This window comes from Mesorhizobium sp. P2_D1, from assembly GCF_056404455.1.
In genome coordinates, this window is record NZ_JBFUDZ010000003.1 from 170,099 (window position 1) to 227,769 (window position 57,671).

The 57,671-nt window shown below is 63.2% G+C and carries 49 protein-coding genes and 1 riboswitch (1 of these 50 cut by a window edge); of the genes, 35 read left to right on the forward strand and 14 right to left on the reverse strand.

Going from position 1 to position 57,671, the window contains the following annotated elements; all coding sequences use genetic code 11:
- Positions 1-31: 31 nt before the first annotated feature.
- The 9 genes from AC1D0I_RS04985 to AC1D0I_RS05025 all read left to right on the forward strand — a co-directional run bounded on the left by AC1D0I_RS04985 (position 32) and on the right by AC1D0I_RS05025 (position 9,128).
- Positions 32-208: a Flp family type IVb pilin gene (locus tag AC1D0I_RS04985; protein ID WP_184877599.1), complete on the forward strand. Its 177-nt coding sequence runs from the start codon at positions 32-34 to the stop codon at positions 206-208.
- A 179-nt stretch (positions 209-387) separates the two neighbouring features.
- Positions 388-906 carry an A24 family peptidase gene (locus AC1D0I_RS04990; RefSeq protein ID WP_095082371.1) on the forward strand — a complete coding sequence of 173 codons (519 nt, stop codon included), beginning with the start codon at positions 388-390 and terminating at the stop codon, positions 904-906.
- Between the two features lie 214 nt (positions 907-1,120).
- The gene (gene cpaB / locus AC1D0I_RS04995) at positions 1,121-1,936 is read left to right on the forward strand and encodes a Flp pilus assembly protein CpaB (RefSeq protein WP_457153293.1); all 816 of its coding nucleotides are present in this window, start codon (positions 1,121-1,123) and stop codon (positions 1,934-1,936) included.
- On the forward strand, positions 1,933-3,450 hold the full coding sequence (locus AC1D0I_RS05000) for a type II and III secretion system protein family protein (RefSeq protein ID WP_095082367.1): 1,518 nt from the start codon (positions 1,933-1,935) through the stop codon (positions 3,448-3,450). Before cpaB ends, AC1D0I_RS05000 begins: the two co-directional genes overlap by 4 nt.
- Before the next feature lie 12 nt (positions 3,451-3,462).
- Entirely contained in the window at positions 3,463-4,200 is a 738-nt protein-coding gene (locus AC1D0I_RS05005; protein WP_457153294.1) for a CpaD family pilus assembly protein, read from the forward strand.
- A 43-nt stretch (positions 4,201-4,243) separates the two neighbouring features.
- Complete coding sequence (locus AC1D0I_RS05010; RefSeq protein WP_457153295.1) at positions 4,244-5,527, forward strand: CpaE/TadZ family protein; 1,284 nt, start codon at positions 4,244-4,246, stop codon at positions 5,525-5,527.
- Between the two features lie 29 nt (positions 5,528-5,556).
- On the forward strand, positions 5,557-7,062 hold the full coding sequence (locus AC1D0I_RS05015) for a CpaF family protein (RefSeq protein ID WP_477393439.1): 1,506 nt from the start codon (positions 5,557-5,559) through the stop codon (positions 7,060-7,062).
- A 20-nt stretch (positions 7,063-7,082) separates the two neighbouring features.
- Entirely contained in the window at positions 7,083-8,096 is a 1,014-nt protein-coding gene (locus tag AC1D0I_RS05020) for a type II secretion system F family protein (RefSeq protein ID WP_477225345.1), read from the forward strand.
- A 9-nt stretch (positions 8,097-8,105) separates the two neighbouring features.
- Positions 8,106-9,128, forward strand: a complete 1,023-nt coding sequence (locus AC1D0I_RS05025) for a type II secretion system F family protein (protein ID WP_457151533.1) — start codon at positions 8,106-8,108, stop codon at positions 9,126-9,128.
- Positions 9,129-9,302: 174 nt separating this feature from the next.
- On the opposite strand, the gene AC1D0I_RS05030 is transcribed toward AC1D0I_RS05025, so the two are convergent.
- Entirely contained in the window at positions 9,303-10,124 is an 822-nt protein-coding gene (locus AC1D0I_RS05030; RefSeq protein ID WP_457151535.1) for a tetratricopeptide repeat protein, read from the reverse strand.
- A gap of 124 nt (positions 10,125-10,248) precedes the next feature.
- On the opposite strand from AC1D0I_RS05030, the gene AC1D0I_RS05035 reads away from it, so the two are divergent.
- The 5 genes from AC1D0I_RS05035 (at position 10,249) to pdeM (ending at position 16,308) form a co-directional block, all read left to right on the forward strand.
- Positions 10,249-11,613: a leucyl aminopeptidase family protein gene (locus AC1D0I_RS05035; protein WP_477393441.1), complete on the forward strand. Its 1,365-nt coding sequence runs from the start codon at positions 10,249-10,251 to the stop codon at positions 11,611-11,613.
- 72 nt (positions 11,614-11,685) lie between these two features.
- A complete protein-coding gene (locus AC1D0I_RS05040) occupies positions 11,686-12,036 on the forward strand; it encodes a MarR family winged helix-turn-helix transcriptional regulator (protein ID WP_056588405.1) in 351 nt (116 codons plus the stop codon).
- 95 nt (positions 12,037-12,131) lie between these two features.
- Positions 12,132-12,992 carry a C40 family peptidase gene (locus tag AC1D0I_RS05045; protein WP_477393443.1) on the forward strand — a complete coding sequence of 287 codons (861 nt, stop codon included), beginning with the start codon at positions 12,132-12,134 and terminating at the stop codon, positions 12,990-12,992.
- A 66-nt stretch (positions 12,993-13,058) separates the two neighbouring features.
- Complete coding sequence (locus tag AC1D0I_RS05050; protein WP_477393445.1) at positions 13,059-15,578, forward strand: ligase-associated DNA damage response DEXH box helicase; 2,520 nt, start codon at positions 13,059-13,061, stop codon at positions 15,576-15,578.
- 13 nt (positions 15,579-15,591) lie between these two features.
- Positions 15,592-16,308, forward strand: coding sequence for a ligase-associated DNA damage response endonuclease PdeM (gene pdeM, locus AC1D0I_RS05055; RefSeq protein ID WP_477393447.1), 717 nt, complete (start codon positions 15,592-15,594; stop codon positions 16,306-16,308).
- Between the two features lie 23 nt (positions 16,309-16,331).
- Here the strand turns inward: pdeM and AC1D0I_RS05060 are convergent, their stop codons facing one another.
- Genes AC1D0I_RS05060 through AC1D0I_RS05070 form a run of 3 tightly spaced genes read right to left on the reverse strand, consistent with a single transcriptional unit; the run spans position 16,332 to position 20,934 of the window.
- Complete coding sequence (locus AC1D0I_RS05060; RefSeq protein ID WP_477393449.1) at positions 16,332-17,267, reverse strand: dimethyl sulfoxide reductase anchor subunit family protein; 936 nt, start codon at positions 17,265-17,267, stop codon at positions 16,332-16,334.
- Between the two features lie 5 nt (positions 17,268-17,272).
- The gene (locus tag AC1D0I_RS05065) at positions 17,273-18,007 is read right to left on the reverse strand and encodes a 4Fe-4S dicluster domain-containing protein (RefSeq protein ID WP_477393451.1); all 735 of its coding nucleotides are present in this window, start codon (positions 18,005-18,007) and stop codon (positions 17,273-17,275) included.
- The gene (locus AC1D0I_RS05070) at positions 18,004-20,934 is read right to left on the reverse strand and encodes a molybdopterin oxidoreductase family protein (protein ID WP_477393452.1); all 2,931 of its coding nucleotides are present in this window, start codon (positions 20,932-20,934) and stop codon (positions 18,004-18,006) included. Before AC1D0I_RS05070 ends, AC1D0I_RS05065 begins: the two co-directional genes overlap by 4 nt.
- A 278-nt stretch (positions 20,935-21,212) precedes the next feature.
- Here AC1D0I_RS05070 and AC1D0I_RS05075 point away from each other — a divergent pair, with 278 nt between their 5' ends.
- Positions 21,213-22,121 (forward strand): LysR substrate-binding domain-containing protein, encoded by a 909-nt coding sequence (locus AC1D0I_RS05075; RefSeq protein WP_477393454.1) that lies wholly within the window; start codon positions 21,213-21,215, stop codon positions 22,119-22,121.
- 10 nt (positions 22,122-22,131) lie between these two features.
- Here the strand turns inward: AC1D0I_RS05075 and AC1D0I_RS05080 are convergent, their stop codons facing one another.
- The 4 genes from AC1D0I_RS05080 to AC1D0I_RS05095 form a co-directional block, all read right to left on the reverse strand.
- Positions 22,132-23,388: an Hsp70 family protein gene (locus AC1D0I_RS05080; RefSeq protein WP_477393456.1), complete on the reverse strand. Its 1,257-nt coding sequence runs from the start codon at positions 23,386-23,388 to the stop codon at positions 22,132-22,134.
- A gap of 114 nt (positions 23,389-23,502) precedes the next feature.
- Positions 23,503-24,294 carry a TIGR02186 family protein gene (locus AC1D0I_RS05085; RefSeq protein WP_477225354.1) on the reverse strand — a complete coding sequence of 264 codons (792 nt, stop codon included), beginning with the start codon at positions 24,292-24,294 and terminating at the stop codon, positions 23,503-23,505.
- Positions 24,294-25,217, reverse strand: a complete 924-nt coding sequence (locus AC1D0I_RS05090) for a sulfite exporter TauE/SafE family protein (protein WP_095082339.1) — start codon at positions 25,215-25,217, stop codon at positions 24,294-24,296. The genes AC1D0I_RS05085 and AC1D0I_RS05090 overlap by 1 nt, the downstream gene beginning before the upstream one ends.
- A gap of 192 nt (positions 25,218-25,409) precedes the next feature.
- Positions 25,410-29,462 (reverse strand): peptidoglycan-binding protein, encoded by a 4,053-nt coding sequence (locus AC1D0I_RS05095; RefSeq protein ID WP_477393458.1) that lies wholly within the window; start codon positions 29,460-29,462, stop codon positions 25,410-25,412.
- 454 nt (positions 29,463-29,916) lie between these two features.
- Between AC1D0I_RS05095 and AC1D0I_RS05100 the strand changes: the two genes are divergently transcribed.
- From AC1D0I_RS05100 to AC1D0I_RS05135, 8 genes are all read left to right on the forward strand, one after another.
- The gene (locus AC1D0I_RS05100; RefSeq protein WP_477393512.1) at positions 29,917-30,378 is read left to right on the forward strand and encodes a MerR family transcriptional regulator; all 462 of its coding nucleotides are present in this window, start codon (positions 29,917-29,919) and stop codon (positions 30,376-30,378) included.
- Between the two features lie 273 nt (positions 30,379-30,651).
- A complete protein-coding gene (locus AC1D0I_RS05105; RefSeq protein WP_477393460.1) occupies positions 30,652-32,442 on the forward strand; it encodes an acyl-CoA dehydrogenase in 1,791 nt (596 codons plus the stop codon).
- 51 nt (positions 32,443-32,493) lie between these two features.
- Complete coding sequence (locus AC1D0I_RS05110) at positions 32,494-33,666, forward strand: acyl-CoA dehydrogenase family protein (RefSeq protein WP_477393462.1); 1,173 nt, start codon at positions 32,494-32,496, stop codon at positions 33,664-33,666.
- 83 nt (positions 33,667-33,749) lie between these two features.
- Entirely contained in the window at positions 33,750-34,958 is a 1,209-nt protein-coding gene (locus AC1D0I_RS05115; protein WP_477393464.1) for an acetyl-CoA C-acetyltransferase, read from the forward strand.
- 15 nt (positions 34,959-34,973) lie between these two features.
- A complete protein-coding gene (locus AC1D0I_RS05120; RefSeq protein ID WP_477393466.1) occupies positions 34,974-37,190 on the forward strand; it encodes a 3-hydroxyacyl-CoA dehydrogenase NAD-binding domain-containing protein in 2,217 nt (738 codons plus the stop codon).
- A 197-nt stretch (positions 37,191-37,387) separates the two neighbouring features.
- Positions 37,388-37,693, forward strand: coding sequence for a DUF3303 family protein (locus AC1D0I_RS05125; RefSeq protein ID WP_095082325.1), 306 nt, complete (start codon positions 37,388-37,390; stop codon positions 37,691-37,693).
- Between the two features lie 159 nt (positions 37,694-37,852).
- Positions 37,853-38,503 (forward strand): S24 family peptidase, encoded by a 651-nt coding sequence (locus AC1D0I_RS05130; protein ID WP_095082323.1) that lies wholly within the window; start codon positions 37,853-37,855, stop codon positions 38,501-38,503.
- Between the two features lie 9 nt (positions 38,504-38,512).
- Entirely contained in the window at positions 38,513-39,364 is an 852-nt protein-coding gene (locus AC1D0I_RS05135) for a thermonuclease family protein (protein WP_457151614.1), read from the forward strand.
- Here AC1D0I_RS05135 and AC1D0I_RS05140 read toward each other — a convergent pair.
- Positions 39,330-40,976, reverse strand: a complete 1,647-nt coding sequence (locus AC1D0I_RS05140; protein WP_477393468.1) for a lysine--tRNA ligase — start codon at positions 40,974-40,976, stop codon at positions 39,330-39,332. The two genes, AC1D0I_RS05135 and AC1D0I_RS05140, sit on opposite strands and share 35 nt — an antisense overlap.
- A 157-nt stretch (positions 40,977-41,133) precedes the next feature.
- On the opposite strand from AC1D0I_RS05140, the gene AC1D0I_RS05145 reads away from it, so the two are divergent.
- On the forward strand, positions 41,134-41,547 hold the full coding sequence (locus tag AC1D0I_RS05145; RefSeq protein WP_167392009.1) for a tellurite resistance TerB family protein: 414 nt from the start codon (positions 41,134-41,136) through the stop codon (positions 41,545-41,547).
- 18 nt (positions 41,548-41,565) lie between these two features.
- On the opposite strand, the gene AC1D0I_RS05150 is transcribed toward AC1D0I_RS05145, so the two are convergent.
- Complete coding sequence (locus tag AC1D0I_RS05150; RefSeq protein ID WP_477393470.1) at positions 41,566-42,417, reverse strand: transporter substrate-binding domain-containing protein; 852 nt, start codon at positions 42,415-42,417, stop codon at positions 41,566-41,568.
- Between the two features lie 257 nt (positions 42,418-42,674).
- Between AC1D0I_RS05150 and AC1D0I_RS05155 the strand changes: the two genes are divergently transcribed.
- The 3 genes from AC1D0I_RS05155 to AC1D0I_RS05165 all read left to right on the forward strand — a co-directional run bounded on the left by AC1D0I_RS05155 (position 42,675) and on the right by AC1D0I_RS05165 (position 44,906).
- On the forward strand, positions 42,675-43,406 hold the full coding sequence (locus AC1D0I_RS05155; RefSeq protein ID WP_477393472.1) for a helix-turn-helix transcriptional regulator: 732 nt from the start codon (positions 42,675-42,677) through the stop codon (positions 43,404-43,406).
- Between the two features lie 97 nt (positions 43,407-43,503).
- A complete protein-coding gene (locus AC1D0I_RS05160) occupies positions 43,504-44,142 on the forward strand; it encodes an acyl-homoserine-lactone synthase (protein ID WP_095082315.1) in 639 nt (212 codons plus the stop codon).
- Between the two features lie 14 nt (positions 44,143-44,156).
- Positions 44,157-44,906: an enoyl-CoA hydratase-related protein gene (locus tag AC1D0I_RS05165; RefSeq protein ID WP_477393474.1), complete on the forward strand. Its 750-nt coding sequence runs from the start codon at positions 44,157-44,159 to the stop codon at positions 44,904-44,906.
- A gap of 68 nt (positions 44,907-44,974) precedes the next feature.
- Here the strand turns inward: AC1D0I_RS05165 and ppk2 are convergent, their stop codons facing one another.
- Positions 44,975-45,883, reverse strand: a complete 909-nt coding sequence (ppk2, locus tag AC1D0I_RS05170; protein WP_477393476.1) for a polyphosphate kinase 2 — start codon at positions 45,881-45,883, stop codon at positions 44,975-44,977.
- Between the two features lie 184 nt (positions 45,884-46,067).
- Here ppk2 and AC1D0I_RS05175 point away from each other — a divergent pair, with 184 nt between their 5' ends.
- From AC1D0I_RS05175 to AC1D0I_RS05185, 3 genes are all read left to right on the forward strand, one after another.
- Positions 46,068-47,333, forward strand: coding sequence for an ATP-binding protein (locus AC1D0I_RS05175; protein WP_477393478.1), 1,266 nt, complete (start codon positions 46,068-46,070; stop codon positions 47,331-47,333).
- A gap of 113 nt (positions 47,334-47,446) precedes the next feature.
- On the forward strand, positions 47,447-48,172 hold the full coding sequence (gene phoU / locus AC1D0I_RS05180; RefSeq protein ID WP_477225367.1) for a phosphate signaling complex protein PhoU: 726 nt from the start codon (positions 47,447-47,449) through the stop codon (positions 48,170-48,172).
- Positions 48,173-48,263: 91 nt separating this feature from the next.
- Positions 48,264-49,274, forward strand: coding sequence for a magnesium and cobalt transport protein CorA (locus AC1D0I_RS05185; protein WP_095082303.1), 1,011 nt, complete (start codon positions 48,264-48,266; stop codon positions 49,272-49,274).
- 113 nt (positions 49,275-49,387) lie between these two features.
- On the opposite strand, the gene AC1D0I_RS05190 is transcribed toward AC1D0I_RS05185, so the two are convergent.
- Positions 49,388-49,906 carry a GcrA family cell cycle regulator gene (locus AC1D0I_RS05190; RefSeq protein WP_457152058.1) on the reverse strand — a complete coding sequence of 173 codons (519 nt, stop codon included), beginning with the start codon at positions 49,904-49,906 and terminating at the stop codon, positions 49,388-49,390.
- A 356-nt stretch (positions 49,907-50,262) separates the two neighbouring features.
- Between AC1D0I_RS05190 and AC1D0I_RS05195 the strand changes: the two genes are divergently transcribed.
- The 3 genes from AC1D0I_RS05195 (at position 50,263) to AC1D0I_RS05205 (ending at position 53,504) form a co-directional block, all read left to right on the forward strand.
- On the forward strand, positions 50,263-51,462 hold the full coding sequence (locus AC1D0I_RS05195; protein ID WP_477393480.1) for an acetylornithine transaminase: 1,200 nt from the start codon (positions 50,263-50,265) through the stop codon (positions 51,460-51,462).
- Between the two features lie 17 nt (positions 51,463-51,479).
- Entirely contained in the window at positions 51,480-52,391 is a 912-nt protein-coding gene (gene argF, locus AC1D0I_RS05200; protein WP_457152060.1) for an ornithine carbamoyltransferase, read from the forward strand.
- A gap of 78 nt (positions 52,392-52,469) precedes the next feature.
- The gene (locus tag AC1D0I_RS05205; RefSeq protein ID WP_477393482.1) at positions 52,470-53,504 is read left to right on the forward strand and encodes an Hsp33 family molecular chaperone; all 1,035 of its coding nucleotides are present in this window, start codon (positions 52,470-52,472) and stop codon (positions 53,502-53,504) included.
- A 42-nt stretch (positions 53,505-53,546) separates the two neighbouring features.
- Here AC1D0I_RS05205 and apaG read toward each other — a convergent pair whose 3' ends face one another.
- The gene (apaG, locus tag AC1D0I_RS05210) at positions 53,547-53,939 is read right to left on the reverse strand and encodes a Co2+/Mg2+ efflux protein ApaG (protein WP_095084266.1); all 393 of its coding nucleotides are present in this window, start codon (positions 53,937-53,939) and stop codon (positions 53,547-53,549) included.
- Between the two features lie 223 nt (positions 53,940-54,162).
- Here apaG and AC1D0I_RS05215 point away from each other — a divergent pair, with 223 nt between their 5' ends.
- The gene (locus AC1D0I_RS05215) at positions 54,163-55,314 is read left to right on the forward strand and encodes a ceramide glucosyltransferase (protein ID WP_477393484.1); all 1,152 of its coding nucleotides are present in this window, start codon (positions 54,163-54,165) and stop codon (positions 55,312-55,314) included.
- Positions 55,315-55,328: 14 nt separating this feature from the next.
- On the opposite strand, the gene AC1D0I_RS05220 is transcribed toward AC1D0I_RS05215, so the two are convergent.
- Entirely contained in the window at positions 55,329-56,519 is a 1,191-nt protein-coding gene (locus AC1D0I_RS05220) for an O-succinylhomoserine sulfhydrylase (RefSeq protein WP_477393486.1), read from the reverse strand.
- Positions 56,520-56,576: 57 nt separating this feature from the next.
- A riboswitch (SAM riboswitch) is annotated at positions 56,577-56,654 on the reverse strand.
- A 138-nt stretch (positions 56,655-56,792) separates the two neighbouring features.
- Here AC1D0I_RS05220 and AC1D0I_RS05225 point away from each other — a divergent pair.
- Positions 56,793-57,671, forward strand: partial view of a 2'-deoxycytidine 5'-triphosphate deaminase gene (locus AC1D0I_RS05225; protein ID WP_477393488.1) — the 5' portion only. 216 nt of this gene lie beyond the right edge of the window; 879 of the gene's 1,095 nt are visible here — the first part of the coding sequence; it begins with the start codon at positions 56,793-56,795; the stop codon falls past the right edge of the window.

Genomic DNA, 57,671 nt, shown 5'->3' on the forward strand with positions numbered 1-57,671 from the left:
GTGCTGTAACACGTGGAGTAGGAGCTCTCGAATGTCTAATCTCATCGCACGTTTTGTGAAGGACGAATCCGGCGCGACCGCTATCGAATATGGTCTGATCGCCGCTCTCATCGCGCTCGCCATCATCACTGGCGCTGGCGCGCTCGGCAATGCACTGAACACCAAGTTCCTGGCTATCGGAAACACCCTGAACAGCAGCGGCAGCTAATATGCCGCATAGCTGAGCGCTGGGCGCTGAGCGCTTGGATCGCGTTCTGGAGAAGGGCTGCCGCGTGGCGGCCCTTCTCTATTTCGCTGCCAATAGCCTTTTCGCTCCGGGCCTCACCAATCGTTAATCGAGCATGGCTAGATTGAGCCCTGTGAAATCGGACAATAGGCATAGCGCCGATGCTTGAAGCCCTGATCTTTGTCGTGTTTCCGTTCTGCATGCTGTTTGCCGCGATCTCCGACATGCTGTCGATGACGATCGCCAATCGCGTGCCGGTGCTGCTTGTTGTTGTTTTCGCGCTGGTTGCGCCGCTGACGGGTATGGAATGGGCAGCCTATGGCGGACATATCGCCACTGGCGCCCTGGTCCTGGCCGTGACGTTCGGCCTGTTTGCAATGGGTGGCATGGGTGGTGGCGACGCCAAACTGCTGGCCGCCTCCGCGATGTGGATGGGTCTCAATATACATCTCGTCGAATATCTTGTGGTCTCGACAATCATCGGCGGCCTGCTGACGCTCGCCATCCTCCTCTACCGGAAATCGCTGCTTGCGGCCGTTACCGGCCAAAATCCGTTTCTGCGCCATTTCGCCGAAGAGTCAAATGGGGTTCCCTACGGCATCGCGCTTGGCCTTGGTGGGTTGCTGACCTATCCGGATTCGCCCTTGATGGTCTGGGCGCTGACCAGGCTGGCGACCTGAACACGATCCGATTTCGGTTATCCACCAGCATTGCCGCAGCCGGCTTTCGACAACGCCGGGACGGCCCGTTTTGGCCGGTCAGGCCACATTTCGGCTAATTTGTGTAAACGTTAAATTAATCACGATCGTAAGCATTACATTAACCTTGTTTTGACGATTGCCGCTGCAAAGTCCGGCTTGGCTACGTGGTTTGCCAGGGCAAGGGTTCGGACAGATGCCAGCATCGCGATTGATAATTCTGAGCGTGGCGGTGGCCGCGGCGGGTGGTGCCGGTTATGTCGCGAAGAACATGGTGGCACCGCCGCCCCAGATCGTCGTCGATTCCGGGCCCCAGGCGCCGGCGGTGTCGCTGCAGGATGTGCTAGTGCTTTCGGGCGACGTTCCGATGGGCAGTCCGCTCGAGAAAAACATCGCCTGGCAATCCTGGCCCGCCGACGGCATCAACGCGAATTTCATCACCCGCACCGCCGAGCCAGAGGCGCTGGAAAAGCTGAAGGGCTCCGTTGCCCGCGTGGCGATGTACGCCGGAGAGCCTCTGCGGCGTTCCAAGCTGATCGGCGAGGGGCAGAGCTTCATGTCGTCGATCCTGCCTTCCGGCATGCGGGCGGTCGCCACCGCCATCTCGGCCGACACGTCGGCCGGCGGCTTCATTCTTCCCAACGACTTCGTCGATGTCATCATGACCCGCAGGGGCGATGCCAGCGGCGGCGGCGCCACCAGTTTCAACACTGAAACCATCCTCAAGAACATCCGCGTCCTGGCAATCGACCAGACCATTCAGGAGGACGAGGAAGGCAAGAAGACCAGGGTGGGCCAGACAGCCACGCTGGAACTGACACCGCGTCAGGCGGAGATCATCACCGTTGCCCAGCAGATGGCGGATCGCCTGACCCTGGCGCTACGGGCGGTCGCGGACACCCAGGAAAAGAATCTGGGCGAGGCTGACTATCTCGTTTCCGGCAATGGCCGCAGGGGAACGGTGAGGCTGATCAAGTCGGGCGAAGTTTCCGAAGTGGGGGCAAGGAAATGAGGCTAAGTGGTAAACTGCCGGCAATTGTAGCCGCGGCATTCAGCCTGCTGCTCATCGGGACGAATCTGCAAGGCGTTGTCGAGGCAAAGAACGCGCAGGTCACTGCATCGACGGCAACCCAGCGCGTCAAGCTTGGCCTCAACAAGTCGGTGGTCATCGACCTGCCGAGCGATGCCTACGATATTCTCGTCGCCAACCCGGCGGTTGCCGATGCGGTGACCCGCACCGCAAGGCGTATCTATCTGTTCGGCAAGGCGGTCGGCGAGACGAACATCTTTGTCTTCGGTCCGAATGGCGAGCAGATCGTCAGCCTGGATCTGGCTGTCGAACGCGACGTTGCCGGCCTTGAAGACTATATCAAGCGCTTCATTCCAACGTCGGCAATCAAGGTGGAACTGCTGAATGACAACGTCGTCCTGACAGGGACGGTCGACACGCCGCTGGACGCAAAACGCGCCGTCGACCTGGCGACGATCTTCGTGTCGGGCGGTGAAGCGACCACGGGACAATATTCGCAGACCGCGGCCGGCGGTTCGGCGCAGAACGGTGTCCAGATCGACAATCCGGACCAGGAACGCCGCACCAGTAAGATCGTCAACCTGCTTCAGATCATCGGCGACGATCAGGTCACGCTGAAGGTGACGGTCGCCGAAGTCAGCCGCTCGGTGATGAAGCAGCTCGGCGTCAACATGGTCGGCAGTGGCGGCAGCAACGGCATCAGCTACGGCGCGGTCAGCGACAATTTCACCGGCCTCGGCAAGCAGCTGTCGAATTCGGGCTTCAACATCGGCGCCTCGGGGCTGCAGGCCTATATCAACGCCATGGAGCAGTCCGGCGTCATGAAGACACTGGCTGAGCCGACCTTGACCGCCGTGTCCGGCGAGAAGGCGACCTTCAAGGTCGGTGGTGAATACAACATGGTGAGCGGCGTCTCCCAGAATGTATCGACCGACAACCAGACCGGCCTGAAGACCTACAGCGTCGACAAGATCGAGTACGGCATCGGTCTGGAATTCCAGCCGGTGGTGTTGTCTCCCGGCCGCATAAGCCTGAAAGTCAGAACCTCGGTTTCCGAGCCGACAACGGAAGGGTCGGTTTCTTTTTCCAGTGGCGTGACCAGCCCCGGCATGAATGCCCTGTCACTGCGCAAGCGCCTTGCCGATACGACCGTTGAACTGCCCTCGGGCGGCTCCATGATGATCGCCGGCCTGGTTCGCGACGATGTCAGGCAAGCCGTCAACGGGTTGCCAGGGCTGACAAAGATTCCGGTGCTCGGCGCGCTGTTCCGCAGCAGGGATTTCGTGCGCAACGAAACCGAGCTGGTGATCATCATCACGCCGTATCTCGCACGGCCCGTGGCACGCAACGACCTTGCCAAGCCGGACGACAATTTCAACGCTGCCAGCGATGGCGCCGCCATGTTCCTTGGCAGGGTCAATCGCGTCTACGGCACCATGCAGACTGACAAGCCCAACGGCCGTTACCATGGCGTTGTCGGCTTCATCTACAAATAGGCGGGAGCGGATATGTCTCAGTCAGCATTGAAGGCAAGCACCATCGCCACGACGATGCGCTTTGGCCGTTCGCGGATTTGCGGGCGAGCCGTTCCGGTCCTGGCAATTGCGGTAGCGGCGCTGCTGTCCGGCTGCGCCAATCGCGACAGCGTCACCGTCGGTGCGATTCCGGATGATTATCGTACCAATCATCCGATCGTGATCGCGGAGAAGAACCAGAAGATCGACCTGCCTGTCGGCGCCGGCGATCGCGGCATGACCGGATCGCAGCGCGACACGCTTCTGGGCTTCCTCGACAGCTATGACAAGAGTGCCGCCCCGACGCTGACGATCCAGGTCCCGAGCGGGTCGGCCAACGAGGTCGCCGCGACGGCGGCGGCCCGCGATTTCGCCCGGCTCGCGGTCGCCGCCGGTGTCAAGCGCAACCGGGTCGTCGTCACCTCCTATCAGGCCGCCTCGAGCGAGATCTCCTCGCCGGTTCGCGTCTCCTTTGTCTCGGTCAGAGCCCAGACCGACAAATGCGGACGCTGGCCAGCTGACCTGGTCGAGACCTCGGAAAACAAGCATTATGCCGACTTCGGCTGCTCCTATCAGAACAATCTCGCCGCGCAGATGGCCAACCCGGCCGATCTGCTCGGCCCGCGCAAATCTACCGACATCGATGCTGAAAATCGCGGCGCGGTGATCGATGTCTACCGTCAGAGGGGCATCTCGGGCGAGTTCCTTAGCAATTCGGAAGTAGATTTCTGAGCCGCCGTCTCGGACAGAACAGGCCACGCGAAAGAGTATGATCATGAGCAACCTTGCCTACGACGCCCCGGTGGATGGCAGCGATACTTCGCAGCAAGACATCGCCGCGATGCAGGCATTGCGGCCGATCCCGCGCATCTCGATCCAGGCATTCTGCGAGACCGAGGGCGTTGCAAATCCGGTCGAGCGCGCCGGCGAGGACCGCCGCATGACGAAGGCGCATCTCAAGGTCCATATGGGCGGCGTCCCCACCGCCATCGAATTCTATCAGTCGGCGCCGACGCCCAATCTTATCCTGCTGGAATCGCGCAGCGAGCCGAAGCAATTGCTGGAGCAACTCGCCCAGCTCTCGGAATATTGCGATCCGACCTCGAAGGTGGTGGTGATAGGTCATTACAATGATGTCGGTCTCTATCGCGAGCTCATCCGCTCCGGCATTTCCGAATATGTGATCGCACCTGTGTCGATGGCTGACATCGTCAGCGTGGTGTCGTCGATTTTCATTGATCCGGAAGCCGAGCCGCTCGGCCGCTCGATCGCCTTTGTCGGCGCCAAGGGCGGCGTCGGTTCCTCCACGATTGCCCACAATGTGGCCTGGGCGATGTCCACCCTGTTCAAATCCGAGGTGGTCGTCGCCGATCTCGACCTCGCTTTCGGTACGGCCAACATCAATTTCGACCGGGATCCGGCGCAAGGCATCGCCGAGGCGGTGTTTTCGCCGGAGCGCATCGATGAAGTATATCTCGACCGTCTGCTGACCCAGTGCGCCGAACACCTGTCTTTGCTGGCAGCCCCTTCGACGCTCGAAAGGGTCTATGACTTCGATCCCGAAGCCTTCGCGCAGCTCATCGACACCGCCCAGCGCAGCGTGCCGCTACTGGTGCTCGATATTCCCCATGCCTGGACGGGCTGGACCAAGAACACGCTGATCAAGGCCGACGAGATCGTCATCACGGCGACGCCGGAACTGGCCAATCTGCGCAACACCAAGAACATGGTCGACATGTTGAAGCGGCTTCGTCCCAACGACCCGCCGCCGAAGCTGATCATCAACCAGGCCGGCGTCCCCAAGCGCCCGGAGATTTCACCGTCCGATTTCACCGAGCCGCTCGGCCTGACGCCAATGTCGGTCATTGGCTTTGATCCGTTGCTGTTCGGCAATGCCGCCAACAACGGGCGCATGCTTGGCGAAATGGATGCCAAGAACTCGGTTGTCGCGATGATCAACGAAATCGCGCACGTGCTGACTGGGCGCAGTGAAATTAAGACGAAGAAGAAAGCAGGGCTTGGCAATCTGCTTGGCAGGCTGTCGCGCAACAAGAAATGACGTTTCAGCGGTGGAATCGGTAGCAGATCATGTTTGGTAAAAGAGGCAGCGACGACGGAAACCGGTTCACGCCGGAATTTCGCCAGCCGGCACCGACCCCGGTTGCGCCGGCGGCCGTAAGTTCTGCGGATACGGCCGTGCTTGCCCGCCCCGCTGCGCCTCCGCCAAGCGCACCTGTCGCGCCGCCGGCGCGCCGCACAATCGAGGCGCCGTCATCGGCACCGGACCTGAAGCGGGTCCAACGCGAAAAGAGCGAATCCTACTACGACACCAAGAGCCAGGTTTTCTCCGCGCTAATCGACACGATCGATCTGTCGCAGCTCTCCAAGCTTGATCCCGAAAGCGCACGGGAAGAAATTCGCGACATCGTCAACGACATCATCGCGATCAAGAATTTCGCGATGACGATCGCTGAGCAGGAGGAACTTCTCGAGGACATCTGCAACGATGTGCTCGGCTATGGGCCACTCGAGCCGTTGCTGGCGCGCGATGACATCGCCGACATCATGGTCAACGGCTCCAAGAACGTCTACATCGAAGTCAACGGCAAGGTCGAACAGACCGGCATCCGCTTTCGCGACAACCAGCAGCTCCTCAACATCTGCCAGCGCATCGTCAGCCAGGTTGGCCGCCGTGTCGACGAATCCAGCCCGATCTGCGACGCGCGTCTTCCCGACGGTTCACGCGTCAACGTCATCGCGCCGCCGCTCTCCATCGACGGTGCCACGCTCACCATCCGCAAATTCAAGAAGGACAAGCTGACCCTGGATCAGCTGGTCAGGTTCGGCGCCATCTCACCGCAGGGAGCCGAAGTTCTCAAGATCATCAGTCGTGTTCGCTGCAACATCGTCATCTCGGGCGGTACCGGCTCGGGCAAGACGACTCTGCTCAACTGCCTGACCAACTATATCGACCGTGAGGAGCGCGTCATCACCTGCGAGGACTCGGCCGAGCTGCAATTGCAGCAGCCGCATGTCGTGCGCCTCGAAACCCGCCCGCCCAATCTGGAGGGCGAGGGTGAGGTAACGATGCGTGACCTGGTCAAGAACTGCCTGCGCATGCGTCCCGAGCGCATCATCGTCGGCGAAGTGCGCGGACCCGAGGTGTTCGACCTTCTGCAGGCGATGAACACCGGCCATGACGGTTCGATGGGAACGATCCACTCGAACAGCCCGCGCGAGTGCCTGAACCGTATCGAATCCATGATCGCGATGGGCGGTTATTCGCTGCCTCAGAAAACCGTGCGCGAAATCGTCGTCGGCTCCATCGACGTGATCATCCAGGCGGCGCGCCTGCGCGATGGATCGCGTCGCATCACCCACATCACCGAGGTGATCGGCATGGAGGGCGACGTCATCATCACGCAGGATATCGTCCTCTATAACATCAAGGGCGAGGACGCCAATGGCAGGCTGCTGGGAGAGCATGTATCGACCGGCATCGGTCGTCCGCATTTCTGGGACCGGGCTCGCTACTATGGCGAGGAGCAGCGCCTCGCCACTGCGCTCGAAGCGATGGAGAAACGCGCTGACTGACGGCGTGAGGGTTCTGGCCAATGTTTGGAATTGACGGCACAGTACTGGCGTTTGTCGTGCTCGCCGGCTTTAGCGCCGGCGCGGTCGCCTATGCATTCCTGTTCACCCGGATCAGCAACGAGAAACAGGTCGGCAAGCGGCTTGAAACGATCAAGTCCGCCGAGACTGATCGCTCCGTCGTCAAGGCCTCGCGTGACCGCGCGGCGGAAGCCGTCAAGCGGCGCAAGTCGGTTCAGGATTCGCTGAACGAGCTCGACGCAAAGCAGAAAACCAACGACAGCAGGGTCAAGAAACCACCGCTGAAAGCCCAACTCCGTCAGGCTGGCCTGAAGATCACCGTCGAGCGCTTCTATATATACTCCGCCATATGCGGCCTCGCTTTGACGATGGTTGCCTTTGTGGCCGGAGCGCCGCGGCTCGTTCTGCCGGGCGTGCTGCTGGCCGGCGCACTCGGCCTGCCGCGCTGGTTCGTCTCGTTTCGTCGCGCCCGCCGCGTAAAGGCGTTCCTCAACGAATTTCCAAACGCGCTCGATATCATCGTGCGTGCAGTCAAGTCCGGCCTGCCGCTGAACGACGCCGTGCGCCTGATAGCCAACGAATCTCCCGAACCGGTGAAGACCGAATTTCGTCGTATCGTCGATTCCCAGCAGATGGGCCTGTCGATCCCCGATGCGACCTTGCGCATGCCCGAAACCATGCCTTGCACGGAGGCGAGCTTCTTCGGCATCGTCATCCAGATTCAATCGCAGGCTGGCGGCAACCTATCCGAGGCGCTGGGCAATCTTTCGCGCGTGCTTCGCGATCGCAAGAAGATGAAAGCCAAGGTCCAGGCACTGTCGATGGAAGCGAAAGCGTCCGCCGCCATCATCGGTGCGCTGCCTTTCATCGTTGCGTTTCTCGTCTACCTGTCGAGCCCGAACTACCTGATGCCGCTGTTCGTCACCAACGTTGGACACCTGATCCTTGGGTGCTCGGCGGTCTGGATGTCGATCGGCATCTTTGTGATGCGCAAGATGATGAACTTCGAAGTCTAGGATGCTGGCATGACCGACCAAGTCATCAAATCCCTGACCGATCCGAGCTTCCTGATCGCGATGCTGGTCGCCATAGCGGTGTTTGCGACCGTTTTCACCTTGCTGCCGGCGTTTGGCGGAAACCAGCTCAAGTCACGTATGAAAACCGTCGCGCTGGAACGCGACGAACTGCGTGCCAAGCAGCGCGCCCGGCTTGCCGTCGAAGCGGATCGCCGTCGCAAGGGCCTGCGCGAGGAACAGTCGGTTGGTATGCGCAACATTGTCGACCGGCTGGATCTGAGGCGCGCGCTCGCCGATGAGGGCACATTGCAGAAACTCAAGGTCGCCGGCTTTCGCGGACAGAACCCGCTGACGCGGTTTCTTTTCTTCCGTCTCGTGCTTCCTTTTGTCGGCTTCGCGCTGGGCGCAATCTACACCTTCGTACTCGGAGGATTGCCCGACAAGCCATTGGTCATCAGGGTGTTCGTCTGCATCCTCGTTGCCTATGGCGGCTTCTACGCTCCGGTCGTCTACGTCAACAACCGCGCTACCAAGCGCAAGCAGTCGATCCAGATGGCGTGGCCGGATGCGCTCGATCTGATGCTGATCTGCGTCGAATCGGGCATGTCGGTGGAAGCGGCCCTGCGCAAGGTCGCCGACGAGATCGGCGCGCAATCGGTGGCGCTGGCGGAAGAATTCATCCTCACCAACGCCGAGCTTTCCTATCTGCAGGAGCGCAGGCAGGCCTACGAGAACCTGGCAAGCCGCACCGGCCTGGAATCGGTCAAGTCGGTGTCGCAGGCACTCGTCCAGGCCGAACGTTACGGCACGCCGGTGGCGCATGCACTGCGCGTGCTGGCCGCCGAAAGCCGCGACATGCGCATGAACGCGGCGGAGAAGAAGGCGGCGGCCTTGCCGCCGAAGCTCACCGTGCCGATGATCCTGTTCTTCCTGCCGGTGCTTTTCGCGATCATTCTGGGCCCCGCCGGCATTCAGGTGAGCCAGCGCGGCATCTTCGGCGATCGTTCGGCACCATCATCGACAGCGCAATAGAGGCGAGGCTCGTCCCGCATCAGAAATGAAGAAGCCGCGCTGAACGTAGCGCGGCTTCTTCATTTCAAGGTTGTCGCAGATTGTCGTCCATAGCATGTCGCACAAGAACGCAGCGGTATTGGGCCAACGACATGCATCAAACAAAGACTTAAAGCGAGTTCGGCGCGACGAGATCTAGTTGGTCGCAGACTTTGGCTTGTCCTGGTCCTTGAGCTGGCTCCAGGCGTTCTGCTGGGCCAGCATCTGGCGCAGATAGGCGACGTTTGCCTGTGCCTGTTCGGGCGAGAGTTCCTGCGAGGCGATCTTCTCGGCTTCGTCGAAACGGCCCTGCAGGCCGACGACCAGCGCCAGGTTCTGGCGCACCCGGCTGTCTGCGTTCGGCTGCTGCGCGGCGGAGCGCATATAGGTTTCGGCGGTGCGCAGGTCACCTTCCAGCACGTAGGACATGCCGAGATTGGAGAGCACCGAAGGCTCGTTCGGCTTCAGTTCGAGAGCCTTGCGATAAAGCTGGCGCGCGTCGTCTTTCTGGCCGATCTGGTCGAGAATGGCCGCTTCGGCCGATACCAGCCTCCAGTCGGGATATTCCGGTGTCTGGGCGCGGCGCACGGCGTCCAGTGCGGCCTCGAACTGGCCATTGGCAGCCAGCGCCTTGCCATAGGAGGCGAGCACGTCGCGATCCTTCGGCAGGGCGATCGCCAGCTTGCGCATCACGGCGAGCGACTGGTCGGCGTCGCCATCCATCTGCAGCGCCGCCGCATAATTGGTGGCGATACGCTTGTCGGTGGGGTTCCTGGCGTAGGATTGGCCAAGTGCCGCCGTTGCAGTGTGCAGTTCCCCGCCCGACATGGCCTCCAGCGGTTTGCCGCTGTTGCGTCCGATCGAACCGGTGGTGAACTTGTCGGTTGCGCAACCGGCGACACTGGCCGCGAGCGCCAGCACGAGCGCCGTGGTGATGAACCGTTTTCCCGTGGCATTGATCGTGCGGTTGGTCGGCATCGGCACCGGGCCTCCATTCATACGCGGCCGTTGCGTGGCCATCTTCCCTCCCGAAGAAATATTCTGTTAACCCTAACGGACGGTTAAGAATGGCGACTCAAGGGCGCCGCACGGAGAACCTCGAATGCCTGTCGAATTCGTCGAAAAGAAACTGCCGGGCGCGCTGCCGGTCCATCTGGTCGCCAGGGATGGGCTGGAAGCAGCCGGTCTTGCGCCTGCCGCGGTCGCCTGGGCCAGGGCAAACGGCTTTTCAGGCGAGGCAGGCAGGACGCTGGTCGTGCCCGGCGAAAAGGGAGCCCTCGGCGGCGCCTTGTTCGGTGTCGGCGATGGCGAGGGCGCACTCGCTCTTGGTGCGTTGTCGAAAGCCTTGCCGGAAGGCGATTGGCATTTCGCCTCCGCGCCGGCCGAGCCGGAGCTGGCGGCAACTGCGTTGGTGCTCGGCGGCTATGTCTTTACCCGTTATGGCAAGAAATCCGGCAAGGCTCTGCGCTTCGTCTTGCCGTCCGGCGTCGATGCCGGGCGCGTTCGCCGCATTGCCGATGGCGTCTTCCTGACACGCGATCTGGTCAACACGCCGACGAGCGACATGGGTCCGGAAGAATTGGAGAAGGCGGTGCGGAGCCTCGCCGCAGCGCACAGTGCCGAAATCTCGGTGGTGACGGGCGACGATCTCCTAGACCGGAATTTCCCGATGATCCATGCCGTCGGTCGCGCGTCGACCGGCGCCCCGCGCCTGATCGACATGAGATGGGGGCCGCAGGGCGCGCCGAAGGTGACGCTGGTCGGCAAGGGCGTCTGTTTCGACACAGGCGGTCTCGACATCAAGCCGTCGTCCGGCATGCTGTTGATGAAGAAGGACATGGGCGGCGCGGCCAATGTGCTTGGTCTCGCCTCGATGATCATGGCCGTCGGCCTGAAGGTGCGTCTGCGCGTGCTCATTCCCGCAGTCGAGAATTCGATCGCCGGCAACGCCTTCCGGCCGGGCGACGTGCTGACGAGCCGCAAGGGCATCACCGTCGAGATCGGCAACACGGACGCGGAGGGGCGGCTGGTGCTGGCCGATGCACTGGCCTTGGCCGACGAGGAGGAACCGCAGCTTCTGGTCGATATGGCGACGCTGACCGGGGCAGCCCGTGTCGCGCTCGGGCCCGACCTGCCACCCTTCTATACCGGCGATGAAGCACTGGCGTCCGACCTGGCGGCGGCTTCCGTCGCCGCCGAAGATCCGTTGTGGCGCATGCCGTTGTGGCGGCCTTACGATGCAAAACTGTCGTCGAAGATCGCCGACATCAACAACGTCACCACCGACGGTTTCGCCGGCTCGATCACGGCGGCACTCTTCCTCAAGCGCTTTGTCGAAAAGACCGCCGGCTGGGCGCATTTCGACATCTTCGCCTGGAACCCCACCGACCGTGCGCATGGCCCCGCGGGCGGCGAGGCGCAAGGCATTCGCGCGCTGGAGCGGATCATCTCGAAACGCTTTGGCTGATAGCGACAAGCAGAGCCGGCAAATTGCAGAAACTGAAACGGAACCGAAACAATTTGCCGTCATGCTGCTCGGATGTCGATTGCCATGCGCCCGAGCCAGGCCTTGCGACTGTGGCAGCAAGTGATGCTGTCGCAGGTGCGCGACGACGCGCCGGACCTGACCATGCGCCAGACGGCGATCCTGTTCACCATCTATCTCGATCCGCCGCCGCACACGGTGCGCGGGCTGGCCGCCCGCCTCAATGTCACCAAGCCGGTGATCACCCGCGCGCTCGACACGATGGGTGCGTTGAAGCTCGTGTCGCGCCATCGCGACGAGCTCGACAAGCGCAATGTGCTGATCAGGCGCACGGTCGAGGGCGCGCTCTTTGTCGAGCGCTTCGGCGATGGTATCATTGCCAAGGCCCACGAATTGCCCATCTAAAGCACGATCCCGAACCGCAGGTCAGCGCAGCAAGAAGCGGGAACCAGTTTTTCGGACAAGATCATGCGTCAACATAATAAAGCAGAGTTGCAGATTTGACCGCCAGGGATGCCCGCCTTCACGCTTTCCGTTCCGACCTTGCCGATGCGCGGCTGAAGGGCGAGGTCGCCGCCGACCGCTTCGTCGCCGGCCGGCCAGCGCGGATCACCGCCTCGGTGGCCGATGTGCGCAAGGCGCCGCGGCCGGATGCCAGCGTCAACACCCAAGCCCTGTTCGGCGATGATGTCCTCGTCTTCGAGGTCGCCGAAGGCTGGGCCTGGATCCAGGCCGAGCGCGATGGTTATGTCGGTTACGTCGCCGATACCATGCTGGGCGGGCGGGATCAGGCGGCGACCCATATCGTGTCGGTGCCGCGCACCTTCCTCTACCCCGGGCCGGATCTGCGGTTTCCGATCGCCAGACAATTGTCGATGGGATCGACGGTTGCGGTGACGGGTGCAGCCGAAACGCGCGGCACGCACTATGCCGTCCTGCCTTCCGGCGAGGCGATCATCGCCGGCCATCTGCGGCCTGTCGGTGATGCGGCCGCCGACTATGTTGCGGTGGCCGAGATGTTTCTCGGCACACCTTATCTGTGGGGCGGCGCTTCGGGTTTCGGCATCGACTGTTCGGGCCTTGTGCAACTGGCGATGCGCATGACCGGAAGCGACGTGCTGCGCGATTCTGACATGCAAGCGGCGACTCTCGGCGAGCCGCTCGATCCTGGCCCCGATTACACCGGGTTGCGGCGCGGCGACCTCGTCTTCTGGAAAGGCCATGTCGCCGTCATGACCGATACCGATACGATGATCCATGCCAATGGCCACACCATGCTGGTGTCGCGCGAAGGGCTGAAGGAGGCGATCGCCCGCATCGGCTACCTCTATGGCGGCCCGACCGGCTTTCGGCGGCCTTAAGGCCTTCGATCCCCTTTTGTTCCGATTCTTCTTGGCGATTGCCCACCTTCGCGCTACCTCTGGCGCGTGACAGAGCAGCCTCGCCTTGCCGAACAGAATGCCACTGTAGCCCTGCCCGAACCATTCATCAGGTGGTTCGGCGAGAAAGGCTGGTCGCCGCGTGCCCACCAGATCGAATTGCTGGCAAGGGCTCAGGGCGGGCAATCGGTGCTGCTGATTGCCCCGACCGGGGCCGGCAAAACGTTGGCCGGCTTCATGCCCTCGCTGACCGAACTGGCCAACCGGCCAAGGCGAAAGCCGGGGCAGGCGCATCGCGGCATCCATACCCTCTACATCTCACCGCTGAAGGCGCTGGCGGTCGACATCGAGCGCAATCTCGGCAAGCCGGTTGAAGAGATCGGCCTGCCTGTCACCATCGAGACGCGCACCGGTGACACGCCGTCGCACAAGCGTCAGCGCCAGAAACTGGTGCCGCCCGACATTTTGCTCACCACGCCCGAGCAACTGGCGCTGCTGATCGCGGCGCCCGATGCCCGACGCTTCTTCGAGGATCTGCGCTATGTCGTGCTCGACGAGCTGCACTCGCTGGTGACGTCGAAACGCGGGCATCTGCTGGCGCTCGGCCTGGCGCGGCTGCGCAGCTACGTGCCTGGCCTGCAGACGATAGGCTTGTCGGCTACGGTCGCCGAGCCCGACGAATTGCGGCGTTGGCTGGTCGGCCAGAATCCGCCGGGCGCCATGGCCGGCCTGATCACCGTGGCCGGCGGAGCCAAGCCCGATATCTCCATCCTCGACTCGGAGCAGYATGTGCCGTGGTCCGGCCATTCGGCCCGATACGCCATTCCTGAAATCTACGAGGCGATCAAAAGGCACCGCACGACGCTGCTGTTCGTCAACACCCGCAGCCAGGCCGAATTGCTGTTCCAGGAACTGTGGCGGGCCAATGAGGACTCGCTGCCGATTGCCTTGCATCACGGCTCGCTCGATGTCGGCCAGCGTCGACGGGTCGAAAAGGCGATGGGCGAGAATGCGCTGCGCGCCATCGTCGCGACGTCGACGCTCGATCTCGGCATCGACTGGGGCGACGTCGATTTGGTCGTGCATGTCGGTGCGCCGAAGGGCGCGAGCCGCCTGGCGCAGCGCATCGGCCGCGCCAACCACCGCATGGACGAACCGTCCAAGGCGATCCTTATTCCGGCCAACCGTTTCGAGGTGCTGGAATGCCGTGCCGCACTCGACGCCAACTATCTCGGCGCGCAGGACACGCCGCCGTTGATCACCGGCGCGCTCGACGTGCTGTCGCAGCACGTGCTGGGCGTCGCCTGCGGCGCGCCCTTCTATGCCGACCATTTGTTCGAAGAGGTACGCAGCGCCGCGCCCTATGCCGGACTGGCACGCGAGACCTTTGACCGTGTCGTCGATTTCGTCGCCACCGGCGGCTACGCGCTGAAGAACTACGAGCGCTACGCCCGCATTCGAAAGACAGTCGGCGGGCTGTGGCGCGTCTCGCATCCGCGTGTCGCCCAGCAATACCGTCTGAATGTCGGCACCATCGTCGAAATGCCGGAACTCAATGTCCGCTATGTCAGGCAGGGCCGTGGCATGGCTGGACGCGGCGGGCCGGTGCTGGGCAAGATCGAGGAATATTTCGCCGAGACCTTGCGCCCCGGCGACAATTTCCTGTTTACCGGCAAGGTGCTGCGCTTCGAGGGCATCCGCGAGAACGAATGCGTCGTCTCCAACGGCGCCGGCGCCAACATCATCGTGCCGTCCTATGCCGGCGGCAAGTTTCCGCTGTCGACCTATCTCGCCGATCAGGTGCGCGGCATGCTGGCCGACAGCAACCGCTGGCAGGCGCTGCCCGAGCAGGTCGCCGACTGGCTGCGGCTGCAGAAGGAAAAGTCAGTGCTGCCGAAGCGCGGCGACCTTCTGGTCGAGACCTTTCCGCGGGGCAACCGCCACTACATGGTCGCCTATCCCTTCGAAGGCAGGCTGGCGCACCAGACGCTCGGCATGCTGTTGACGCGGCGGCTGGAGCGCGCCAACGCCCGCCCGCTCGGCTTCGTCGCCACCGACTATTCGCTGGCCGTCTGGGCGCTGGACGACATGGCGGCCCTGTTCAAGGCCAGGAAGCCGTCATTGGCCGCCCTGTTCGACGAGGACATGCTGGGCGACGATCTCGAGGCCTGGCTGAACGACAGCTGGATGCTGAAGCGGACGTTTCGCACCTGCGCGGTCATCGCCGGACTGATCGAGAAGCGTTTTCCCGGGCAAGAGAAGAGCGGCCGCCAGGTGACCGTGTCGGCCGACCTGATCTACGATGTGCTGCGCAGCCACGAGCCGGACCACATCCTGCTGCAGGCGACGCACACCGATGCATCGGCGGGACTGCTCGATGTCAGCAGACTTGCCGAGATGCTCTCGCGTGTTCGCGGTCGAATCATGCATAAGCATCTTGAGCAGATATCGCCGCTGGCCGTGCCGATCATGCTGGAGATCGGCAAGGAATTGGTGAATGGCGGCGCCAACGAGTCCCTGCTCATGGAAGCCGCCGATCTGGTCGAGGAGGCTATGGGCCAAAGATGAGACTGATTTCGAGATGAATTTTTCGCTGGCGCGCACGTCGCTGATCGCCGAGGCCGACCTTGTCGGCATCGCCGGCGAACGTGCGGTCTGCGACCGGCGCGGCGTGCTTTATTTTCCGGATCTGCGGCTTCTGGCCGTTTCCGACCTGCATCTCGAAAAGGGTTCGTCGCTGGCGCGGCGCGGCGCGCTGATCCCGCCATATGACACCGGCGCAACCTTGCTGAGACTGCAGGCCGTGATCGCCGACTACCAGCCATCCATCGTCATCAGCCTGGGCGACAGCTTCCACGATGGCGGCGGCGCCGAACGCATGCATGCGAGCTTCCGCGAACGGCTGGAAGCGCTGATAGCAGGCCGCGACTGGTTCTGGGTTGCCGGCAATCACGATCCGGAAGCGCCCGCCGACCTGCCCGGCGAGACGGTGCGCGAACTTGCCATAGGCTCGCTGTTGTTCCGGCATGAGCCATCGAAGGAACGTGTCGAAGGCGAGATAGCGGGTCATCTGCATCCGTGCGCGCGCATCGTGCAGCGTGGGCGTTCGGTGCGGCGGCGCTGCTTTGCCGGCGATGGCGGCCGCATGATCATGCCGGCCTTCGGCGCCTATACCGGTTCGCTCAACGTGCTCGATCGCGCCTATACCGGGCTGTTCCGGCTGGACACGCTGATGGCCTACATGCTCGGCGCCGAGCGCATCTTTGCCATCTCCCGCTCGATGCTGCGGCCTGGCTGAAGCCGCCCTTTCGTCAATAGTACCTACCGCCCGTAATAGAGCGTCACGGTGTGCTTAGCCTCGGCGAAAAACAGCCATCGTTCGACCAGCATGCCGGCGAACTGGACGATCGCGGCGAACACTGACAGCAGCGCCGCGAAGGGCCACGGCGAGGCAAATACGGCGGCAAGCAACAGGATGGGCAAAGCGAAGGCCAGAACCTGGGTGATCTGGCGCAGGCGCGCGCTGTGCTTGCGCGCGATGCGGAACCCCATCTCCTTGAGCAGATAATTCTCTTCGGTATGCGGCCATTCCAGCGATCGTACCGTGCCGCCGGCGAGCCCGGTCGCGGTGTTGGCATTGGTCGCGATCTCCAGCCGGTCGTTGTAGCGCCAGGTTGCCAGCTTCCAACCCCAGCCGAGCAGACTTAGCAGGATCGACGCCACTAGAAGCGTCTTCGAGCCGAGAGCAAATCCCTGCAGCAGCGCGTTCAACAGCACGCTGCCGGTCATCGCCGAAAAAATGAGGTAGCCGGGCAGAGTGAAGCGGCTGTGCCACTGGGCGATCGGCTTCAGCGACGCATAGATCATGCCGGTGGTACAGACGGTGACGACCGCACCGATGGCCGCCAGCAACCCGGCCACAGTCACCCAGCCACCGGAGCGGCCGAAAAACACCCAGCCGATCCCGAACAGTCCCGCCGGGACGAAGGTGATGACGGAGGCAACGCCCTCGCGCGACAGCCATGAGCTGCGCCATTGCGAGAACGCTCGCCAGGCGCGTTCGGGTCTGCCGAGATGGCCCGTCGAGGACAACAGGCCGGCCCCGATCAGGCCGAGCGCCAGGCCCATGCCGATGAGGCCCAGCCAGAAATCGGGCGGGATGATCTGGAAGCCTCCGAGCACCCCAAGCAGCGCCAGCAGCCCATAGCCGGCGCCGGTCGCGGTGGTGAAGAAGACGACGGAGAAGGCTGGATGCATGGATGTCAGTTCGAAAGCATGCGGTCGACCCAGCCCAGGAAGCCCCCTTCGGCCCGCACCGCTTCGAGTGCCGGCGCGGCCACCGATGCGGCGCGCTTGGTGTGGGCGCGTGGCGGCAAATATTTGTTGGTCGGGTGATAGCCGAGTTCCGGCATCAGGTCGACGCCGCCGCGCTCCGCCACCAGCTGCGAGACGGCCGATGCGGGATCGCCGAGATCGCCGAAATGCCGGGCGCTGGTCGGGCAAGCCGCGACGCAGGCCGGCACGCGGTCTTCCTCGGCCAGATTGTCATTGTAGATGCGGTCGACGCACAGCGTGCACTTCTTCATCACGCCGACATCACGATCGAATTCGCGCGCCCCATAAGGGCAGGCCCAACTGCACAATTTGCAGCCGATGCACTTGTCCTCGTCGATCAGCACGATGCCGTCCGAGGCCCGCTTGTAGGAGGCGCCGGTCGGGCAGACCGTGACGCAGGCCGGCGTCTCGCAATGCAGGCAGGAGCGCGGGAAGTTCACGGTCCGCCCGCCCATGTCGGTGGTGTGTTCGTAGCTGTGGACGCGGTTGAACCAGACGCCGTCGACATGGCCGCCATAGGGGTCGATGTCGGTCAGCGGCGCCATGTGGCCGCCGGTGTTCCATTCCTTGCAGGCGGTGACGCAGGCCTGGCAGCCGACGCAGGTGTCGAGATCGATGACGAGGCCGAGCTTCTTGCCGCTTTGACTTGGCAGACAGGTCATTCGGCCGCCTCCCTTGCCCGGCGGAACTCAGCGCCGAAGGTCAGTCTGTCGGGTGAGGGTTCGAAGCCAGGCGGTTGCTGGAAACGTTCGAATTGCGGCTCGGTGAAGCCGGCCTCCTCGGCCTGGCATTCGACGATGCGCACGCGCAGGTCGAACCACGCCGCCTGACCGGTCACCGGATCGGAGTTCGAATAGCGTTTGCCGTTGGCGTCGGCCGAAGTCTGGTCGCCGATGATGTGGTTGATCAGGAAGCCGCGATTGGATTCGGCCGCATCGTCCTTCAGCCCCCAGCTGCCTCGCCGCTTGCCGATCGCGTTCCAGGTCCAGACCGTGCTTTCGTTCACCCCGTCGACCAGCTTGATCTGCCCCTTGACCTTGCCGTTGATGCTTTCGATCCACACCCAGTCGTCATCGACAAGACCGAGACCAGCGGCGGTCCGGTGATGCACGAACAGCCGGTTCTGGCTGGTGATCTGTCTCAGCCACGCATTCTGCGAGCCCCAGGAATGATACATATGCATCGGCCGCTGCGTCAGCGCGTGCAGCGGATAGTCTTGCAAATCGACGGCCGCTTCCTCGAACGGCACGTACCAGAACGGCAGCGGGTCCATATAGGTCTCGATGCGCTGGCGGTCGCCCTCTGGCGGCACCACGCGGCCATGGCCGCGTGCGGCCAGCCTGAAGCGCTGCAGAGGCTCGCAATAGAGCTGGAAGACGACCGGCTCAGCCTTGGGGATGAAACCCATCTGCACCGCGAAGTCGAGATAGGAGCGGTTGGCCATCTTGTAGTAGCGCTGGTCCTCGGCGAAATCGTGGTGCCAGAAGCCGCCATTGTCGATGTAGCGCTGCAATTGGTCCGGATTGGCCTCGCCCTTGCCGATCGCACTCCCGTCCTTGCCACGCCAGCCGGCAAGCGGGCCGATGCCGGGCGTCCGCTCATGGTTGACGATGTAATCGGCATAGTCGCGGTATCTGGCCGAGCCGTCGTCATTGACGAAGCACGGCAGGCCAAGCCGCGCGCCGAGTTCGATCAGCACCGACTGGAACGGCCTGACGTCGCGATCCGGCTCGACGACGGGATGGCGGATGGCGTCCCCTGGTCCGTCGGCATGGCTGATCGGCCGGTCGAGCAGGCTGATGCAATCATGGCGTTCGAGATAGGTTGTGTCCGGCAGCACGAGATCGGCGAACGGTACCGTCTCGGAATAGTAGGCGTCGGAATAGATGATGAAGGGAATCCTGTAGTTGCCCGCTTCGTCATGGTCGGTCAGCATCGCCATGGTCTCGACGGTGTTCATCGAGGAATTCCAGGCCATGTTCGACATGTACATCATCAACGTGTCGATCGGGTACGGATCGCCGGCCCATGCGTTGCGGATGACGGTGTGCATGAGGCCATGTGCCGCCAGCGGTGCATCCCAGGAATAGGCCTTGTCGATGCGAACAGGCATGCCGGCCTCGTCGACCAAAAGGTCGTCCGGCCCGCAGACGAAGCCGAGCGGCATGCCGTCGAGCGGCGTCATCGGCTTGACGGTCTTGCCTGAAGGCTTTGGGCCCGGCGGCGCCGATCTCGGGTAGGGCGGCTTGAAGCGGAAGCCGCCGGGGACATCCACGGTGCCGAGCAGCACCTGCAAGAGATGGATGGCGCGGCAGGTGTGAAAGCCGTTCGAATGGGCGGAGATGCCGCGCATGGCATGCATCGACACTGGCCGCCCCTTGATCGTCTCGTGCCGGCGCCCGGCCCAGTCGGTCCAGGCGACCGGCAATTCGATCGTCTGTTCGAAGGCGACATGCGCGAGTTCGGCGGCGATCCTGCGGATCGTGTCGGCGCGAATGCCGCAGCGCTCCGCCACCGCATCGGGTGCGTAGCTCTCATCGAGATAGCGGTCGGCGATGAGCTGGAACACCGGCACGCAACGGTGGCCGTCGACGATGAAGCTGCCCGTCAGCGCAGGTTTCGCGCCGGCATCGGTGGCGTTGACAGGCGTCTTCGCAACCCTGTCCCAGGCCAGTGGATTGCCGCCGGCGTCACGCACGAACAGGCCGTCATCCGCCGCACCCGGCTCCTGGATGACGAGCAAATGCGCATTGGTGTAGCGCAGGAGATAGTCGAGATCGACGCGCCCGGCCTTCAGCAGTTCGTGTATGAGGGCGAACACGAACAGGCCATCGGTGCCGGGCCGGATGCCGATCCAGTCGTCTGCAATGGCGTTGTAGCCGGTCCGGCACGGATTGATCGAAACCACCTTGGCACCGCGCGCCTTGAGCTTGCCGAGGCCGATCTTGATCGGGTTGGAATCGTGGTCCTCGGCGACGCCGAACAGCATGAAGTATCTGGTGTTGTCCCAGTCGGGTTCGCCGAACTCCCAGAACGAGCCGCCGATCGTATAAAGGCCTCCGGCCGCCATGTTGACCGAACAGAAGCCGCCATGGGCGGCGAAGTTCGGCGTGCCGAATTGGCTGGCCCACCAGCCGGTGAGCGACTGCGACTGGTCGCGACCGGTGAAGAAGGCAAGTTTCTTCGGATCGGTCCGGCGGATGGCCGAGAGCCGCTCGGTCGCGATCGAGAACGCTTCTTCCCACTCGATCTCGCGGAATTCTCCCGAGCCGCGCAGGCCTGTGCGCAGCAATGGTTTTTTCAGCCGGGCCGGGCTGTAGTGCTGCATGATGCCGGAACTGCCCTTGCCGCAGATCACGCCGCGATTGACCGGATGGTCCTTGTTGCCGTTGATGTAGCGGACCTTGCCGTCCTTGATGTGCACGTCGATGCCGCAGCGGCAGGCGCACATGTAGCAGGTCGTCTTGGCGATGCTGTCGGAAATGTCCGGCGAGGTGTCGACGCCGTCGCCTTCATCGGGCGCGCGCGTGTCAGCAAGCGGGCGTTGCGATGGTGCCGAATTTGCGCCGCGCGGCGGTCGGTGCATCATGATCCGCTGGTGCCCGCACGGCCGGCGGACTTGGCTCGAGTCTTCGGCCCGGGGCCGCGCATATAGTGCTCTTCCGGGTGGTATCGGTCACCGGCCAACCGCCGCCGGATGCCGCGGGTCCAATGGGCAAGCAGGGATCTGAACCGCCCGATCATTTTGTTCCCTGCGATTCGGTGGCGAATTTTTTCTAACTTCACTCGAAAACGTAGAATAAAGCTATCGATCTGTCTAATCAGTTGTTCTTGTAAATTCGATCGATATTGGTTCTTAATTCACGCATGACCCTGGACCAATTGCGGATTTTCGTCGCCGTTGCCGAGCGTGGCCACATGACCAAGGCGGCCGAGCTGCTTGGCATTTCCCAATCGGCCGCGTCTGCCGCTATTCGCGCGCTTGAAGAGCAGCACGGCGTCCATCTGTTCAACCGGGTCGGCCGCAACATCGAGCTCGCCCAGACCGGGCACCGCTTCCTGCCGGAAGCCAAGGCCGTGCTGGAGCGGGCGGCCACTGCACGCAACGTGCTGGAGCATGTCTCGCAGACGGTCACCGGCAGCCTCTCGATCGCCGCCAGCCAGACCATCGCCAGCTATTGGCTGCCGCGCCGGCTGGCTTCTTTCCACGAGGCCTATCCCGCCGTCAGGTTGAGCGTCACCATCGGCAACACCAGGCAGGTCGAGGCCAATGTCCTCGATGGTGCCGCGGATCTCGGTCTGGTCGAGGGGCGGACGGAATCCGACATCCTGCGCCGTGCCAAGGTCGACGTAGACAAGTTGATGCTGGTCGTCGCCAGCACCCACCCCGAGATCGCCGAAGTCTCGCAAGGCCGGCCCGACATCAAGGGCCTCCGCTGGATCATCCGCGAGGGTGGTTCGGGCACGCGCGAAGTGCTGGAGGATCTGGCCCGCCGCGAAGGAATTTCGCTCGCCGACCTGCAGATATTCCTGGTGCTGCCGAGCAACGAGGCCATCCGCCAGGCGGTCGAGGCGGGTGCCGGCGCCACCATCATTTCCGAACTCGTCGTCGGCGGCGCGATTGCCGAAGGCAGTTTGCGCGCGGTGCCTATTGACCTGCCGAAGCGCGACTTCGCCATCATCACCCACCGCGACCGGCAGGCGAGCCTTGCCCAGATGGCGCTCAAGGCGCATCTCAGCGCCAGTGCCGATGAAGCGGCGCCCGCCCGCCCGTGAGTGGGCCGTGTCAGCCAAACTTTCGCTGGGCGTCGAGCGCCAGGCCAAGCCCGACCGAGCCGAACATGTCGCCTTCGATGACGGTTGCCTGCGGTACCAAGGAGAGAATCTCTCGTCTTGCCAGCGGGATTGCGGTCGACCCGCCGGTCAGGAACACCGCGGTGATGTCGGATGGCTTGACCTGGGCGTCGCGGATGGTCTGCCCGACCGTTGCGGTGACCCGCTCGATGTCCCTGGCAATCGTGGCGTCCAACCCGGTGCGCGTGATTTCGGCGGCGAACGCCGCCCCCGGCAGCTTCACCGCCACCTGAGCCGATGATCTGTCGGTCAGCTCGATTTTGGCCTTTTCGACAAGGGCCGCCAGCGCATGTCCATAGCGATGCTCGACAATGTGGATGAAGCGGTCGACCAGGTCGGCGCGCTCGGCCTCGTAGCGGATCTGGCGCAAATGCGTCATTGCCTTGGCGGTGTAGACCAGGTTGATGCGCTGCCATGTCGCGAGATCGATGAAGTAGCTGGCCGGCAGATTGCGCTTGCCGTCCTTGGTCGGGGTCAGATAGCCGAGCTGCGGCATCACATGGGCGATGCTCAACAGTCGGTCGAAATCCGTGCCGCCGATATGGATGCCGCGGCTGGCCAGGATGTCGTCCTTGCGGTCGAGCGAGCGCGAGCGCTGCGGTGAGACCCGCACGATCGAGAAGTCCGAGGTGCCGCCGCCCATGTCGACGATCAGCGCTAGTTCCTCGCGCGTCACCTTCTGCTCATAGTCGAGCGCCGCCGCGATCGGCTCGAACTGGAAAGCGATGTGTTTGAAGCCCTGGGCGCGCGCGGCCTTCTCAAGTTCGCCCTGGGCGTTTGTATCGGCCTCGGGATCGTCGTCGACGAATTGCACCGGGCGGCCGAGCACCACTGTTTCGACCGCGCCGCCGGCATCTTCCTCCAGTTTTTTGCGGAGGTGGCCGAGGAACAGGCCGACGATCTCCATGAAGCCGATCGAGCGGGACTTGATGCGGGTCTTCTCGTGGGCAAGCGAACTGCCGAGCACGCTCTTCAGCGAGCGCATCAGCCGGCCTTCGATGCTGTCGGTGTAGTTGGCAATGGCGTGGCGTCCGAAACAGGTGCGGTTGTCCTCGAAGTTGAAGAACACGGCACTGGGCAGCGTGACCTGCCCATCTTCAAGTGCGACGAGGCGCGGCTGCCCGTTGCGGACCACGCCAACGGTGGAGTTTGAAGTGCCAAAGTCGATACCGCCGAATGCTGGTCGCATGGCAAGTTTCCTGATTTTGTCTTTGGGGAGCGGCAACTCGTGTCCGGTCGGGCCGGGGGCGTGCTCTCTAACGCAAGACGCCGGAAAGGGAAACCCTTTTTGGAAATCCGGCGCCTAATCCTTTCGGAAGATCACCCTACCGAGCCAGCCCGTCAGCATGGCCAGCGATATCGCGAAGACGCCATAGAGGAAGGAATAATTGTGCGCGACACGGAAGATCGACTGCTCGAAGCCGGATTTGCGGATTTCGAGCTGGGCCGAGCTTTCCTTGATGAACACGCCGCTCTTGAACAGGAAGGCGCGTGCCTTGTGGGTGCCGACCGGAACATTCGGTGCCAGCCTGACGGTGGCGCGGAACAGGTTCTGCGACAGGAATTGCACGCCGCCGACATTCTCGCTGTAGAGGCCGGTCGCTGTTTTGCGGCTGCGCAGCGCCGCAGTGAATTCCTCGATGGTCGCCGGGTTGTCGCCAGCGTCGGCCGGCTGCATGTAGAGGTTGGAGGCACCGAGCGACAGCTGCTTGTAGCTGTTCGGTTCGGTGATGTCCTGCAGCGGTCGCGTCGTCGCCACCGAATACGACATCGGCACATTCTCGAAGGTTTCGGACTCCAGGTTGACCCAGACGCCGAGCACCCGGTCCTTGCGGCGCACCACGACCGGGCGCGGCGGACCCTCGAGCACGACGATGACATCGTATCTGCCTTGACGGGCAACCAGCGGGTCGGGATTTTCCAGCGAGCCGAAAATGGTCAGGTCGGCGCCGGAAAAGCCGGCGGTGATCGAAACATTGTCGGTGGAGAGGCCGATCTGGATGCCTTCTACCGGTGGTGTCTGTGCCTTGACCGGCACGGCGACCGCAAGCAACGACAGGACAATGGCGGTTGCGAACGCTTTGGGCCCCCTCATCAGTTGAGGCCCGTGGCGGTCAGCGAATAGAGATTGGGCGGTGTGACGAAGAGGTCGATGGCGAGGCGGATCGCCACCGCCAGCACCAGCAGTGCCAGCAAGGCCCTGAGCTGCTCGCCGCGCAGCCTCTGGCCGGCCTTGGCGCCGTATTGGGCGCCGGCAACGCCGCCCGCCATCAACAGGAAGGCCAGCACGACGTCGACCGTCTGGTTGGTGGTGGCATGGACCAGAGTCGTGTAGGCGGAGGTGAAGATGATCTGGAACAGCGAAGTGCCGATGACGACATTGGTCGGCACTTTCAGCAGATAGATCAGCGCCGGCACCATGATGAAGCCGCCGCCGACGCCCATGATCGACGACAGGAAGCCGATGCCGGCGCCAAGACCCAGCACGGGGATGACGCTGACGAACAGTTTCGAGGCCCTGAACCGCATCTTCAGCGGCAAGCGGTGGATCCAATTGTGCTGGCCGGATTTCTTCAGCACCGGTGCCGCGCCGCTGCGCGTGGCGCGGAGCGCATTGACGCTTTCGACCAGCATCAGCCCGCCGACCGTGCCGAGCARCACGACATAAAGCAGCGAGATGAACAGGTCGAGCTGGCCGAGCCTGCGCAGGAAGGCGAAGACGAAGATGCCACCGGTGGAGCCAACGATGCCGCCGGCCAGCAGCACGCCGCCGAGCTTGAAGTCGAGCGTACCTCGCTTCATGTGCGAAAGGACGCCGGAGAAGGAGGAGGCGATGACCTGGTTGGCGCCGGTGGCGACGGCGATCGCCGGGGGGATGTTGTAGAAGATCAGCAGCGGCGTGATGAGGAAGCCACCGCCGACGCCAAACATGCCCGACAGGAAGCCCACTGCCGCACCCATGGCCAGCAGTACGAAGACGTTGACGGAAATTTCCGCGATCGGGAGATAGATGCCCACCCGTCAGTCTCGATCAGTTTTGCCTGTCGGTGAATGCAACCGTTGCGGGCATCTTGACCCGACAAGCCATTTTGTTCTTGCGCCGGAGGTGCTACGAAGTCAAACCACGCAGCATTGCCGAAACAAAAAACATCTCAATCAGTTAACAGGCAAATGTGTGGCAAGGGCGTCGTGGAAGCGACGCATCTGCCGTTATTTGCGCGCCAGCAGCGCCTTGACCAGTTTTTCGTCGACCGTGCCGGTCGCCGGCAGCTTGTTGTCGGTCTGGAAAGCCATGATCGCGGTCTTCGTCTTCTGGCCCATCCTGCCGTCGGCGTCGCCTGCATCGTAGCCATTCTTGTTGAGAATGCGCTGGATGTTCTCGACGGCCTTCTTCATGTCGACGCTGGCGGTCGTCTGCGGCGCGCCGTCCTGCCACGATTCGGGAATGTCGACCGAATTGGCTGCCGCATCCAGCGGCTTGGCCTTCCACAGTTCGGCCGCGGCACGGGCGCGTTCGAGTTGCTCGGGCCGCATCGCATTCGCGATCTCGTCACGCTTGGCCGCCGCATCCTTGTCGCCGGTCTTGGCGACGAGCGCGAACCATTTGTAGGATTCCTCGAGGTTCTGCTTCATCCCGACGCCCTTGGCGGCGAGGATGCCGAGGTTGAACTGGCTGTCCTTGACGCCGACGTCTGCCGCCGCCTGGAACCAGTGCGCGGCCGACTCATTGTCGGTGACGCCATCCGCGGCCATGGCGAACAGCACGGCCAGGTTGTGCATGGCGCTGGCGTTGCCCTGCTCGGCGGCGAGCTGGTACCAGGTCTTCGCCTTCTTGATATCGCGCGCGACGCCAATGCCCTTCTCGAAGAAATTGCCGATACGGTATTCGGCCGGCGCGAAGCCGAGTTCGGCCGACTTCTCATACCATTTGGCGGCTGCCGCCATGTCTTCCTTGACGCCACGCGACTCGGCGTAGCGCGAACCGACCTCGAACAATGCCTTGGCGTCGCCGCCGGCAGCGGCATCGCGCAAGCCGAGCGGGCCGACGTCGGTGGGAATGTCGAACTTGGCGGTGGCCGCCGCCGGCGAAGCGTCCGCCGGTGGAACCGCGCCCGTGGTGTCCTTGGCGGTGTTCGGCTCGGCCATCACAGGCCCGGTATCGGCATCGGTCGCTTCCGCGGCGACCGGGGCCGGACCAGCCGGGAGCGCAGCAGCCGAAGCTGTCATGTCGGGCGCCGCTGCGCTCGCATCTGCGGGCGTCGCCGAAGCAACAGGCGCAGGAACCGGCTGGGCTGTCGGTGCCGCATCCATCGAAGGCTCGATGCTTGGCGGCGTGGCCATCGTGCTTTGCGCGGCCATGTCATCCTTGGCTGCCGGTTCGGACTGCTCGGCCTGTCTGACGGAACGGGCCGGCGCGCTTTCCACGGACTGCGGCTGAACGTCCGCCTTCGGCTGGCTAGCCGCATCGACCGAGGCGGTTTGCACCGGTTGCGAGGCGACGATCGGCGCGGCGTCGTTGCTTGCCACCTGCGCCGGATCGGCGAAGAAGGCCTTGCCCAGTTGCAGGCCGGCGAGCGCCAGCATGATCGCGGCGGCCGCCATCAGGATCGGCTTGCGCCGCGCCTTGAGCAGGTCGCCGATCCGCAATGCCTTCACGGGTCCGGTCATCGTCGACTGGCGCTTCAGCGCATCGGCCTCGGCGGCGGCGGCCTGCGCCGCGCGCCGCGCTGCGGCGATGAAATCCGATTTGGCGGCATCGGTGTCGCTGGGCTTGGCCGGCTGGCCGCGCTCGTCGCGCACCCGCTTCATGATGGCATTGAGGTCGGGCGCGCCGGAGCCGGGCTCCAGCGGCCGATTGGCCAATTTTGGGTCGAGCGGTTCGTCGAGGTCGACGCTCGGTGTTGGGGCAATCGGCGCCGAGCCGGCCAGCGGCGGAATGTCGGCCTCCTTCTTGCCCCTGAATGCACGTGCCAACCCGCCGAACAACGATTTGCGGCCGCCTGCCTGTTCGCTTTTCTCGGCGATGGTGTCGGAACTGAGGGCAGCCAGGGCCGCGGCAGCGGCGGCTTCGGCTGGTGAGCGCGTGCCCACGTCGCCACGCATATCCAGGTCGCCACGCATATCCAGGTCGCCACGCGTATCCAGGTCGCCACGCATGCCCGGATCATTGCGCAGGATAGCGGCGGCGCGGCCATCGAGATCGGCCATGTCCCCGGTAAGCGGTACAGGCTGATCGATATCCATTGACGGTGCCTCGACGGCCATCTTGGACCGCCGCGCACCGCGCCGGCTGTTGGGTCCGACCGCAGCCGCATCCAGGAGTTCGCTCACCGCCTCGACCGGTTCGCCGGGTTCCAGCGAACCCAACCGGTCGACGATCTTCAGCAGCGTGTCGTGGATGGCTTCGAATGTTCTCGAATTGCGCTCGTCCGAGCGCCGCGTCAGCGTTTCGAGGGTCTTCAGGTCCTGGGCGAGGCCGGAAACGGCTGTCGTGTTGGCGCTCGAACCGGCCAGCGAACGCACCGCGTTCTCGGCCGCTTCGCGCGCCGCGCCGAGGATGGAATCGCGCGTTCCGGACAGCGACTTTTCGATCTCGTCGAGACGCGGGCTGATGTCCTCGAATTCCGGCAGGGGCGTGCTGGGCCTTGAAAGGTGGGCGGACAGGCCGGCGACCTGCGCCTCCAGGCTGCGGATCAGTGCCGGATCGATGCCGGCCACCTGCGCGGCCGATGCGTCCAGCCGGCTTGAAATGTCTTCGAGCCGGCTTTCCAGGCCGCGGATCGCGGCTTCGCCTGCGGGATCGGGAACACGCGTTTCGATGCGCTTGGCCAGCGCGGTGAAGCGGGCGTCGATGGCTTCCATGATGCCGGCGCTGTCGACATGCGGCATGCGCTGGTCCAGCCTGTCGGCCACCTCGTCCAGCCGCCGCTCGAGATCGCGGAATAGCATGTTGCCCTGTTCGATGGCGTCGCCCTGGCGACGTTCCATCATGCTCGACAGCACGTCGAAGCGTTGCTCCAGGCCATGGAAGATATAGTCGGCGTCGGGCATCGCAGGCGCCTGGTCGATCTTGTCGGCAATGAGCGCGATCTGCTTGGCCAGGCGCTCCATTGCCTGCTCGGGCAGGTTGGCGCGGCCGGCGAGCTCGTCGACACGGCTCGACAGGGTGCTCAGCCGGTCCATGACAGCGTTGCCCGGGCGGTCCTGCGCGACTTCCTCGATCTGTTGGGCAAGCGAGTCGATCCGCTTCTCGATGCGCTCGAAAGCCTCGTGGTCGAAAGAATTGGCTTGCGCGGCGACCGTCGAGGCGACGATGGCGCGGGAGATCTCGTCCAGCCGCTCGTCGATCATGCCAAGCGTGTCGCTGCCACGATTGTCCTGCTGGCTGGCGAAATGATCGACGGCGCCGGCAAGCGTGCGGACCTTTTCCTCGAGCGAGCGCAGCGACAGCGATTCCGGCAGATTGTTGACGGCGTTGCTGATCTGCTCCAGCCGGTCGGTCAGCATTGATAGGCCGGGGTCGTCGGAGCGCTTGCGCTGATCGGCGTCGACGCGGTCCTCGAAGGCCGTCCAGCGGCGATCGAAATCGTCCCAGCGGCGGTCGACCTTCTGCACGCTCTCCTCGCGCGCCAGCGTGTCGAGCGCGGCCTTGACCTGTTCGAGCTCGAGCCGCAGCATGTTGACGCTTCTGTCGTCGCTCTTCTCGGCCAGTGTCTGGATGGCGCCGGAGAGCCGTTCGAATTCAAGGCCGAGTTCGGCGCTGCCCTTGGCCGAGGTGCCCGGCCTGGCGCCCGACTGGAAAGCCCGCTCGATGTCCTTGCGCAGCGCTTCGAATTCCCGCTGCAGCCCAGCCGTCATCTGGTGGCGCAGTTCCTCGCGCATGCCGCGCAACTCGCCGGCGATCTTGCCGACCATGGCAACGCCGTCCTCCTGGCCACGCACGCGATCGATGTCGCGGGCGATGGCCTGGTAATTCTGCCCGAAAGCGGCGGCGGGCGGCGGCGGGCTCGTCGGGCGCGGCGCCGGCTGCGGATCCTCGTACCAGCGCTGCTGGCTGGAGGGTTGGCCAGAGGGTTGGGCTGCTGGATAGCGCGCATCGGCCCCGTATTGGCGGGGCTCGGGCCGTGCCATCGGGTCCTCGCGCGTACGCTCCAGCCGCTGCTCCAGCGTTTCGAGGGAACGGTTCAACTGCTCGAGCGTGGTCTGCGGCCTGCGCTGCCTGCCGGCGTTGAGTGTATCGAGGTAGGACCGCTTGCTGTTCATCGGTGCGTCCGTCTTTCAGATTGGCTGGCTCGCGGCCAGTTCCCCCAAGTCCCTGTCGGAACGAGGCGACAGCGGCTATGCCGCAGTGGAAGACGAGCTTCCCGGGCTCTCACCCGCGCTCCGAAAAACCGTGAAAAATTCGATACAGGATAACCACGGGTAGCCGACGCGCCCACATTTCGCCCAACGTGGTAAACAACGCGTTAACCAAACTTAAGAAGTTGCAAGGATGTCGGATGCCGACAGCACGGTGCGGCATAACGCTCGCCGCGCAGAACGCCCTTGCGTCATGAGGCGGCTATCGGTATAGAATTGACGTAAACGTAAAAGGCGCCCTGAGCGTGCTGTTTGCGATTTGTTTGTTGAAACCACGACCGGAAGCAAGCCCCCGCTTCCAGTCAGGCGACGCACGGTCCAGGACCGCGACGCCACCAGATGGGGAAAGCCAGTGACCATGAAGCTTATCTCGGCCAGCGAGACCGCGGCCAATACCAACAATATGTCTGTCGAAACCGGCGAGGACCTTGTCCGCATCGGTGAGATGGCCAAGAAATATGGAGTGACGCTGCGCACGCTGCGTTTCTATGAAGACAAGGGCCTGCTCAACCCGCAGCGCGACGGTTCGACCCGTCTCTATACGCGCCGCGATAAGGCCCGGCTGAAGCTGATCCTGCTTGGCCGCAAGGTTGGGTTCTCGCTGCGCGACGTCAAGCAGATGATGGACCTCTACGATCCGACCGGCTCCAACACCAAGCAACTGCGGCTGGCGCTGGACAAGTCGGAAAAGCAGCTTGCCCGGCTACAGAAGCAGCGGGCGCTGATCGATGACGCCATCAACGAGCTGAGTGGCTCGATGTCGGCGGTGCGCCAGATGCTGGCCGAGCGTTCGGCGCCGCAGGCGAGCGTCGCGGGCTAACTCATCCGCTGACTGTCTGACTTTCAAAGCCGCGTGGCCCTGCCGCGCGGCTTTTCGTCGTCTTGGCCGCGGCCCAATGCAGCCTCTCGCCGCTAGCTTGTGCAACGCCTCGCCGCTACGTTCACCGCGCGGTGGGCGGGAAATCTTGTCGCATCGAAAAAATTGACGTTTACGCAAACGTCAATTTTTGCTATCCCGCTCGCAACATGGGTCCGCATGCCACCTTGGTAGACTTCGGGGGCATTCGGACAGGTCTGCAGGGTGGAGGAAAGCATGCCGACATACAGGGCTCCGGTCCAGGATACGCTGTTCGTGCTCAACGAGGTACTGGGCTATCAGCGCTATTCGAACCTTCCCGGATTTGCCGACGCCACGCCCGATGTACTGGAGGCTATTCTCGCCGAAGGCGCCAAGCTCGCCGAAAACGTCATGCATCCGCTGAACCGTGTCGGCGACATCGAAGGCTGTGTCCGCCATGACGACGGTTCGGTGACGACGCCGAAAGGTTTCAAGGAGGCCTTCGACCAGTATCGCGAGGGCGGCTGGATGGGACTGGCCGCACCCGTCGAGTTCGGCGGCCAGGGGCTGCCCTACGCGGTGCACACCGCCGTTGCCGAATATATGGTGTCGGCCAACATGTCGCTGATGATGTATCCGGGCCTGACGCAGGGCGCGATCGCGGCGATCATCACCCACGGCACCGACGACCAGAAATCCAAATGGCTGCCGAAGATGGTTGAGGGTGCCTGGACCGGCACCATGAATCTGACCGAGCCGCATTGCGGTACCGATCTTGGCCTGCTGCGAACCAAGGCGGTGCCGAATGGCGATGGCACCTACAAGATTTCAGGCCAGAAGATATTCATCTCGGCCGGCGAGCACGACATGTCGGACAACATCGTCCATCTGGTGCTGGCCCGCATCGAGGGCGCGCCGGAAGGCGTCAAAGGCATCTCGCTGTTCATCGTGCCAAAGCTCAAGCTCGACGCATCGGGCAATCCCGGCAACAGGAACACCGTCTCCTGCGGTTCGATCGAGGAGAAGATGGGCATCCACGGCAACTCGACCTGCGTCATGAACTATGACGAGGCCGAAGGCACGTTGCTCGGCGAGGCCAATGGTGGTTTGAAGGCAATGTTCACGATGATGAACGAGGCGCGCCTTGGCGTTGGCCTGCAAGGGCTGTCGCTGTCGGAGATCGCCTACCAGAACGCCGCCGCTTACGCCAAGGACCGCTTGCAGGGCCGCTCCCTGTCGGGGCCGAAGGCACCGGACAAGAAGGCCGACCCGATCATCGTCCATCCCGACATCCGCCGCAGCCTGATGACCATGAAGGCCTTCAACGAGGCCGGCCGCGCCCTGGCGCTTTGGACGGCGATCAAGTCCGACGTCGCCCACCGCTCTGGCGACGACAAGGACCGCCAGGCCGCCGACGACTACACCGGCCTGTTGACGCCAGTGGTCAAGGGCGTGCTCACCGACAAGGGGTTCGACCACGCCGTGATGGCGCAGCAGGTGTTCGGCGGTCACGGGTACATCGAAGAGCACGGCATGAGCCAGTTCGTGCGCGATGCCCGCATCGCCATGATCTATGAAGGCGCCAACGGCATCCAGGCGCTCGACCTTGTCGGCCGCAAGCTGGGTTTGAATGGCGGCCGCGCCGTGCAGGCCTTCTTCAAGGACGTCGGCGAATTCTGCGAGGAAAACCGTTCCGACGAGAAGATGGCGCCGTTCACGAAGGCGCTGAAGAAGGGCCTCAACGACCTTCAGGCCGCCACCATGTGGCTGCTGCAGAACGGCATGGCCAAGCCCGACAATGCGGGCGCCGCCTCGACCGATTTTATGCATCTCTTCGGCCTTGTGGCGTTGGGCTATATGTGGGCGCAGATGGCCAAGGCGGCGCTCGGCAAGACGGGGGCCAACGGTTCGCAGTCCTTCTACGACAACAAGGTTGTGACTGCGCGCTTCTTCATGGAGCGGATCATGCCGGAAACCGGCGCTCACCTCGCCCGCATTTCGAGCGGTGCCGACACGCTGATGGCTCTGCCGGCGGAAGCGTTCTAAGCTCGAACGCCGGCACCGCCGGCCCTGTCCTGTCGATACGCGGAGGAAATCGTGGCGACAAATCCCGCCGAAGTGCTCACTTTGCCGAAGCCCGCCTGGGCCGCGGACGAGGTCGGCATGCTCTACGACATGGCGCACCGCTTCATGTCGGAGGAAATCGCTCCGCGCTACGACGAATTCGAGAAGAACGAGATGGTCGACCGCGAGAGCTGGTTGAAGGCCGGCGCTGCCGGTCTGCTCTGCGCCTCGATGCCGGAGGAATATGGCGGCTCCGGCGGCACCTTCGCGCATGAGAGCACCATCATCGAGGCCATAGGCCATGTCGGTGTCGACGGTTTCGGTATCGGCCTGCACAACTCGATCGTCGCCCCCTACATCCTCCACTACGGCTCTGAAGAGCAGAAGAAGAAATGGCTGCCGAAGCTGGCGACCGGCGAGCTGATCGGTGCCATCGCCATTACTGAGCCAGGTGCCGGCTCCGATCTGCAAGGCGTCAAGACGCGGGCCGAGAAGGATGGCAACCAGTACAAGATCAACGGTTCCAAGACCTTCATCACCAATGGCCAGCTTGCCAACTTCGTCATCGTCGTCACCAAGACCAATCCGGAGAAGGGCGCCAAGGGCACCTCGCTGATCGTCGTCGAGACCGATGAGGTCGAAGGCTTCCAGCGCGGCCGCAACCTCGACAAGATCGGGCTGAAGGCCAACGACACGTCGGAGCTGTTCTTCAACGATATGCGCGTGCCGACGTCCAACCTGCTCGGCCACGAGGAAGGGCAGGGCTTTGTCCAGCTGATGCAGCAATTGCCGCAGGAGCGGCTACAAATCGGCACCAGCGCCATTGCCATGATCGAGCGGGCACTGGCGCTGACCATCGATTACGTGAAGGAACGCAAGGCGTTCGGCAAGGCGATCATCGATTTCCAGAACACCCAGTTCAAGCTGGCCGAACTCAAGACCGAGGCAACCATCGGCCGGGTCTTCTACAATGACTGCGTCGCCCGCCACATCGCCGGTGGCCTCGACCCGGTGACGGCGTCGATGGCCAAATACTGGCTCAGCGACCTGCAGGGAAAAGTCGTCGACGAATGCCTTCAATTGCATGGCGGCTATGGCTACATGAATGAATACCCGATCGCCCGCATGTTCCGCGACGCTCGCGTCCAGCGCATCTACGGCGGCACCAACGAGATCATGAAATTGCTGATCGGACGCTCGCTCTAATGCATGTCGCCCAAAGGTCCCATTTTTGGGAGATCGACATGCATCAGTCCAAAGCCGTTCGATAAACCCAAGGAGCAAAAAAGATGGCCGAAGCTTATGTCTATGATGCTGTGCGCACCCCGCGCGGCAGGGGCAAGAAGGACGGATCGCTGCACGAGGTGCCGGCGGTGCGGCTTGCCGCCAGGACGCTCGAGGCATTGCGCGATCGCAACGGGCTCGACACCGGCAATGTCGACGACATCATCTTCGGCTGCGTCGATCCGGTCGGCGAGGCGGGCTCGGTCATTCCGCGCGCCGCCGCCTTCGAGGCTGGCTACGACACCAAGGCGCCTGGCATGCAGATCTCGCGCTTCTGCGCTTCGGGCCTCGACGCCATCAATTTCGGCGCCGCCAAGATCGCGCAGGGCGCCGATGACATCGTCATCGCTGGCGGCGTTGAATCGATGTCGCGGGTCGGCATGGGCGCCTCTGGCGGCGCCTGGTTTATGGATCCTTCGGTTGGCCTGCCCGGCTGGTTCGTGCCGCAAGGCATCTCGGCCGACCTGATCGCCACCAAATACGGCTTCTCGCGCGACGACGTCGACGCCTATGCGGTCGAGAGCCAGAAGCGCGCGGCCAAATCCTGGGCCGACGGCCGCTTCAAGAAGTCCGTCATTCCGATCAAGGACCAGAACGGCCTGACCATCCTCGACCATGACGAACACATGCGTCCGTCGACCGACATGCAGTCGCTGGCCTCGCTCAACCCGTCCTTCGTCATGCCCGGCGAAATGGGTGGTTTCGATGCCGTCGCCGTGCAGAAGCACCCCGAGGTGGAAGAGGTCAACCACGTCCACCATGCCGGCAATTCGTCCGGCATCGTCGATGGCGCCGCCGCCGTGCTGCTCGGCTCGAAGAAGGCCGGTAAGGCGATGGGGCTGAAGCCGCGCGCTCGCATCCGCACCTTCGCCAACATCGGCTCCGAACCGGTGCTGATGCTGACCGGTCCGGTCGACGTCACCGAGAAACTGTTGAAGCGTGCCAAGATGAAGCTGTCGGATATCGACCTGTTCGAGCTCAACGAGGCCTTCGCCTCGGTGGTGCTGCGCTACATGCAGGCCTTCGATATCGAGCACGACAAGATCAACGTCAATGGYGGCGCCATCGCCATGGGCCATCCGCTCGGCGCCACCGGCGCGATGATCTTCGGCACGGTGCTGGACGAACTCGAGCGCCGCGATCTCAACACCGCGCTTGTGACGCTGTGCATCGGTGCCGGCATGGGCACCGCAACGATCATCGAACGCGTCTGACAGGGGAGAGAAATCATGAGCTACACCAATTTCACCCTCGACATCGACGCCGACGGCATTGCGCTGGTCACCTGGGACATGCCGGGCCGCTCGATGAACGTCTTCACCGAAGAGGCGATGCTGGAACTGAACGCCATCGTCGACATGGTGGCGGGTGATGCCGCCATCAAGGGCGCGGTGATCACCTCCGGCAAGGACACTTTCTCCGGCGGCGCCGACATCACCTTGCTGCAGAAGATGCTGGCCACTTTCGCCGCTGAAAAGGACAAGGATGTCGAAAAGGCCACCAAGGCGCTGTTCGACCAGGCCGGCACTATGACCGGCCTGTTCCGCAAACTTGAAACGTCGGGCAAGCCGTGGGTGTCGGCGATCAACGGTACCTGCATGGGCGGCGCCTTCGAATTGTCGCTCGCTTGCCACGGCCGTGTCGCCGCCGATAGCGACAAGGTCAGGATGGCGCTTCCCGAAGTGAAGATCGGCATCTTCCCGGGCGCCGGCGGCACCCAGCGCGTGSCGCGGCTGACCGATCAGCAACAGGCGCTGCAGATGCTGACGTCCGGCCAGACACTGTCGCCGCAGAAGGCCAAGTCGATGGGCCTGATCCATGAGATCGCCGAACCGGCCAAGCTGGTCGACACCGCCAAGGCGATGATCAGGAACGGCCTGAAGCCGGTGGCGCCGTGGGACGAGAAGGGGTTCAAGCTGCCCGGTGGGCAGATCTATTCGCCCGCCGGCTTCAATCTGTGGCCGCCGGCCATCGCCATCCTGCGCCGCGAGACCTATGGCAATTATCCAGCTGCCGCCGCGATCTTGAAATGCGTCTATGAAGGCCTGCTGGTGCCGTTCGACACGGCCCTGCGCATCGAGCAGCGCTATTTCACCGAGATCATGCAGACCCAGGAAGCGGCGGCGATGATCCGCTCGCTTTTCGTGTCGCTGCAGGAACTGAACAAGGGCGCGCGTCGCCCGGCCGGCGTGCCGGAAACCAAGTTCAAGAAGATCGGCATTCTCGGCGCCGGCTTCATGGGCGCCGGCATTGCTTATGTCACCGCCAAGGCGGGCATTCCGGTGGTTCTGCTCGACCGCGACATGGAGTCGGCCGCCAAGGGCAAGGCGCATTCCGACAGCCTGGTCTCGGATCAGGTGAAGAAGGGCCGTGCAAAGCCCGAGGAGAAGGACAAACTTCTGTCGCTGATCACGCCGACGGCTGACTATGCCGACCTTGCCGGCTGCGACCTGGTGGTCGAAGCGGTGTTCGAGGATTCCGCCGTCAAGAAGAGCGCCACCGAGCAGGCGGAAGCGGTGCTTAAAGCCTCGGCCATCTTCGCCTCCAACACCTCGACCATCCCGATCTCGTCGCTGGCCAAGAACTCGGCGCGGCCGAAGAACTTCATCGGCATCCATTTCTTCTCGCCGGTCGACAGGATGATGCTGGTCGAGATCATTTTAGGCAAGAAGACCGGCGACAAGGCGCTCGCGACAGCCATCGATTTCGTCCGCGCCATCAAGAAGACGCCGATCGTCGTCAACGACACGCGCGGCTTCTATGTCAACCGCTGCGTGCTGCGCTACATGTCGGAAGCCTACAAGATGCTGATCGAAGGGGTGCCTGCACCCATGATCGAGAATGCGGCGAAAGCCGCCGGCATGCCGGTCGGCCCGCTGGCCCTGACCGACGAGACGGCCATCGACCTCGCGCAGAAAATCATGAAGCAGACCATGCGCGATCTCGGCGACACCGCAGTCGACCAGAAGCAAATGGCGTTGATCAACACAATGGTCGACGACCATGGCCGCTTCGGCCGCAAGAATGGCAAGGGTTTTTACGACTATCCCGCCAAGCCGGCCAAGAAGAAGCTGTGGCCGGGCCTCAAGGACCTCTATCCGCAGCTTGCTGCCGAGAAGCTCGATTATGAAGAGCTGCAGCAGCGGCTGCTGGTCACCATCGCGCTGGAAGCGGCCCGGGTGATGGAAGAGGGCATCGTCACCGACCCGCGCGAGGCCGATGTCGGCTCGATCCTGGCCTTCGGCTTCGCGCCCTACACCGGCGGTGCGCTGTCCTATATCGACGGCATCGGCGCCAAGGCATTCGTCAAGATCGCCAAGAAACTGCAGAAGAAATACGGCGCCGAATTCAAGGCGCCCAAGCTGTTGCTCGATATGGCCGAGAAGGGCGAAACCTTTTATGAGCGCTTCAATCCTTACGCCGGTGACGTGAAGCAGGCAGCCTGACGCGGGCCGATCTATGTCTGGGTGCGGCGGCAGCGCTGGGCGTCCTTCGGAGACGCAAAGGACGCTTGTCACCCTTTAGTCTGCGTATGATGGCCACGGCACGTAGCCGTGGCCGGCGCGCTTCAGCTTTCCCCTGCGGTCCGTCGGTGATAAATTAGCTTTTGCTAACCTAAAGTTGGCAGAAGGACGTAATCGTCATGCGTATGATGCTGAGAGTTTCCATCCCGGCCGAGGAAGGCAACAAGGCGATCAAGAACGGCAGCATGGCCAAGTTCATCGAGCACACCTTGTCCGACCTCAACCCGGAGGCCGCCTATTTCACCGCCGACGGTGGCCGGCGAACGGCCTATCTCGTGGTGGAGGTAAAGGACAGTTCGGATATGCCCTATGTCGCCGAGCGGTTCTTCTTCGCCTTCAATGCCAGCGTCGAGATGATCCCGGTGATGAACGCTGAGGAACTCAGGAAGGGCTTGCCGAGAGCGATGGCGGCGATGGCCGGATAGGTTCATCGGCGATCATTGATGTCCGATCACTGAACCGCGCGTCGTTGTCGCGGCGGCACACAGTTTTGTCGGCAATCCGCCTGCTGCGCCCGGTGGACATGGCGGCGGTTGCGCGTTAGACAGGAAGAGGCATTTTTTCCTGTTTCGAGGAGAGCGAGCTTGCTCTCGCATGACCGTGTCTGGGCTGCCATAGATGCTCTCGCCGAGCGCTATTCGCTGTCGGCTTCGGGGCTGGCCCGGCGCGCGGGGCTCGATTCGACGGCCTTCAACAAGTCGAAACGTCTGTCGTCGGATGGCCGGCCGCGCTGGCCGTCGACCGAATCGCTTGCCAAGATCATCGAGGCGACAGGGGCTACGCTCGACGAATTCACCGGCCTGATTGAGGGCAGGGCCGCGTCAGCCCAGGAAGCACGGGTAGCCCACAGGCGCTCGGTGCCGTTGCTCGGCTTTGCCCAAGCCGGCGCCGGCGGCTTCTTCGATGATGCCGGCTTTCCGGCCGGGCAGGGCTGGGACCTGGTCGAACTGCCGGCGCAATCGACGGAGAGCTCCTATGCGCTGCAGGTGCAAGGTGATTCCATGCTGCCGCTCTACCGCGATGGCGACGTCCTCATCGTCGAGCCGGGCGCCATCACCCGCAAGGGCGATCGTGTCGTCGTCAAGACCACCGCCGGCGAAGTGATGGCCAAGGTGCTCGAGCGCCAGACCGTCAGGTCGATTGCACTGGTCTCGCTCAATCCCGATCATCCGGACCGCGACATTCCCATGCGCGATGTCGAATGGGTGGCGCGGATTGTCTGGGCAAGCCAGTAGGTCCGGCTGGTGCGGCTCCCTCATCTTGTCCTGGCGGTTCTGATGGTCCCGGCGATGGCGGCAATGGTCGTCGCTGGCGGTCGCACGCTGAAGGGAAGTGCAGGCGTAGTCACGGTGGATCAGGTCGATCCGGGCGCCGACACGATCTCGCAGGAGGGCGCCGAGACCGTGCTCGCAGAGCCGGCGACATCCGCCATAACCGCTCCGCAGCCGCCAAAGCCGGCGTCACATTCGAGGGCGATCGATCCTGAAATTATCGTACCACCGGAACTGCCCGCCGAGGGGCTTGAGCGTGTCGAGCCGCGCGAGCCGTTGAGCAAGCTGGCGCTGGCCGTGCCGCCCAGGCCGAAAATGCCCGACGACTGGAACGGGACAAAGCTGTTCCAGCCGGTCGCGCAGGCCGCCGGCCTGATCGAGGCCAAGGGCTATTCGGTCGCGGTGTCGGGCATCGACATCGTCAGGCATGACGAGACCTGCAGCGATGACGGCAAAGCCTGGCCGTGCGGTATCCGGGCGCGAACGGCGTTCCGCGCCTTCCTGCGCGGCCGCGCGGTGGTCTGCACCGTGCCGCCCGAGGGCGGTCGCGACCTGATCGCCGCCGAATGCCGGATCGGCAAGCAGGATGTCGGTCAATGGCTGGTCGAAAACGGCTGGGCTCGGGCCGCCAAAGGTGGACCCTATGTYGAGGCCGGCGACAAGGCGCGCACGGCCAAGAAGGGCATTTTCGGATCGGCGCCGAACCTTTCCGACATGCCGGCGATGCCGGCCGCACCAAGCCCTGCGCCTCAGGCGCCGAGCTCGATCCTGGAAGAGGTCGACGGCGTTCTCAAGCCAGCTGACCAGCCAGCGCCCGCTCAATGAGCGCCCGCGTCTCGGCAATGCCATAGAGCGCGGCGAACGAGCCGAAGCGCGGGCCGCGCTCCTGGCCGATCAGCACCTGGTAGATCATCTGGAAGAAGGCGCCCGACACGCCGGGGCCACCTTCCGGGCTCTGCTTGGAGTGATCCTGATAGCGTTCGATCCTACGTGCGACATTGAGCGAAGCGTTCTGGATCGCTTCGCCGTTGGCGTCCGTCGGCAGCGCGCCAAGCGCCGTGTCGAGGGCTGCCAGCGCCGCGCGCTCGACCTCGTCGGCGGGGCGGAAGGTCTTCGTCGGCTTCACGAAATCGTCGAAATAGCGGATCGCATGGCCGACCAGCTGGTCGAGCTCGGGATGCGTCTTAGGCGTCACCCCCGCGGTATGACGCGAAATGAAGCCCCACAGCACATCCTTGTTCTGCGCGTTGGAAGCGCTGACCAGGTTGAGCAGCAGCGAGAACGGCACCGGCATGTCGATGGCCGGCGGGTTGCCGTCATGCATATGCCAGACCGGGTTGCCCAGCCGCTCCTTCCAGTCCTGCCGCGGGTAAGCCGCAAGGAAGGTGTAATACTCGTCCACTGCTCTCGGGATGACATCGAAATACAGCTTCTTGGCCTGCCGCGGCCGCTGGTACATATAGAGCCCGAGGCTCTCGGCCGGCGCATAGGTCAGCCACTCGTCGATGGTCAGCCCGTTGCCTTTCGACTTCGAGATCTTCTGGCCGTTTTCGTCGAGGAACAGCTCATAGACGAAATGCTCTGGAGCACGCCCACCCAGGATGTTGCAGATGCGGTCATAGACCACCGCATTGGTCTGGTGGTCCTTGCCGAACATTTCGAAATCGACGCCGAGCGCTGCCCAGCGCATGCCGAAATCCGGCTTCCATTGCAGCTTCACCCTGCCGCCGGTGATCGAAAGAGTGGTCTCGGTGCCTTCATCGTCGAAGGTAATGGTGCCGGCCTTGGCGTCTACATGCTTCATCGGCACGTAAAGCACGCGGCCACTTTTCGGCGAAATCGGCAGGAACGGGCTGTAGGTGGCCTGCCGTTCGGAGCCGAGCGTCGGCAGCATCACCGCCATGATCTGGTCATAGCGTTCTGCGGCGCGCAGCAGCATCGCGTCGAAGCGGCCCGACTTGTAATATTGCGTCGCGCTGGCGAACTCGTAGTCGAAGCCGAACGTGTCCAGGAAGCGGCAAAGCATCGCGTTGTTGTGATCGGCAAAGCTCGCATAATCGTCGCCGAACGGATTGGGCACCGACGACAGCGGCTTGTGCAAATGTGGCTCCAGCGCTGCGCGATCCGGCACGTTGTCGGGGATTTTGCGCATGCCGTCCATGTCGTCGGAAAAGCACAGCAGCTTGGTCGCAACCTTGTCCTGCGTCAGGACGCGGAAGGCGTGCCGCACCATCGTCGTGCGCGCCACCTCGCCGAACGTGCCGATATGCGGCAGGCCGGAGGGTCCGTACCCGGTCTCGAACAGGATGGTTTCAGGAAAGTCGGTGCCTTTGTAGCGTTCGATGATCTTCTTGGCTTCCTCGAACGGCCATGCCTTGCTCTCGGTCGCGGCCGCCAGCAGCTCGGGATTGAGATCGAAGATGTTTGATCCCGCCATGTCACAGTTTTCCAAATAAATCGCCGGTGTTGCCCGAAGCAGGGGTTTTCAACCGGTCTCTAGGCGTGCGTGGCCGGAGCGTCAACGCGTGCAGCGCTTTTTCCTTGCGGTGCCGATACCGCTTTCCTACCTTCGGAGCCCATTCAAGGAGCACAGAATGCCGTTGCCGACGCCGCATGAAGCGCTGATCTACCTGATGGTCATCACCTCGGCTTCCGATCGCGACATGACCGATGTCGAGCTGGCCCGGATCGGCGACGTCGTCCGTTCGTGGCCGGTGTTTGAGGATTTCAACCACGACCGGCTGGTCGGCGTCGCCCAGGCTTGCCAGAAGATGCTGAATGAAAAGGACGGCCTAGAAGGCGTTCTTGCGCGGGTTGCCGAGGCGCTGCCCGAGCGCTTGCGCGACACCGCCTATGCCGCCGCCTTCGAGGTGGCCGCCGTCGATCTCGAAATGCGCATGGAGGAAGTCCGGGTGCTGCAGCTCATCCGGCGTCAGCTTGACCTCGACACCTTGACGGTCGCCGCCATCGGTCGTGCCGCCAAGGCGAGGCTGCGCACCCTGACTTAGGGCGCTGCCTTTCGGGGCCTAGAAAAAGCTGACCGGGAAATAGCGCAGATAGAATTCGGCGAACGTGCTTTTCATCGAGATCTCCTGCAGCGCATAGTCGAACGCGGCGGCCAGTGCTGGATCGTCCGCCCTGGTGGCGATGGCCATGCCAGAACCCAGATATTCGGGCGCCAGATAGGGACCGCCGACAAAGCGGCAGCAGCCGGCCGCATCCGATCCGCCCAGCCAGAAGGCCAGGCGCATGCCGTCGCCGAAGGCGGCGTCGAGCTTGCCGGCCTTGAGATCGGCATAGAGTTCTTCCGGCCTGTCGAAGGGGACGATCTGAACGGTGTTGAAATAGTCGCGCAGCATGCGCTCATGCGCCGAGCCGGCGAGCACGCCGACACGCTTGCCGCGCAATTTGTCGAAGACCGGTTCGGTCAGATCCTTGCTCTTCTGCGTGACGAAGCGGGCCGGGAACTGCAGGTAGGAGCGTGAGAAGGCATAGGTCGAGCGCGATTCGGCCGTTGCGGCGATGCCGGCGATGATCGCTTCGCCCTCGCCTTTCTGCAGCGCGCCTTCGAGCTCCGCCCAGGGCAGGGCCTGGATCTGGCATTTGTCGACAATACCAAGCTCGGCGCAGATGGCGCGTGCCAGATCGATATGGAAACCGGACAGTTTTCCCGAGCCGTCGAGGAAATTGAAGGGCGGAAAATCCGTGGTCGTCAGGAAGCGCAGCCGGGGCAGTGCCGAAAGGTCCGGCTTTGGCAGCCGCTCCTTGGCATCCCACAGCACCGGCACCTGCGGCTCGGCGGCGCGCGCGGTACCGGCGACCGACAGCGCTGCGATCAGCAGCGACGCAAGAGCCAAAAACCTCCACTGGAACGCCACGATAAGACTCCGCCGCAGTCGTGTTGGCAGGTTTTGGTACGAAAATGACAAAGGTACAATGCTTTTTGATTTCAACGCGTCAATTTCAGGATATGCTTTAGGGAGTTTGCAAATAGCAGTGGCTGCCTTGGTTGGGGGACCAAGGTGAGAACCACGACCGAAAACATGCGGTTTGCAATCCGTGGTCGGTGGTGAAGTGCAAACGAAGCACGCATCATTGGTCGCAATGCATGAGGCAACATAGGGTTGATGTTGCGATGGGTCAGTTCGATCGCACGTTGGAATTCATAGACCAACTGCAGCACGCCGGAACGGCGGCGGCAGTCTGCGAAACGTTGCTGGGTGTAACGTCGGATTTCGGGCTCACCGCACTGATGGCGGGAACCGTGCCGCAGCCGGGCACGCCAAGCGGCCAGCAAAAGCAGCATGTGCTTCTGTGCGACTGGCCTGTTGAATGGCTGGAGCGCTATGTGGCGCGCAACTATGTCGATCACGACCCGGTCGTCAGCCACATGAAACAGCTGCAGGCGCCGTTCCAGTGGCGCGAAGCCTCACAGGGCTCCCGCATCGACAAAAGCAGCGGCGAAGTGATGGGCGATGCCGGCGCGTTCAAGTTGCGCGACGGACTGGCTTTCCCGCTGATTACGCTCGACGGCCAGATCGTCATGGTGTCGCTGGGCGGCGAGGCCGTCGAATTGTCGGCGGCCGATTTCGGCCTGGTGTCGCTGGTGTCGACCTATGCGGTCGGCCGCGCCATGCAGCTCCACACGATGGCGAGCAACACCATCGATCACATCGTACTGACGCCGCGCGAACGCGAATGCCTGCAATGGGCCGCCGTCGGCAAGTCCGAGTGGGAGATATCGCAAATCCTCGGCATCTCCGAACATACCTCGGAGAAACATCTTCTTAACGCCAAAAGCAAACTTGGTGCCGTCAACCGGGTTCAGGCGGTCGCCGAAGCGATAAGGCGGGGCTACATTAGTTAGGTCGGCCGTGCCGGCCTAGCAATTCTAGCCTACGCGATCACGCAATTTTCTCATCGAAGCACGGCCGTATCTTCCTCTGAAACCAGGAGATGACGGAATGCTTTTTTCTCTCACAACCCAAGAATTGATGGAACGCCCGGACCTTTGGGAGGCGGTCCATCGCTTGCGCTACAAGATATTCGTCGAGGAGATGGGATGGGAGGACCTCAGGCGCCCCGACGGGCTCGAATGCGACCAGTTCGATCATGACGAGGCCGTCCATCAAATCGTCATCAGGGGCAGTGAAGTCGCAGGCTACCAGAGGCTTTTGCCGACGACGCGGGGACATCTGCTGACCGAGGTGCTGACCGACCTCTTTGAAGGAACGCCGCCCTCCGGACCCAACATTTACGAGTTGACCCGCTATGCGGTCGCTCCAGGTTACCGCGATGGCCGTCGCGGCGTGTCAACCGTCGGCACCGAGCTGATCGCTGGCTTCGTCGAGTGGGGACTGAAGCGCAACGTCAACCAGGTGATCATCGAGTTCGAGCCGATGTGGGTGCTGCGTGCATTGCAACTGCATTTCCTGGCGACCCCGCTGGGTTATCAGCGCACCTACGGCAACCAGCAGGTCGTAGCCACCTTGCTTACCTTCAACGAGCACACGCTCGATGTGGTGCGTTCGCGCCGCAATCATTTTGCTCCCGTGCTGACCAGGGGATACCCCGACATGCTCGGCCAAAGGCGTGCGTCGTGAAATCGGAGACAGTCATGAGCCCCCATCCGCAACCAGAACTCCGCAACCACACGCTAATTGTCACCGTATCGTCGAATGACGGCCGGCCGGTGCTGGACAGAAGAGCCTATGAAAGCCTGGCAAAGACCTTCCATGAAGCCGCCGACAATGAGGAGGTGCGCGTCGTCGTGCTGCGCGGCCTGTCAGGCTGCTTCTGCCTCGGCGGCGATTTCTCCGAATTCCTTGACGCCACCAAGCACCAGAAACTGATCGCCGCCGTCACCGATCTGTTTCGCACGCTGGCGACGTTTCCCAAGCCCATCCTAGCCKGCGTCGATGGCGATGCCGTCGGCGTCGGCTGCACGATCCTGTTCCATTGCGACATGGTGATCGCGTCCGATCAAAGCACCTTCCGGGTGCCGTTCGTCGATTTTGGCCTGGTCCCGGATGCCGCGACCAGCATCCTGGCGCCGCAGAAACTCGGCTATGCCGGTGCTTTCCGCTTCTTCTGCCTCGGCGACACACTTCGGGCCGAGGATGCCAGGGCGCTCGGCCTCGTCGCCGAGATCGTGCCGGGCGGCAGCGTCGAGGACGCGGCCCTCGGCCGGGCGAGACAGCTTGTCAAGAAGCCGGTCGCGGCCTTGCTGCAGACGCGGGGCCTGCTCAAGGGCAACACCGGCGCGCTGTGCGACCGTATCGATCAGGAGATTTCGCTCTTCCAGCAGGCGCTGCAGGACGACACCACGCTGCGGCGATTGCAGCGCATAGCCCGGCTGGTGGCTTGAACGGTCCGATCGAAAGACATCGATGACGAAAGCGCCGCGCGGCCTCTGGCTGCGCGGCGCAAAAGACGTCAGTCTTGCTTTCCCAGAAACGACGGCCCTTCGCCGATGATCTTCTTGTCTTCCTTGCCGATGATGTCGAGATCGCGCCCGTCATAGGGTAGCGACAGGAGGATGCGCCGAATGACCCCGAGCCGCGCGCGCCGCTTGTCATTGGCCCGTATGATGATCCACGGCGCGAATTCCTTGTGGGTGCGCTCGAACATGGTGTCGCGGACCTTGGTGTAGTCGTCCCACTTGGTGATGCCGGCAACGTCGATCGGCGAAAACTTCCAGCTTTTCAGCGGGCTGAAGCGGCGATCGTGAAAGCGCTCTAGCTGCGTCTCCTGGCCGATGTTCAGCCAGAATTTGAAGAAGTGGATGCCCTCATTGGCGATCATCCGTTCGAAATGCGGTGTCTCGTCGAGAAACTGCTCGTGCTGCTGCGGCGAGCAAAAACCCATCACCGGCTCGACGCCCGCGCGGTTGTACCAGGAGCGGTCGAAGGTGAGGAACTCACCCGATGTCGGGAAATGGTCGACATAGCGCTGGAAGTACCACTGCCCCTGCTCTGTCGGGGTCGGCTTGGTCAGCGCCACGTTGCGCGCGGTACGAGGGTTCAGGTACTGGCGCAGCACGAAGATCGTGCCGCCCTTGCCGGCGGCGTCGCGGCCCTCGAACAGCGCCATCACCCGTTTTCCGGTCGACTGCAGCCACGCCTGCGCCTTGACTAGCTCGATCTGCAATTTCTCAAGCGTCTCGTCATACTCCTCGCTTTTCATCTTCTTGTCGTAGGGGTAGCCGCCGGCGGTCAGCTTGTTGTCCTCGACCCAGTCGGGAAGCACGGGATTTTCAATATCGAACTCCCGCTCCTTGCCGCCGATCCTGATCTTCAGCGGACCCGAAGTTGGCGCGGCGGGAGTTTCCTTGGCTTTTTTCATCGAGACGAACCCTTTTCTGCTTCCGGACTCATGCTATTGGGAGCCACTACAGCACTTTTGATTTTGCGCATGATCCTTTCAGAAAATCGATTCCGATTTTCTGGGTCATGCGTTAGACCGGTCGCGCGGAGGTTTCCGTCGCCGGTCGAACGGGTGCGAGGCAAGGGTGCGAGCGCGCGAGCGAATGGCTGACCTGGACGCAGAGCAGAGTGGCATGGCGCGAGGCCTGGCGGTCCGGCTGTGGATCAGCCGCTGGCTGCTGATCGCCGGTGTCGTTGCGGTTCTCGCTGTATATGCCTTGGCCGCGATATCCGGCTTTGTCGTCCTTGCGGCGCTGGCACTGCTGCTTGCAGCGGCAATGCTGCCGGTCACAGGCACGCGCCAATCGGCCGAGAGTGCCGCGGCGATCGAGGCAATCGGCCTGCAACGGCTCTCCGGCGAATATCTTGCGGCCGCCGTCGCCGACCCGCTGATCATCTTCGACCGGACCGCCACTATCGTCCACGCCAATGCCGCCGCCTTCGCCGCCTTCGGCGGGATCGCGCCCGGTCTGTCGCTGTCGCTGAAATTCCGGGCGCCGGAAATGCAGGCTCTGCTGGACGGCGTCCTGTCGGGCGATGTCGCCTCTGACGTCGTCGACTATACGGAGAAGCTGCCGGTCGAACGGGCTTACCGGGTGAGTGCCTCCTCGGTCGGCCACGGCACCGATCTCTATGTGCTGGTGTTCAAGGACCAGAGCGAAGCGCGCAGGATCGACCGCATGCGCGCCGATTTCATAGCCAATGCCAGCCACGAACTGCGCACGCCGCTCGCCTCGATCTCCGGCTTTATCGAAACGCTGCGCGGACCGGCCCGCAACGACCCGGCGGCGCGCGACCAGTTCCTGCAGATCATGCAGAGCCAGACCGGGCGCATGGCGCGCCTGATCGATGATTTGTTGTCGCTGTCGCGGCTCGAGATGAAGCCCTATCTGAAGCCGGGAACCGAGGTCGACCTGCGTGAGACGGTCGATAGCGTTATAGATTCGCTCGGACCGCTGGCCAGGGAAAACAGCGTTGTCATTGAACGGGATTACGCCGACGGCCCGCTTGACGTACCGGGGGATCGAGACGAGCTCTTCCAGGTTTTCGAGAACCTCCTGGAAAACGCCTGCAAGTACGGGCAGTCGGGCGGCCGCGTGGTGGTGTCGATCGCGCGCGGCGATCCCGGCTCGGAGCCAGGCATCGACGTGACCATCAGGGACTTTGGCCCCGGCATTCCCGAGGAACACATTCCGCGCATCACCGAGCGCTTCTATCGCGTCGATGTCGAGACCAGCCGCACCCAGAAGGGAACCGGCCTCGGTCTGTCGATCGTCAAGCATATCCTGACACGCCACAATGGCCGGCTTTCGATCAAGTCCGAGTTCGGCAAGGGCGCTGCCTTCTCGGTTCATTTGCCGACGCACTGATACTGCCCTAGTTTTCCACGGGACCGTTTCTTTTTTCTGTCATCCGGCTAGCGTATCAGCGGGGATTCGAGGAAACGACTCAAAACAAGACACCCGTGGGAAGGCATTTCGCCATGCAGTCCGTGCATATCATGAGCGCCTATGACGAGGAGCTGAAATATCTGTCGAAGCGCATCGCGGCGATGGGCGGCCATGCCGAGCGTATGGTCGAACAGGCGGTTGCCGCCCTCGTCAATGCCGACCCCGGCCTCGCCCAGAAGGTCATCCGGGACGATGCAGTGCTCGATGAAGGGCAACGCGAAATCGACGACAAGGCGATCATCATCATCGCCAAGCGCCAGCCGATGGCGACGGACCTGCGCGAGATCGTCGGCGCCATCCGCATTTCCGCCGACCTCGAACGGGTCGGCGACCTCGGCAAGAACGTTGCCAAGCGTGTGGGCGCCGTTACCGACGGACGCCAGCCGACCAGCCTGTTCCGTGGCCTCGAGGCCCTGGCCAACCTGGCGCTGACCCAGCTCAAGGAAGTGCTCGACGTCTACGCATCGCGCTCGGTCGACAAGATCGGCTTCGTGCGCGACCGCGACGACCAGATCGACGCCATGTACACGTCGCTGTTCCGCGAATTGCTGACCTACATGATGGAAGATCCGCGCAACATCACGCCGTGCACGCATCTGCTGTTTTGCGCCAAGAACATCGAGCGCATCGGCGATCACGCCACCAACATCGCCGAGACCATCTACTACATCGTCACCGGCGAGCAGATGCCGGCCGAGCGGCCGAAGGGCGACAAGACCGACAAGATCAGCCTTTCCGCGACGCCTCCGGTTAATTGAACGGTCGCACTCTCGAACCATCATCCGAATTGCGCTAGACTTTCCGGGCTTTCCTGTATCCTCGTCCGTGGATTTGCTTCGGGAGGTTGTGATGGAAAATGTTCGGAACCTGACTCCGGCGCCTGCGCCGACCTCCGGCATTATCGCTTGCGGCGTCTACACGGCTGGGCGTCGCATCGCCGACATTCCCATCGAGGAAGCCGGCGAATGGGCAAAAAAAACCGGTCATGTCGTCTGGATTGGCCTGCTCGAGCCCGACCGCAACCTGCTGCTTCGCGTCCAGGCGCAGTTTCACCTGCATGAACTGGCGATCGAGGACGCCGAGCACCCGCACCAGCGACCGAAGATCGAGCAATACGGCGACGCCTTGTTCATCGTCGCCCGCACCGCGCAGCTGATCGACGGCCGGGTCACCTTCGGCGAGACCCATTTGTTCGTCGGCAGCGGCTACATCGTCAGCGTCAGGCATGGCCCGTCCACATCCTATGCCGCCGTGCGTCAGCATTGGGAAAGCTGCCCGCATTCGCTGGCCAAGGGCGAGGATTTCGTCCTCTACGCCATTCTCGATTTCATCGTCGACAACTACATGCCCGTGCTCGAGCAGATCGAGGACGAGGTCGAACTGATCGAGGACAGGGTCCTGCTGAAGCCGATGACAGGTCCCGACATCGAGCGGCTCTATATGCTGCGCCGCGATCTTTTGCGCTTGCGCAATGCGGCACTTCCGCTTGTCGAAGTCTGCCGCCGACTAACCAGTGCCGACCTGCCACAGATCCACACGGCCATGCATCCGCTGTTTCGTGACGTGACCGACCATATCCGAACCGTGCAGGAAAAGATCGACAGTCTGCGCGAGGTGCTGGCGTTTGCTTTCGAGGCCAGCCTTCTGGTCGGCCAGAGCCAGGAAACGGCGATCTCCAAGAAGCTAGCCTCCTGGGCCGCCATCCTGGCGGTGCCGACGGCATTCGCCGGCATTTACGGCATGAATTTCAGCGACATGCCGGAACTGAAGATGGAATATGGCTACCCCGTGGTGCTGGCCACGATCGCGCTGATCTGCTCGTTTCTCTACTGGCGCTTTCGCAAGAATGGCTGGCTGTGAAAGAAAGCGAATAGCGAACAGGGAGTAGCGAATAGGGGAAAAACTGGATTGCCTCCTCGCGGACGCTCAATCAGTTCCTATTCGCTATTCGCTATTCGCTATTCGCTATTCGCTCAGCGACTCCGCCGCCGCTCCGATGCGGGCTGGAACGCCACGCGGGCGTGGTACTTGCAGTAGGGGCCAGTTTCGGCGGCTTCGTTGCCGCAGAAATTGAAGTCCTCCGAAAGTGGATCGCCGTTCGGCCATTTGCAGGTCCGCTCGGTCAGCTCGACGAGCTGCAGATGCCGTGAGATCGGCACCACGACATTCTCGACCGGGCGGATATAGTGGCGTGCCACAGGTTCGGCGTCGAACTGCGTCTGCAATGCCGTTGCGCCGATCGATGTCGTGACATGACGGACCGTGCTTGCGGCGCGCGACACCGATTTCTGAACGGTCGATCCCTGCGCCGCCTTCTTCTGGCGTGCCGGCGTGGCGGTCGACCGCCCGCGGCCCGACAGTTTCAGCCGGTGCACCTTACCGATGACCGCATTGCGGCTGACCCCCCCAAGCTGCGCAGCAATCTGGCTTGCGCTCAGACCCTCGGACCACAGTTTTCTGAGAAGTTCTACCCGCTCGTCAGTCCAGTTCATGAGACCGCTCCTGCTAAGCGTGCGGCAATCGGAATCCACTCCCGGCCCGGCAACATTTGCCGGGGCAGACACCACATATATCTGGTGATTAGGTCCGCCGCACGAAATCTAGTTATTTCTTGACTACAACTACTCTATGCGCTGACTCGGTGACAAGAGTCCCAAGTGCAACACGAATCGGTTTTTTAGGTTTTCCCCAACTTGCCCGGTCGCTCGTGAGCCGGCGTTGCGTCGGAGGGCTTGCCGCGGGGCACTACGCGACGTTTTCGTTGACTTCATGGCCGAAAAACACGATAAGCCGAACAGGCCGCCGCTTTGGCGGCTTTTTTGATTTTCCGGTACCGGAGACGCATATAATGAGCGGTTCGGCGCTTTACGAGACCTTTGCTCGCGCACCCCTGGCCTTCGACCATGGGGAAGGCACCTGGCTGGTTACCGACAAGGGCGAGCGATATCTCGATTTCGCCGGCGGCATCGCCGTCAATTCGCTGGGTCACAGCCATCCGCACCTGGTCTCAGCACTGACCGAGCAAGCCGCGAAGCTCTGGCATGTTTCCAATCTCTACGAGATTCCGGGGCAAAGCCGGCTCGGCGAGCGGCTGGTGGACGCCACCTTCGCCGACAAGGTGTTCTTCACCAATTCCGGCGCCGAGGCGCTGGAATGCGCGATCAAGACGGCGCGGCGCTACCATTTCGTCAAGGGACATCCCGAACGCTTCCGCGTCATCACCTTCGAGGGGGCCTTCCATGGCCGCACGCTGGCGACCATCGCGGCGGGCGGTCAGTACAAGTACCTTGAAGGGTTTGGACCCAAGGTCGAGGGCTTCGACCAGGTCGGCTTCGATGACATCGATGCGGCCGAAAAGGCGATCACGCCGGAGACCGCGGCGATCCTGATCGAGCCGGTACAGGGCGAGGGCGGCATCCGCCCGGTGCCGACGCAGTCGCTGAAGCGGCTCAGGCAGTTGTGCGAACAGCACGGCCTGCTGCTGATCTACGACGAGGTCCAGTGCGGCATCGGCCGGACCGGCAAGCTGTTCGCGCATGAATGGTCCGGCGTCACCCCCGACATCATGGCTATCGCCAAGGGCATTGGCGGCGGCTTCCCGATGGGCGCCTGCCTTGCCACCGATGAAGCGGCCATTGGCATGACGTCCGGCGTGCATGGCACCACTTTCGGCGGCAACCCGCTGGCCATGGCGGTCGGCAACGCGGTGCTCGACGTGGTGCTGGAAGACGGCTTCCTCGAAGATGTCCAGCGCAAGGCGCTGCTGATGAAGCAGGGGCTGGCTGCGGTCGCCGACGAGTTTCCCGAGGTCATCGAGGACATCAGGGGCACCGGGCTGATGCTCGGCCTCAAATGCGCCATGCCCAACACCAAGGTGAACATGGCATTGCGCGACCAGCACCTGCTGGCGGTTCCGGCCGGCGACAACGTCATTCGCCTGTTGCCGCCGCTCACTGTCACAGATGCCGAGATCCACGACGCGCTCAACCGCATCCGCGCCGCCTCCAAGGGCCTGGCGGAGGCGATCGCAGCCGCCGCCGCGAAGTAATCCCGGAACCATTGCTAATGTCAGTTCGCCATTTCACCGATCTTTCCGCCGTTTCCGAAGGCGATCTGCGCTTCATGCTTGACGATGCGGTGGTGCGAAAGGCCCGTCTCAAGGCTGGCGAGCGCACAAGGCCGCTCGAAGGCAAGGTGCTGGCGATGATCTTCGACAAGCCCTCGACGCGCACCCGCGTGTCCTTCGACGTCGGCATGCGCCAGCTTGGCGGCGAAACCATCATGCTGACCGGCACCGAGATGCAGCTCGGCCGCTCCGAGACCATTGCCGACACCGCCAAGGTGCTGTCGCGCTACGTCGACGCGATCATGATCCGCACCACCTCGCATGAGCGGCTGCTCGAACTGACCGAGAATGCCACCGTTCCGGTCATCAATGGACTGACCGACGACACCCATCCCTGCCAGCTGATGGCCGATATCATGACCTTCGAGGAGCATCGCGGTCCGGTTGCCGGCAAGACCATCGCCTGGACCGGCGACGGCAACAATGTGCTGCATTCGCTGCTCGAGGCCTCGGCGCGGTTCCGCTTCAACCTCAACGTCGCCGTGCCCGAAGGCAGCGAGCCGGAGCAGAAGCACATCGACTGGTCGCAGGCGCATGGTGGCAAGCTGCACTTCACCCGCTCGCCCGAGGAAGCCGTCGACCAGGCCGACTGCGTCGTCACCGATTGCTGGGTGTCGATGGGCCAGGAGCATCGTGCCCGCGGCCACAACGTGTTCTCGCCCTACCAGGTCAATGCCAAGCTGATGGCGAAGGCCAAGCCGGAGGCGCTGTTCATGCACTGCCTGCCGGCGCACCGCGGCGAGGAAGTGACCGACGAGGTCATTGACGGGCCGCATTCGGTGGTCTTCGACGAGGCCGAGAACCGGCTCCATGCCCAGAAGGCCGTGCTCGCCTGGTGTCTCGGCGCTTGATCTCTGGGGGTGTGATGCCTATCTGCGCCGCATCACGCAAATCAAGCGCGTTTCGAAGCATGCGCCCTCCAGGGCGGCATGGCCGCGCCCTGGAGCATTGTCATGTTGGAAACCTATCAAGTGACTGAACATCACCCCAAACTCGGCGAATTCGGCTACGCCGGCGACGATCACGTCGTGCCCTTCGAGGTCGGCCCGCTCGACGTGCGCGGCCGCACCGTCCAGCTCGGGCCGATGCTCGACGCCATCCTCAGCCGTCACGACTATCCCGAGCCGGTCGCCCGCCTGCTGGCGGAAGCCTGCGTGCTGACTGTGCTGCTCGGCACCTCGCTGAAGTTCGAGGGCAAGTTCATCCTGCAGACCCGCACCGACGGGCCGGTCGACATGCTGGTGGCGGATTTTTCCACGCCCTCGGCACTGCGCGCCTATGCCCGCTTCGATGCAGACCGGCTGGAGGCGCTGGTCGCGGCCGGCGAAACGTCTCAGCAGACGCTGCTCGGCCGCGGCGTGCTGGCGCTGACCATCGACCAGGGTGCTCACACGCAGCGCTATCAGGGTATCGTCCAGCTCGATGGCGAAACGCTGGAAGACGCGGCCCGCACGTATTTCCGCCAGTCGGAGCAGATTCCGACCGATATCAGGCTTTCGGTGGCCAAGCTGCTGACGCCTGGCGTCGGCGGCGCTCGCGAGCAGTGGCGTGCCGGTGGCATCCTGGCGCAGTTCCTGCCGCAGTCGCCCGAGCGCATGCGTGTTCCGGACCTGCCGGGCGGCGATGGCGATCCGCGTGAGGAGATCCATGATCCGGCCGACAATTCCTGGCAGGAGCTGCTGGCACTGCTCGGCACCATCGAGCCGACCGAACTGATCGACCCGACGATCGGCGCCGAGCGGCTGCTGTACAGGCTGTTCCACGAGCATGGCGTGCGCGTCTTCGGCGGCGTACCGGTTGCCGACCAGTGCTCATGCTCGAGGGACAAGATCCGTGGCATCCTCGAGGGATTCTCGGCGCAGGAGATCAAGGACAGCACCGAAGACGGCGGCATCCACGTCGCCTGCGAATTCTGCTCGAAGCAATATGACTTCGATCCGGCGGAATTTGCGGCGGCCCAGTAGAGAACGCGCCYCACCGGCTGCTTGGCGGCCGGTGAGGCGAAGCTAATTCACCGTCCGCCGCGTCCCCGGCAGATCGAGCGAGAAGGCGGGGATGGCGATGTCGAACGTCTCGCCCCGCTTGTTGCGCATCGTGTAGTGCCCGACCATGATGCCGGACGGTGTCGAAAGCGGGCACCCGGACGTGTATTGATAGCTGTCGCCGGGATTGAGTTCGGGCTGGTCGCCGACGACGCCGGGACCGCGCACCTCCTCGACCCGTCCGGTGCCGTCGGTGATGTGCCAATAGCGCGACAACAGCTGCACGAACTCATCCGACTGGTTGTCGATCGTTATCTGATAGCCCCAGACATAGCGGTTCTCCGAGGGGTCTGAGCGGTCCTCCAGATAGAACGGCCTGACCTGCACTTCGATGTTGCGCGTCACGGCGCGGTACATAAGCGGCTCCAAAACAATCCAGGTCGAACTGTCCTCGCTCCGGGCGAGCAGGTCAACGTGCGCGTCTTGTCGCGCCCGGCCTGAAAGGCAGGTGCCGACAAAGAATGTCATTTAAGTGACACATGACAATGGTGGTGTGCACGAAGCGGGCGACTCGGCGCTCTGTCGAACTGTTGAAAACGGCCATCACGCGGGCCGTCTTTTCTGGAGTGGCCAGGTCTCGATGGAACTCACCCTCATAGCCGCCTCGCTTTCGGTCGCTCTCATCCTTTCAAACCTCGCCAGCATCCTGCTCGCCGCTTCGCGTCTGAAGCGCCACCGCACCATCGCGCCGCCGGCCGGCAAGCCGCTGCCGGTGTCGATTATCGTGCCATCGCGTGGCGTCGAGCCGTTCACGCAGGAGACGCTGGAGCGCGCCCTCTCGCTCGACTGGCCGCGCTATGAACTGGTCTTCTGCGTCGCCCATGCCGACGATCCGGTGGTCAGGCTGATCCGTGCCGCCATCGCCCGTTCTCCCAAGGTGCCGGCGCGGCTGCTGATCGGCGACGACCGCATCAGCGCCAACCCAAAACTCAACAATTGCGTCAAGGGTTGGGAGGCGGCGCGCCACGATTGGGTTGTCCTGGCCGATTCCAACGTGTTGATGCCGAGAGACTACGTCCAGCACCTGATGGCTGCATGGCGGCCCGACACCGGCCTTGTTTGCTCGACGCCGATAGGCTCGCGCCCGGCCGGCTTCTGGGCCGAGGTCGAATGCGCTTTCCTCAACACGCTGCAGGCACGCTGGCAATATGCCGGCGAGGCGCTTGGCCTCGGCTTTGCCCAGGGCAAGAGCATGCTCTGGAACAAGCCGATGCTCGACGCCATTGGCGGCATCCGTGCGCTCGCCGCCGAGATCGCCGAGGACGCTGCCGCGACCAAGCTGGTCAATGGCCTTGGCCTGCGCGTCAATCTCGTCGCCGCGCCCTTCGAGCAACCGCTCGGCCGGCGCACCTTTGACGAGATCTGGTCGCGTCAGGCCCGTTGGGCGCGCCTGCGCCGCGTCACCTTCCCATGGTTTTTCGCACCCGAAATCCTGACCGGGGCAGTGGTGCCGCTGGCACTCGCGCTGTTGGCGGCGGCAAGCGCGGGCGTCAGCCTCTGGGCAACCGCCATTGCCGTGCTGGCGGCCTTCTACCTTCCGGAATGCGCCCTGGCCTGGTCCAAGGGCTGGTACCTGTCGCCGCGCATGGTCGCGGCGATCATGATGCGCGACCTGATCCTGCCGGCGATGTGGGCGCGCGGCTGGCTGGGTGGCGCCGTCGACTGGCGCGGCAACGCGATGACCATCGGCACCAAGGCGGCCGAGCTGGAAGAGACGCCGTCCGGCGCCTGATGGCCAAAGGCCTTTTACTTGGCCGCCTTCAGCGCCTGTTCGATGTCTTCCAGAAGATCGTCGGTATCCTCCAGGCCGACCGACAGCCTGAGCGTGCCCGGCCCGATGCCGAGTTCGGCACGGGCCTCGTCGCTCAGATTCTTGTGCGTCGTCGTCGCCGGATGGGTGATCAGGCTCTTGGCATCGCCGAGATTGTTGGAGATAAGCACGATGTCGAGCGCGTTCTGCAAGGCGAAGGCCGCCTGCTTGCCGCCCTTGACGTCCAGGCAGATCAGCGTCGAGCCGCCCGACATCTGCTTCTTGACGATGGCCGCCTGCGGGTGGTCGGCACGGCCGGGATAGATGACGCGGGCGATTTCGGGCCGCTCGGCAAGGAAATCCGCGATCCTGCCGGCGCTTTCCGTTTGCTGGCGCACGCGCAGCGGCAGCGTCTCCAGCCCCTTCAGCAGCGTCCAGGCATTGAACGGCGACAGGCTGGGGCCGGTGTGGCGGAAATAGTCGTGCAGGTTCTCGTCGATCCACTTCTTGTCCGACAGGATGACGCCGCCGAGACAGCGGCCCTGGCCGTCAATATGCTTGGTCGCCGAGTAGACGACGATGTGCGCACCGAGCTGCAGCGGCTTCTGCTGCAGGGGCGTGGCAAAGACATTGTCGACGATCAGCCGCGCACCGATCGAATTGGCAAGCGCGGCAACCGCGGCGATGTCGACCACTTCCAGCGTCGGGTTGGTCGGGCTTTCCAGGAAGAACAGCTTGGTGTTCGGCTTGACCGCTTTTTCCCAGTTGGCGATGTCGGTGCCGTCGACCAGCGTCGCCTCGATGCCATATTTCGGCGCCAGCGTCTCGACCACCCAGCGGCAGGAGCCGAACAGCGCGCGCGCCGCCACGATATGATCGCCGGCCTTGGCGCTGCACAACAGCGCGGCCGTCACCGCGGCCATGCCGGACGCGGTGGCGCGCGCGTCCTCGGCGCATTCGAGCGCGCACATGCGCTTTTCGAACATGTCGACGGTCGGGTTGGCGTAGCGCGAGTAGATGAATCCCGGCTCCTCGCCCTTGAAGCGGGCTTCGGCGGCCTGCGCCGTTTCGTAGACATAGCCCTGGGTGAGGTACATCGCCTCGGAGGTTTCGCCGAAACCGGAACGCAGGGTTCCGCTATGCACGAGTGTCGTTTGAGGCTTCCAGTTACGCTTCTTGGTGCTCATCGCTTTTGTTCCAGACACAAAAAAACCGGCCGCGAAAGTCGCAACCGGTCCATACGGCCTTGCGGCCCGACGGTCCTTTAGCGACTTGTTTAACGTGGCTGCAAGCCGACCGGCCAAATCACCACGGGATAACGACCCTTTAGACCCGCGCCACGCTTGCGTCAATTGCCGGCTTGATTAAGAGGTTTGTACCAAGCAGGTTCTGCAGCAGTGTTCCACGGTTTTGCGGCAAGAACCTGCGAACAGAAAATCGCCTGGCCTAGGAGTGGAGCCTTGCGGCAAACAGGCATTCTTCCCGATCAGGACATTTCGGCGCTGTTCCAGTCTGGTGCGCTGAAGTCGGCGCGCGCGTTCGATGCCGATCAGATCCAGCCGGCGAGCCTGGATCTGCGGCTCGGCGACAAGGCCTGGCGGGTGCGGGCCTCGTTCCTGCCGGGCCCCAACCACAAGGTTTCGGAAAAGCTCGACCGGCTGCAGCTGCACGAGATCAATCTTGCCGAGGGCGCGGTGCTGGAGACCGGCTGCGTCTATATCGTGCCCTTGCTTGAAAGCCTGGCATTGCCGGTGGACATTTCGGCCTCGGCCAACCCGAAGAGTTCGACCGGGCGGCTCGACATCTTCACCCGCGTCATGACCGATCGCGGACACGAGTTCGACAAGATCGCCGCCGGCTATCACGGCCCGCTCTATCTCGAGGTCAGCCCGCGCACCTTTCCCATCGTCGTACGCACCGGTTCGCGTCTGTCCCAGATCCGTTTCCGCACCGGCAATGCATTGCTCTCGGAAGCCGAGCTGCATGACCTGCATCGCGCCGAGATGCTGGTCGCAACCGAGCCGCCGAACATTTCCGGCGGCGGCATCGCACTGTCGATCGATCTCAACGGCGATCAGAACGGCCTGGTCGGCTATCGCGGCAAGCATCACACCGGTCTCGTCGATGTCGACAAGCGCGCGGCACAAGAGGTCGTCGACTTCTGGGAGCCGATCCACAAGAGCGGCGCCGGCGAACTGGTGCTCGATCCCGACGAATTCTACATCCTCGTCAGCCAGGAAGCGGTGCATGTGCCGCCGCTCTACGCCGCCGAGATGACACCGTTCGATCCGCTGGTCGGCGAGTTCCGCGTCCACTATGCCGGCTTCTTCGATCCGGGT

What these genes read in the sequence shown, in the direction of transcription:
- AC1D0I_RS04985 (WP_184877599.1), top strand. Translation starts at nt 32, where the DNA reads ATGTCTAATCTCATCGCACGTTTTGTGAAGGACGAATCCGGCGCGACC.
- AC1D0I_RS04990 (WP_095082371.1), top strand. Translation starts at nt 388, where the DNA reads ATGCTTGAAGCCCTGATCTTTGTCGTGTTTCCGTTCTGCATGCTGTTT.
- cpaB (WP_457153293.1), top strand. Translation starts at nt 1,121, where the DNA reads ATGCCAGCATCGCGATTGATAATTCTGAGCGTGGCGGTGGCCGCGGCG.
- AC1D0I_RS05000 (WP_095082367.1), top strand. Translation starts at nt 1,933, where the DNA reads ATGAGGCTAAGTGGTAAACTGCCGGCAATTGTAGCCGCGGCATTCAGC.
- AC1D0I_RS05005 (WP_457153294.1), top strand. Translation starts at nt 3,463, where the DNA reads ATGTCTCAGTCAGCATTGAAGGCAAGCACCATCGCCACGACGATGCGC.
- AC1D0I_RS05010 (WP_457153295.1), top strand. Translation starts at nt 4,244, where the DNA reads ATGAGCAACCTTGCCTACGACGCCCCGGTGGATGGCAGCGATACTTCG.
- AC1D0I_RS05015 (WP_477393439.1), top strand. Translation starts at nt 5,557, where the DNA reads ATGTTTGGTAAAAGAGGCAGCGACGACGGAAACCGGTTCACGCCGGAA.
- AC1D0I_RS05020 (WP_477225345.1), top strand. Translation starts at nt 7,083, where the DNA reads ATGTTTGGAATTGACGGCACAGTACTGGCGTTTGTCGTGCTCGCCGGC.
- AC1D0I_RS05025 (WP_457151533.1), top strand. Translation starts at nt 8,106, where the DNA reads ATGACCGACCAAGTCATCAAATCCCTGACCGATCCGAGCTTCCTGATC.
- AC1D0I_RS05030 (WP_457151535.1), bottom strand. Translation starts at nt 10,124, where the DNA reads ATGCCGACCAACCGCACGATCAATGCCACGGGAAAACGGTTCATCACC.
- AC1D0I_RS05035 (WP_477393441.1), top strand. Translation starts at nt 10,249, where the DNA reads ATGCCTGTCGAATTCGTCGAAAAGAAACTGCCGGGCGCGCTGCCGGTC.
- AC1D0I_RS05040 (WP_056588405.1), top strand. Translation starts at nt 11,686, where the DNA reads ATGTCGATTGCCATGCGCCCGAGCCAGGCCTTGCGACTGTGGCAGCAA.
- pdeM (WP_477393447.1), top strand. Translation starts at nt 15,592, where the DNA reads ATGAATTTTTCGCTGGCGCGCACGTCGCTGATCGCCGAGGCCGACCTT.
- AC1D0I_RS05060 (WP_477393449.1), bottom strand. Translation starts at nt 17,267, where the DNA reads ATGCATCCAGCCTTCTCCGTCGTCTTCTTCACCACCGCGACCGGCGCC.
- AC1D0I_RS05065 (WP_477393451.1), bottom strand. Translation starts at nt 18,007, where the DNA reads ATGACCTGTCTGCCAAGTCAAAGCGGCAAGAAGCTCGGCCTCGTCATC.
- AC1D0I_RS05070 (WP_477393452.1), bottom strand. Translation starts at nt 20,934, where the DNA reads ATGATGCACCGACCGCCGCGCGGCGCAAATTCGGCACCATCGCAACGC.
- AC1D0I_RS05075 (WP_477393454.1), top strand. Translation starts at nt 21,213, where the DNA reads ATGACCCTGGACCAATTGCGGATTTTCGTCGCCGTTGCCGAGCGTGGC.
- AC1D0I_RS05080 (WP_477393456.1), bottom strand. Translation starts at nt 23,388, where the DNA reads ATGCGACCAGCATTCGGCGGTATCGACTTTGGCACTTCAAACTCCACC.
- AC1D0I_RS05085 (WP_477225354.1), bottom strand. Translation starts at nt 24,294, where the DNA reads ATGAGGGGGCCCAAAGCGTTCGCAACCGCCATTGTCCTGTCGTTGCTT.
- AC1D0I_RS05095 (WP_477393458.1), bottom strand. Translation starts at nt 29,462, where the DNA reads ATGAACAGCAAGCGGTCCTACCTCGATACACTCAACGCCGGCAGGCAG.
- AC1D0I_RS05100 (WP_477393512.1), top strand. Translation starts at nt 29,917, where the DNA reads ATGAAGCTTATCTCGGCCAGCGAGACCGCGGCCAATACCAACAATATG.
- AC1D0I_RS05105 (WP_477393460.1), top strand. Translation starts at nt 30,652, where the DNA reads ATGCCGACATACAGGGCTCCGGTCCAGGATACGCTGTTCGTGCTCAAC.
- AC1D0I_RS05125 (WP_095082325.1), top strand. Translation starts at nt 37,388, where the DNA reads ATGCGTATGATGCTGAGAGTTTCCATCCCGGCCGAGGAAGGCAACAAG.
- AC1D0I_RS05140 (WP_477393468.1), bottom strand. Translation starts at nt 40,976, where the DNA reads ATGGCGGGATCAAACATCTTCGATCTCAATCCCGAGCTGCTGGCGGCC.
- AC1D0I_RS05145 (WP_167392009.1), top strand. Translation starts at nt 41,134, where the DNA reads ATGCCGTTGCCGACGCCGCATGAAGCGCTGATCTACCTGATGGTCATC.
- AC1D0I_RS05155 (WP_477393472.1), top strand. Translation starts at nt 42,675, where the DNA reads ATGGGTCAGTTCGATCGCACGTTGGAATTCATAGACCAACTGCAGCAC.
- AC1D0I_RS05160 (WP_095082315.1), top strand. Translation starts at nt 43,504, where the DNA reads ATGCTTTTTTCTCTCACAACCCAAGAATTGATGGAACGCCCGGACCTT.
- ppk2 (WP_477393476.1), bottom strand. Translation starts at nt 45,883, where the DNA reads ATGAAAAAAGCCAAGGAAACTCCCGCCGCGCCAACTTCGGGTCCGCTG.
- AC1D0I_RS05175 (WP_477393478.1), top strand. Translation starts at nt 46,068, where the DNA reads ATGGCTGACCTGGACGCAGAGCAGAGTGGCATGGCGCGAGGCCTGGCG.
- phoU (WP_477225367.1), top strand. Translation starts at nt 47,447, where the DNA reads ATGCAGTCCGTGCATATCATGAGCGCCTATGACGAGGAGCTGAAATAT.
- AC1D0I_RS05185 (WP_095082303.1), top strand. Translation starts at nt 48,264, where the DNA reads ATGGAAAATGTTCGGAACCTGACTCCGGCGCCTGCGCCGACCTCCGGC.
- AC1D0I_RS05190 (WP_457152058.1), bottom strand. Translation starts at nt 49,906, where the DNA reads ATGAACTGGACTGACGAGCGGGTAGAACTTCTCAGAAAACTGTGGTCC.
- AC1D0I_RS05195 (WP_477393480.1), top strand. Translation starts at nt 50,263, where the DNA reads ATGAGCGGTTCGGCGCTTTACGAGACCTTTGCTCGCGCACCCCTGGCC.
- argF (WP_457152060.1), top strand. Translation starts at nt 51,480, where the DNA reads ATGTCAGTTCGCCATTTCACCGATCTTTCCGCCGTTTCCGAAGGCGAT.
- AC1D0I_RS05205 (WP_477393482.1), top strand. Translation starts at nt 52,470, where the DNA reads ATGGCCGCGCCCTGGAGCATTGTCATGTTGGAAACCTATCAAGTGACT.
- apaG (WP_095084266.1), bottom strand. Translation starts at nt 53,939, where the DNA reads ATGTACCGCGCCGTGACGCGCAACATCGAAGTGCAGGTCAGGCCGTTC.
- AC1D0I_RS05215 (WP_477393484.1), top strand. Translation starts at nt 54,163, where the DNA reads ATGGAACTCACCCTCATAGCCGCCTCGCTTTCGGTCGCTCTCATCCTT.
- AC1D0I_RS05220 (WP_477393486.1), bottom strand. Translation starts at nt 56,519, where the DNA reads ATGAGCACCAAGAAGCGTAACTGGAAGCCTCAAACGACACTCGTGCAT.